Genomic DNA, 57,671 nt, shown 5'->3' with positions numbered 1-57,671 from the left:
CCCGCGACGACGGCGAGGATCGTGGCGAACGCGACGGCCGCGATGAACGCCAGCAGGATCGTGCCGCCGACGCTGCCGAAGATCAGCTCGCCGATCCTCTCCGCGAGCAGCGGCGCCGCCGTGTTCCCCGCCGGGTTGGACTCCGCGATCGTCTTCGAGCCGACGAGGGCCGCCGCGCCGAAGCCGAGGATGAGGGTGAGCAGGTAGAAGATCCCGATGATGCCGATGCCCCACAGCACCGACTTGCGGGCGTCGCGGGCGGTGGGCACGGTGTAGAAGCGGATGAGGATGTGCGGCAGGCCGGCGGTGCCGAGCACGAGGGCGAGGCCGAGGCTGATGAGGTCGAGCTTGCCCGCGATGCCCTGCGCGTCGGTGCCGTACTTCAGGCCGGGCTCCAGGAACGCGTCGCCCTTGCCGCTCTGCGCTGCCGCGTCACCTAGCAGGCTGGAGACGTTGAAGCCGTACTTGCCGAGCACCAGCAGGGTGATCAGGGTGGCGCCGCCCATCAGCAGCACGGCCTTGACGATCTGCACCCAGGTGGTGCCCTTCATCCCGCCGACGACCACGTAGACGATCATGAGGATGCCGACGCCGACGATGGTCAGCGCCTTGGCCGCCTCGCTCGTCAGGCCGAACAGCAGGGCGACGAGCGCGCCCGCGCCGACCATCTGGGCGAGCAGGTAGAAGATCGACACGACGATGGTGGAGACCCCGGCTGCCGTCCGCACCGGCAGCGGCCGCATCCGGAACGCCAGGACGTCGGCCATCGTGTACTTGCCGGAGTTGCGCATCAGCTCGGCGACGAGCAGCAGCGCGACGAGCCAGGCGACGAGGAACCCGATCGAGTAGAGGAAGCCGTCGTAGCCGGACAGCGCGATGATCCCGGCGATGCCGAGGAACGACGCGGCGGACATGTAGTCGCCGCCGATCGCGAGGCCGTTCTGGGCGGCGGAGAAGGACCGGCCGCCCGCGTAGAAGTCGGCGGCGTCCTTGGTCTGCCGGGACGCCCGGATCGTCAGGAACAGGGTGGCGCCGACGAACAGGAGGAACAGGACGATAGCCAGGCTCTCGTGGTTCATCGGGCCTCTGCCTTCGCCCGGATGTCCTCCGCTATCGGGTCGAGCTGTGCGCCCGCGTAACGCGCGTAGAAGTACGCGATGCCGAAGGTCGAGACGAACTGGAGGAGGCCGAACACCAGGGCGACGTTGATGGTGCCGACGAGCTGGATCGCCATGAAGTCACGGGCGAACCCGGACATCACCACGTACAGCAGGTACCAGGCGAGGAAGGCGACGGTCAGCGGGAAGACGAACGCGCGGAACTTGTGGCGGAGGCGGGCGAACTCGGGGGTGGCCCGCACCTCCTCGTACACGCTGAATCCCTCGGGAGCTGTGCTCATCGGGGACCTCCTTACGGATGTGACGGGGGTCACGACGGGGTGGACGCGCACACAACGTAAGACCGCTGAAGGGCCCCGAGGAGAGGTGTATCGGCGAGGCGCGGACGGGCTGCGGCCGTTCTTGATCGGCTGCGCCGAACGGTCGTTCCGACGCGGTGAACGGCGGCCGGGGCACCGTCAGATTCGCCGGGGCCGCCAGTCGCCGCGATCAAGCTCCACGCCCTCGGGCGTGTGCAGGCGGACCATCGTGCGCGCCGTGTTGGGCGGCCTCGACGTGTGCCGCGAGACCACGACCATCACGAGGAACGTCAGCGGGACCGTCCAGGCGCCCGGCTGCGCCACCCACCCGGAGGTCTGCTCGGTGACGACCGTCCACACGACGGCTCCCCCGGCCAGCAGCCCGCCCGTCACCAGGCCCGCGAGCGCGCCCGCGGCGGTGAGGCCGCGCCACCAGATGCCGAGCACGAGCAGCGGGCAGAACGTCGAGGCCGACAGCGCGAACGCGAGCCCGACCATCGTCGCGACCGGCAGCGACGACGGGACGGCCAGGGCCAGCCCGAGCGGCACCCCGACCGCCAGCACGGTCGCGGCCCGGAACGAGCGGACCCCGCCCCGGAAGAGGTCCTGCCCGATGACGCCCGCGACGGAGACGGTGAGCCCCGAGGACGTCGAAAGGAACGCGGCGAAGGCCCCGGCCGTCAGGAGGGCCGCCAGGACGTCGCCCAGGGTTCCGCCGATGATGCGGCCGGGGAGTTCCAACACGACCGCGTCGGTGTTGGGGGACGTCCCGGTAGCCAGGTCGGAGGCATAGATCTTCCCCAGTGCCCCGTAGGCGGACGGCAGTAGGTAGAACAACCCGAGCAGGCCGAGCACCATCGCGGTGGTACGGCGCGCGGCCGCCCCGTCCGGGTTGGTGTAGAAGCGGACGAGGACGTGCGGGAGCCCCATGGTGCCCAGGAACGTCGCGAGGATGAGCGAATAGGTGGAGTAGAGGCTGTCGTCGCCGGTGTCGGGGAGGAGCCAGCCGGTGTCGGCGATGCCAGGGGAGCCGTCGCGCTTCCACGCCATGAGCAGGAACACCAGAGGCACGCCGAGCGCGGTGAGCTTGAGCCAGTACTGGAACGCCTGGACGAGGGTGATGCTGCGCATGCCGCCGCCGAGCACCCCGATGATCACCACTGCCGCGACGAGGACGCCGCCCGCCCACGGAGGGCTCCCGGTGACCATGGCCAGGACCCGTCCGGCGGCCTGGAGCTGCGGCAGCAGGTAGAGCCAGCCGATGAGCACCACCAGCAGGCTCGCCATGCGTCTTACCGCCATGGACTCCAGGCGGGCCTCAGCGAAGTCCGGGAGGGTGTAGGCGCCCGAGCGGCGCAGCGGAGCCGAGACGAGCACCAGCAGCACGAGGTAGCCGCCGGTCCAGCCGACGGGCAGCCACAGCAGGTCGACGCCGCCCGCCAGGACGAGGCCCGCGATGCCGAGGAACGAGGCGGCCGAGACGTACTCGCCGCCGATCGCCGAGGCGTTGGCCAGCGGCGACACCCCGCGCGAGGCGACGTAGAAGTCGGACGTGGTGCGGGACAGGCGCAGGCCGTAGAAGCCGGCGAGCAGCGTCGCGAGGGTGACCGCGGCGACCGCCGCGAGGTTCACCGTGGCCTCACCTGCGCTCCACCATGTCCACGAAGTCCCGTTCGGTGCGTTCGGCCTGGCGCCGGTACCACCAGCCGAGCGCCCCGAAGACCGGGTAGACGACGACCGCCAGCAGCAGCCACGGCAGCGGCACCCCGAACACCTCGGACTCCCGGACCGGGTCGGCCAGCGCGAACACCAGCGGCAGCCCCCCGACGAACGTCACGAGCACCACGCACACCGACAGTGACAGCTTGAGCTGCGACCGTATCAGCGCGTCCATGTAGACCTCGCCCAAACGGGTCTGCTCGTCGATCTCCCGCGCCTTGGAGCCGCCGCCCGGACGGCGCCGGGCCGCGCCCGTCCGGGGGCTGGTGACCGCGATCCGCCGCTCCGTCATGGCCGGGGCCTGCGCAGCAGCAGGTCGCGCAGCTCGCGCTGGTGGCGGCGGCTGACGGGCAGCTCGACGCCCGCGACGACGACGGTGCAGCGGCCCGCGTCCAGCCGCAGCTCGCTGATGTGGGGCACGGCGACGAGGTGGCTGCGGTGGATGCGCACCAGCGACGGCCAGCGCTCCTCCAGCACGCTCAGGGGGATCCGCACGAGGTGGGCGCCGGAGGCGGTGTGCAGGCGCGCGTAGTCACCGCGCGCCTCGACGTAGTGCACGTCGGCCGGGTGGACGAACCTGGTCACGCCGGACAGTTCCACCGGAAGGGGTTCGGGGTCGGGCGGGGCGGGCGCCGTGTCGTCGGTGATCCGCCGGACCGTCTCGGCGAGCCGCTCCGGCCGGACCGGCTTCAGGAGGTAGTCCGCCGCGCGCATCTCGAACGCCTGGACGGCGTGCTCCTCGTGCGCGGTGACGTACACGAGCCGGGGCGGGTCGGCGAACTGGGCGAGGAGACGGCCGAGGACGATCCCGTCGATGCCGGGCATCCTGACGTCGAGGAAGACCGCGTCGTAGGGGCGGTCGGCGGCCAGCGCGCGGTCGAGCGCGCGTAGGGCGGCGGCCCCGTCGCGGGCGCCGTCCACGTCCGCGATCCTCGGGTCGGCGCGGAGCAGGAAGACCAGGTCGTCCAGGGCGGGGCCCTCGTCGTCGACGGCTAGCACACGCATCCCCAAAGGGTGACGACCATCACAAAGCTTGTCAAAGGGGGTCTGAGACTTCTGTTCACCGGGCGACGACTCCCGGGTGGTACTTCGGAACCCGCAGGGTGATCTTCACTCCGGCGCCCTCGGCCGTCTCCACGACGAGGCCGTAGGCGTCGCCGTAGACCTGGCGCAGCCGGGTGTCCACGTTGGCCAGGCCCACCCCGGTGCCCGCCGGGCCCTCCCCCGCCAGGACGCGCCGCATCCGCTCGGGTGCCATGCCCACGCCGTCGTCTTCGACGATGAGACGGCACTCCGCACCCGCGTCCTCCGCCAGCAGGGTGATCCGGCCAGGCCCCGGACGTCCCTCCAGGCCGTGCCTGACGGCGTTCTCCACGAGCGGCTGGAGGCACAGGAAGGGGACGGCCACAGGCAGCACCTCGGGGGCGATCCGCAAGGTGACCCGGAGCCTTTCCTCGCCGAAGCGGGCGCGCGCCAGCATGAGGAAACGGTCGACGTTGCGGAGCTCCTCCGCGAGTGTCGTGAACTCGCCGTGCCTGCGGAAGGAGTAGCGGGTGAAGTCGGCGAACTCCAGAAGCAGCTCGCGCGCCTGCTCCGGATCCGTCCTGACAAAAGAGGCGATCGTCGTCAGCGAGTTGTAGATGAAGTGCGGGGAGATCTGCGCCCGCAGCGCCCTGACCTCCGCCTCGACCAGCAGCTCGCGCGAGCGGTCCAGCTCGGCCAGCTCCAACTGGGTCGCCATCCAGCGGCCCACCTCCTCGGCCGCCCGCACCAGGCCCGCCGACGCGTGCTCGCCGAACGCGACCAGCGCGCCCGCCACGCCCGCGTCCGTCGCCAGCGGGACGACGACCGCCACACCCCCCTCGGGCGGCTCCACGACCCGCGCCCTGCCCGTCTCCAGGGAGTGCGCGGCCAGGTCCATCAGGCCGGGACGGCTCCCGGTGAGCACCTCGTCCCGGCTGGTGATCGCCAGGTCGTCCGCGCCCAGCAGCTCGCGCAGGTGCCGCGCCGCCTTCTCCGCGCCCGTCCGGGTCAGGCCCCGGCGCAGCGCGGGCGCGGCCAGCGACGCCTTGTGCAGCGTCTCGAACGTGGCGCGCTCGGCGGGGCCGCCGAGATCACGGCGGCGCAGCCACAGCAGGACCAGAACCGCGCAGGCCAGCGCGGCGGCAAAGAGCACGAGGGCGGCTTCCACCCGAGCCAAGGTAATCCCCGCCCGCCGCTAGTCTGGCGGTCATGACGGACTCGACCCCGGAATCCGCGCCGTCCCGCCCCGGCGGACCGCACCCTGCCGCCTCGCCCCCGCCCGGCGGCGGGCACGAGCCGGGGGCGCTCGCGCCGTGCTGCGCCGCCTCGCGGCCGAGTGGGGGGCCGCAGCCGCTGACGCTCGGGGCCCCGGCGCCGCTCGCGCCGCCGAAGGCGAAGACCCCGCCCAAGGGCATGATCGCGCTGCCCGGCGGGGTGTTCCGGATGGGCAACGAGGACGAGAACGCCAACCCGCTCGACGGCGAGGGGCCGGTGCGCGAGGTGGAGGTCGGGCCGTTCCGGATCGACCCGACAACGGTGACGAACGCCCAGTTCGCGCGGTTCGTCAAGGAGACCGGGTATGTGACCGAGGCGGAGGGGTTCGGCTGGTCGTTCGTCTTCTACGGCCTGCTCTCCCCCGAGGTGGCCGCCGCCACCCCGGCACCGGAAGGCACCCCGTGGTGGCGGGCCGTCGAAGGCGCGACCTGGCGCACCCCCGAAGGCCCCGGCTCGGACGTCACCCGCCGCCAGAAGCACCCCGTCATCCACGTCTCCTGGGCCGACGCCACCGCCTACGCCGCCTGGGCGGGCAAGCGCCTGCCGACCGAGATCGAATGGGAGTACGCCGCCCGCGGCGGCCTCGACCAGGCCACCTACCCCTGGGGCGACGACCTCCACCCACGCGGCCAACGCCGCGCCAACATCTGGGAGGGCGACTTCCCCACCCACCACACCGGCACCATCGGCCCCGTCCCCGCAGACTCCTACCGCCCCAACGCCTACGGCCTCCACAACACCGTGGGCAACGTCTGGGAGTGGACCGCCGACTGGTTCGACCCCACCCACACCCGCCGAACCATGCGCGGCGGCTCCTACCTCTGCCACGACTCCTACTGCAACCGCTACCGAGTAGCCGCCCGTACCGCCAACACCCCCGACTCCAGCACCGGCAACATAGGGTTCCGGTGTGCTTATTAGTCGCGGCTGTGTTTGATTGTCGCGGCTCCGCCGCGACGGTGATTGGGCGCCTTTGAGCCGCCGTCTTCCCTCCACCTTGCTCGCCTGGCGGCTCACAAGGCTCCGGTCCAGACAGCGGCGCGCCCAATCACTCCATGGTCTTCCACTCGACGGGCATGGGTCGGCTGGCCTGGAACCGGCGGGGGGCGGGGGCTGGGCTTTGGGTGGGTGGTTAGGACGTCAGGTTCTGCCAGTCGCGACTCCAGTCGCGGCCTTCGGGGTCGATGAAGGAGCCGGGGGGTGGGGTGAGGTTGTGGGTGCGGAGCCAGGTGCCGGGGGGGAGTTGGGAGGGGCGGGGGCGGCCGTTGGAGGGCATGATCTGTGGGGGGATGGGGGCGGGGGCGGGGTCGTAGTAGGGCTCCTCGTTGAGGGTGGAGAGGTCTTTTTCTTCGGCCATGCCGATGGGGCCTTCTCGGCGGGCGTTGAAGAACTGGTTCACGGCGGGGTCGCGGCTGGTGAGGATCATCTCGCGGGGGCCGAAGGCGACGAGGCCGCGGCGGAACAGGAGGCCCATGTTGTCGGGGAGGACGCGGGCGGTCCCGATATCGTGGGTGACGATGAGGATGGTGGCGCCGGTCTCGTAGTTGATGTCCACAAAGAGCTGGCTGAGGTAGGACGTCCGGACGGGGTCCAGGCCGGAGTCGGGCTCGTCCGCCAGGATGATCTCCGGGTCCAGGACGAGGGCGCGGGCCAGGCCCGCGCGTTTGCGCATGCCGCCGGAGATCTCGCCGGGGAACTTGTCCTCCGCGCCGGAGAGGCCGACGAGTTCCATCTTTTCCAGCGTCTTGGCGCGCACCTTCGACTCGGGCAGCTTGGTGTGCTCGCGCAGCGGGAAGGCGACGTTGTCGAAGACGCTCATGGAGCCGAACAGCGCGCCGTCCTGGAAGAGCACGCCGAACCTCCGGCGCATCTCGTACAGGCGGCGTTCGCGCAGCTCGGGCACGTCCTGGCCGTCCACCCAGACGTGGCCTCGGTCGGGCCGCAGCAGGCCGATGAGGTTCTTGAGGAACACCGACTTGCCGGTGCCGGAGGGGCCCAGCAGGGCGGAGATCTGCCCGGCCGGGACGGTGAAGGACACGTCCTCCCAGATGACCTGGCGGCCGAAGGACTTGCGCAGCCCCTCCACCCGGATCTCGACGCCCATGGCGGCTCCCTGCCGGGACCGGGCGGCGGGCTCTCCCGCACGGGCCTTGCGCGGCCCCGCTGCCCGGAACGTACGCCTGAAGCAAACGCTTGGGAGGGCCCAAAACGCCCGAAGGGTAAGGAAAGCCTCAGGCGGGCGGAATGCCGAGCGCCTTGTGGAGCTCCGCGAGCACCTCGGGCAACTGGTCGTTGAGGTAGAAGTGCCCGCCGGGGAACACCCTGACCTCGCTGGACGCGGCCGTGACGTCCGCCCAGCGCCCGACCTCGTCCACCCCGACGTGGGGGTCACCCTCGCCCGCCAGGGCCGTCACGGGCGACGTCAGGGCCGGGGAGGCCGGGTCCGGCCGGTAGCGCTCCAGCGCCCGGAAGTCGCCGCGGACGTACGGGAGGATCAGCTCGCGCAGCTCCGGATCGGCGAGCGCGGCCAGGTCGGTGCCGCCCAGCGACGTCAGCTCGGCGATCACGCCGTCGTCGTCGCGCTCGGACACCCCGTCCTCGGCGTCGCGGCGGCGGTGCGGGGCACGGGCCGCCGACGGGAAGAGGTGCACCGGCGGCGTGCCCTTGGCCTGGAGCAGGAGCGCCGTCTCGTAAGCGACGAGCGCGCCCATGCTGTGCCCGAACAGCGCGATCGGCCGGTCGGCCAGCGGCGCGAGCGCGGCGGCGACGAGCCGGGCGGCCTGGCGCAGGTCGGTCGTCATGGGGTCGCGCATCCGGTCGGCGCGGCCCGGGTACTGCACGGCGTGCACCTCAAGGGCGGGGCTCACGGCCTTCCCCCACCCGCGATAGGAGACGGCCGAGCCTCCCGCGTGCGGGAAGCACACGAGCCTTGTGGTCGCCCAGGGCCGGGGGTCGGGGCAGCGCAGCCAGCTCACCTTGGGGTCTCCTCTTCGTGCTCCGCGCCGAGGGGGGCGCGCCGTGGGTCGTCCGGGAGGGGCCAGGGCGCCATCCGGGGGTCGGGCACCGCCTTCACCCCCGTCTCCTCCCACGCGACGGCGAAGCCGCGCCGCAGGTAGTTCGCCTTGGCGTTCGGATGATCAAGCGTACTCGTGCGCAGCCAGACCCGGCGCGTCGGCCCCAGCCCGTCGCCCCACAGGCGGCCGCGCTGCCACGCGCGGCGCACGCACTGCTCCACGAGGTACCCGCCGAACCCCCGGCCGACGAAGGCGGGGACGAGCCCTACGAGGTGCACCTCGGTGTCGCCGTCGGGCTGCGCCTCCAGCTCGAAGTAGCCAGCGACGGTGCCTTCGGCCAGCGCGAGCCAGGTCGCCAGCTCGGGCCGGTCGACCCACTTGGCCCAGTCGGTGTGCGTCCAGCCGAAGCGGTCGGTCCAGCACACCCGCGCGCCCACCGCCGCGTAGAGCGCGCGGTTGACGTCGGGTGAGGCGACGCGGGCGAGCGTGAACGTCATCTCGCCGGACGGCAGCGGCGCGGGGCGGAGCGCGGCGGGGTCCCGCATCTCCATGGCCCACTCGGTGACGGTGATCTCGCGCGGTTCCCCCGAGGCCGTCAAGGTCAGGAGTCCATGGCCCGCGCGAGGCTGCGCGGGCGCATGTCGGTCCAGTGCTCGTTGATGTGGTCGAGGCACGCCTGCCGGGTGTCGGCGGTCTTCTCGACGGTCCAGCCCGCCGGGACCTCGGCGAACGTCGGCCACAGCGAGTACTGGCCCTCGTCGTTGACGAGGACGAGGTAGGTCGCGTCGTCGTTCTCGAACGGGTTCGTGGCCATCTCGGGGGGTCCTTCCGGTTCAGGGGTGATGCGCGGAGACAAAGCTACTTCGTCAGGCGGGCCGCGAGCACCGCCGTGATCTCCCTGACGGCGTGCGGTTCCATCAGGAAGTGGTGTTCGACGTCGAGGTCGTGGACTTCGAGGCCGGTCGCGTAGGGCGACCACGTCTGCGGCGACGGGGAGTCGGCGCGGAGGCCACGGGTGGCCCTGAAGAACACGATGGGGGCGGGGGCGACGCCGGTGGGCGTGTACCCGTCGACGATCCGTAGGCCGTTCTCGTAGGTGCTGTAGACGGCGAGGAGCTGGTCCTCCTCCAGGGTGGCGAACGCGTCGCCGCGCGAGCGCAGCTCGGCCATGATCGCGGCGACGTCCGGGGCGGACGGGTCGCCCGCGATCTTCTCGTCGATGCCGATCGACTGGAGCAGCTCGGGGATGACCTCGCGCTCGTCGGTCGTGAGGTCCTGGGAGTGGAAGGAGTCCAGCAGGCAGAGGGTGCCGATCCTGTGGCCCCGCTCGGCGAGGATCAGCGCGGCCTCAAAAGCGATGAGCCCGCCCAGCGACCATCCGAGCAGGTGGTAGGGGCCCGAAGGCTGGGTCTCGACGATGCGCGCCGCGTAGTCCTCGGCCATCGCGCGCACCGAGGGGGCCCGGTAGGCGGGCTCGGAGAGCGCGCGCGACTGGAGGCCGTAGAGCGGGCCCGGCAGGTGCGGGAGGAACGCGAAGTACGGCCAGGAAAGGCCCGCCGCCGGGTGCACGCAGAACAGCGGCGCGCCCTCCCCACGGGTGCGGATCGGCAGGAGGACGTCCAGGCCGAGTTCCGGGTCGTCGCCGCCGAGCAGTCCCGCGACGGTCTGCCGGGTGAAGACCATGCGCGGGGTGATCTCGAATCCGGCCTCGCGCGCGCGGGCGGCCAGGCGCAGCGCGGCGATGCTGTCGCCGCCCAGGTCGAAGAAGCTGACGTCGGCGTGCACCGAGGGCAGGCCGAGCACCTCGGCGACGACCGCGCACAGGCGCTCCTCGTCCGGGGTGGCCGGGGGCCGTCCGGTGCGGGAGAAGCCGGGCGCGGGCAGCGCCGCCCGGTCCAGCTTGCCGCTGCCGTTCAGGGGGAACGCGTCGAGGACGACGACGGCGGCCGGGACCATGTACGACGGAAGCTGCCCGGCCAGATAGGAGCGCAGCTCGTCCGGCTCGGGGGCGAGGCCCTCGTGCGGCACCGCGTAGGCGACGAGGCGCTTCTCCCCCGGCCTGTCCTGACGTGCCAGCACGGCCGCGCGCGCGACGTAGGGGTGGGCGTCCAGGGCGGCTTCGATCTCACCGAGTTCGATCCGGAAGCCGCGGACCTTCACCTGGAAGTCGGCGCGGTCCACGTACTCCAGCAGGCCGTCCTTCCAGCGCACGAGGTCGCCGGTCCGGTACATCCGCGCGCCGGGCGGCCCGGCCGGGCAGGCGACGAACCGCTCGGCGGTGAGGCCCGGACGGTCCAGGTAGCCGCGGGCGAGACCCGCGCCGGAGATGTACAGCTCGCCCGTGACGCCCTCCGGGACGGGCCGCAGCGCGCCGTCCAGGACGTGCAGGACGGTGTCCTCCAGCGGCCCGCCCAGCGGCGGCGCGGACCGGTCGGCCAGGTGCTCGCGCATCGGCTGGAACGCCACGTAGGTGGTGGTCTCGGTCGGCCCGTAGACGTTGAACAGTTCGGTGTCGGGGCAGGCCGCCATGACGGCGCGCATCGCGCGCGCGCTGCCCGCCTCGCCGCCGGTGTGCAGGCGCCGCAGCGGCGCGAACGCGTCGGGCCGCTCGGCCGCCATGAGGTTGAACAGGCTTGTGGTGACGAACGCGGCGGTGATGCCCTCGTCCCGCGCGAGCTTCGCGAACCCCTCGGTGTCCAGCTCGCCGGGCGGCGCGATGACGGCGGTGCCGCCGCCCAGCAGCGGCCCCCACATCTCGTAGGTGGACGCGTCGAAGGCGTGCGCGGAGAACACCAGGACCCGTTCGCCGCCCTCGATCACCTCGCTGTCGGACGCGAAAGCGACGACCTCACGGTGCGCCACCCCGACCCGCTTGGGCAGGCCCGTCGAGCCGGAGGTGAACAGCGCGTAAGCGAGACCATCCGGCGTCGCGGGCCCGGTGCACGGCTCCTCCGCCGTCGCGTCCGCGTCGGGGAGGTCGGCGCGGACGACGGCGGCGTCGTGGGCGAAGCCGGGGTCGGCGAAGGCGGCGTCCAGGAGCAGGACGCGGGCCCCCGACTCGGTGAAGGCCCAGGCGCGGCGGTCGGAAGGGTAGCTGTGGTGGATGGGGACGTAGTAGCCGCCCGTCTTCAGCACCGCGAGGGTGGCGACGACGACGTGGGGGCCGCGCTCCAGCAGCATCGCGACCGGCGTCTCGGGGCCGACGCCCAGCGCGCGCAGGCGGGCGGCGAGACGGGAGGACGCGGCGTCCAGTTCGGCGTAGGTGAGCGAGGTGCCTTCGTGCCGGATCGCGACGGCGTCGGGCCGGGCGGCCACGACCGAGGCGAACCGGCCCGTGACCGTCTCCGCCTTACGCCCGACGACGGGTCCGGTGCCGAGCGCGCGCGCGGCGGCCCGCTCGTCTCCGGTGAGGAGGCCGAGCCGTCCGATGGGCACGTCGGGCGTCTCCGCGACGGCCTCAAGGACGGCCTTGAGCCGTCCGGCGAGCCGCTCGGCTTCCTCCGCCGTCAGCAGGTCGGGCCGGTAGTCGAACCTGACTCCCAGCTCGCGGCCCGGCACGGCGGCGACGGCGACCGGGTAGTGGGTGGCGTCGTGCATGCTCACGCCGGAGACCTTGACGCCGTTCAGGTCGGTGGCCTCGGCGTCGGGGTCGAACGGATAGTTCTCCAACACCATCACGGTGTCGAAGAGCGCGCCGAGCCTGGTGAGCGCCTGGATGTCGCCGAGCCCGAGGTGGTGGTGGGCCAGCAGGTCGGCCTGCTCGGCCTGGACGCGGCGCAGCGCCCCGGACAGGGTGTCCCAGGGCGTCACCCGGACGCGGACGGGGAGTGTGTTGATGAACAGCCCGACCATCTGCTCGACGCCCGGCAGGTCGGCCGGACGCCCGGAGACGACGCCGCCGAACACCACGTCCGAGCGGCCCGTCGCGGCGCCCAGCACGAGCCCCCAGGCGAGCTGCAAGGCGGTGTTGAGGGTGACGCCCTCGGCCCGTGCGCGCGCGGTGAGCGCCGTGGTCAGCGCCTCGGGAAGGGTGACGTGCAGCTTGCGCGGCTCGACGGCGGCCCCGCCCGACGCCGCCGGACGCAGCAGCGTGGGTTCCTCGACGCCCTCCAAAGCCTGACGCCACGCGGCTTCCGCGCCCTGCCTGTCCTGCCGCGCGACCCACGCGAGGTAGCTCTTGTAAGGCGTGACGCGCGGAAGGACGGTCGTGTCGCCGCCCGTCAGGTAGAGGGCGAACAGCTCGGTCTGGAGGATCGGCGTGGACCACCCGTCCAGGAGGATGTGGTGGTTGGTGAACACCAGGAAGTGCACGTCGGGCGTCTCACCCTTGACCAGGACGAACCGCAGCAGCGGCGGCCGGGCCAGGTCGAACCGGTGCGCCCGCTCCCGCGCGGCGATCTCCCCGACGTCGCCCGAGACCTCCTCAAAAGGCACCCGGACGGCCTTCGCCACGAGCTGGACCGGTTCACCCGTCTTCCGCTCCCGGAACGCCGCGCGCAGGTTGGCGTGCCGGGCCACGAGCGCCTCGGCCGCGCGGCGCAGCGCGGGCACGTCCAGCGGCCCGTCGAGCCGGAGCACGACCTGGGCGCTGTAGACGTCGGCGGCGCCGTCGAAGCGGGCGTGGAAGTACAGCCCCTGTTGCAGCGGCGACAGCGGCAGCACGTCCTCCAGGTTGCCGCTCATCGGCGACGCTCCCCTCGTATCGTCACAGGTCGAAGTCCTCGAACTCGGCGGCGAACTCGTCGAGCTCGTCCTGGCTGACGGCGACGAGTTCGATGTCGGACGGGGTGAAGCCGCCCGCGCCGTCGGCGGCCGCGTGCCCGGCGAGCGCCTCCAGGGCGGCGAACCACAGGTCGGCGAGTTCGGCGACCTCGGCCTCGGTGAGCAGCCCGGACGCCCACGACCACGTCGCGGACAGCCTCGGCCCGGCCGCCGAGTCCTCCGTGTGGCAGTTGACCTCAAGGGCGTGCGGCAGGGCCAGGGACGTGTCGTGTCCGCCGCCCAGCGCCGCGCTGAGCGCCGCCGGGGCCGGGGACCAGTCGGTGTCCGCGCCGCCCGCCGAGCGGCCCAGGTAGTTGAACGCGAGCTGCGGGGCCTTCGCGTCGGCGAGCGCCGCGCCGGTCTCGGCGTTCAAATAGCGCAGCAGGCCGTAGCCGACGCCGTTGTCGGGGGCCTCGCGTAGCTGCTCCTTGACCCGCTTGAGCGCGGTGCCGACCTCGGGCCCGGCGGCGCGCACCTCGGCCCACGCCTGGCGTCCCGCGTCGAGCCGGACGGGGTGGATGGAGGTGAACCAGCCGGATGTCCGGGACAGGTCGACGCCCGGCACGATCTCCTCGCGGCCGTGCCCTTCGAGGTCGACGAGCACGGCGGACCCGCCGCCCTTGCCGCGCCGTTCGCGCCACTCGGCGACGGCGAGGGCGAGGCCCGTCAGCAGCACGTCGTTGACGCGTCCGTGGAAGACGGCCGGGACGGTCGAGAGGATCGGCTCGGTGACCTCCGCCCGCAGCGTGACGGTCAGGTGCCCCGCCGTCGCGAAGGTGTCGCGGGCAGGGTCGAGCGGCCGGGAGCCGAGCGCCGGGTCGGGTGTGTGGACGACCTCGGACCAGAAGCCCAGTTCGGCGGCCCGCCGGGGCTCGGACGCCTCGGCGGTGAGCCGCTGCGCCCACCTGCGGAACGACGTGCCGACCGGCTGGAGCGGGGCCCCGCCCAACGCGGTGACGAGGTCCGGCAGCAGGATGCGCCAGGAGACGCCGTCCACGACGAGGTGATGGGCGGTGAACAGAAGCAGCCCGGAAGCCTCGCCCGCGTCCAGCAGGTGCAGGCGGGTCACCTCGCCCGTCGCCGGGTCGAGCGCCTCACGCGCCTCCCAGGCGGTCCGCCCCAGGACGGCTTCAAGCGCTTCGCCATCCAGGCCCGCGATGTCCACGACCTCAACGCGCGCGGTACGGGAGCCCTTCTCCCGTACCTCGTACACGCCGTCCGTGACGCGCAGCCGGAGGATGTCGTGGTGGTCCAGGACGGCCTGGTAGGCGGCCGTCAGGGCGGTGACGTCCAGGTGCGCCGGGACGCGCAGCAGCATGCGCTGGCTGTAGGACGCGGTCGGGCCTCGCAGCTCCTCGAACCAGCGGAAGATCGGCGTCGGAGGCACCGCGCCCAGGGCGGTGCCCTCCGGCTCGGCCTCCACCGCGTCCTCGTCGGCGGGCCGCGCGACAGCGGCGAGTTCCGCGACGGTCTGGTGCTGGAACACCTCGCGCGGCGTCACCACAAGCCCGGACTGGCGGGCCCGCGCGACGAGCTGGATCGCGATGATCGAGTCGCCGCCCAGGTCGAAGAACCCGTCGTCGATGCCGACCCGCGCCAGGCCGAGCACCTCGGCGAACAGCCCGGCGAGCACCTCCTCGGCGGCGTCGCGCGGGGCCCGTCCGGTGACGTTGGCGGCGAAGTCGGGCGCGGGCAACGCCTTGCGGTCGAGCTTGCCGTTGCCGGTGAGCGGCAGCGCGGCCAGCCTGACGACGGCGGCCGGGACCATGTAGTCGGGCAGGTCACGGTTCACGAAGCGGCGCAGCTCGCCGCTCTCGACCTCGCCGCCGACGACGTAGGCCACGAGCCGTTTGTCGCCCGGCCGGTCCTCTCGGACGATCACAGCGGCGTCGGCGACGTCCGGGTGGCGGACCAGGGCCGCCTCGATCTCGCCGAGTTCGATCCGGAACCCGCGCAGTTGGACCTGCTGGTCGGCGCGGCCCAGGTACTCCAGGGAGCCGTCGCGCCGCCAGCGGCCAAGGTCGCCGGTCCGGTACATGCGGGAGCCGGGCGCGCCGAACGGGTCCGCGACGAACCGGGAGGCCGACAGGTCAGGCCGTCCGTGGTAGCCGCGCGCCAGCCCCGCGCCGGAGACGTACAGCTCGCCCACAACGCCGGGCGCGACGGGCTGGAGCCGGTCGTCCAGGACGTAGGCGCGCAGGTCGGGGATGGGCACGCCGATGACGGAGCCGGAGGCCGTCGCGCAGTACGCGGCGTCCAGGGCGACATAGGAGACGTGCACCGTCGTCTCGGTGATGCCGTACATGTTCACCAGGACGGGCGCGTCGTCGGCGTGCCGGGAGTACCAGTCCTCAAGGCGACCGAGTTCGAGCGCCTCGCCGCCGAAGACCACGTACCGGAGCCGCAGGGGTGTGCCGGGCCGTGCCGCGTCGGCGGCCATGAGCTGGTAGAACGCCGACGGCGTCTGGTTGAGGACGGTCACGCCCTCTTCGGCGAGGAGGGTGAGGAAGTCCTCGGGCGACCGGGAGACGGCGTAGGGCACCACAACGAGGCGGCCGCCGTACAGCAGCGGCCCCCACAGCTCCCACACCGAGAAGTCGAACGCGTAGGAGTGGAACAGAGTCCACACGTCGTCGGGCCCGAACCCGAACCACTGCTCCGTGGACGTCATCAACCGCACCGCATTGCGGTGCGGCACCACAACACCCTTGGGCCGACCCGTCGAACCCGACGTGTAGATCACATAAGCCGGGTGGTCCGGAGACATCCCGACCGAGGGGTTCTCCTCTGAGTACCCCGTAAGGTCAACGTCCGCGAGCAGCGCCGCATCGACCGTCAGGACGGGTGCCGCGTCCTCGACGATGTAGGCGATCCGGTCCGCCGGGTAGTCCGGGTCCACAGGCACGTAAGCCGCACCCGTCTTCAGCACACCCAGGACACCGACCACAAGGTCGAGCGAGCGGGGCAGCGCGAGCGCCACGAACTTCTCCGGCCCCGCCCCCCTCTCGATGAGGTGCCTGGCGAGCCGGTTGGCGCGCGCGTTCAGCTCCCCGTAGGTGAGCGTCGTGCCTTCACAGGTGACGGCCGGTGCGTCGGGGGCGAGCGCCGCCCGCCGCTCGAAGGCCGCGTGGATGAGGTCGTCGCCGGAGGGCGGTTCGGGCAGCGCCTCGGAGGCGGACGCCAGCCCTGCGGACCAGCGCGTGAGGATCGTCTCCCGCTCGGCCTCGGCGAGCACGTCGGCGGCGCTGATCGGCGCGTCCGGCGCGGCGGTGACGGCGGCCAGGAACCGGGTGAGCCGGTCGGCGAGGTCGCGGGCGGTCGCCGGGTCGAACAGGTCGAGCGCGTACTCAAGGCCCGCCGACAGGCCCGCCGGGGAGCCGTCGGACGAGTGGTGCTCCTCCAGGTACAGCGACAGGTCGTACTTGGCGGTCCCGACGCCCAGGTCGAGCGCCTCCACGGTGAGGCCGTCGAGTTCGGCGCGCGCCTCGGGGTTGTTCTGGAACGACAGGCACACCTGGAACAGCGGGTGGCGGCCGAGGTGGCGGGCCGGGGAGAGCACCTCCACCAGGTGCTCAAAAGGCACGTCCTGGTGGGCGTAGGCGGCCAGGTCGGCTTCCCTGACGCGGGCGACGAGTTCCCGGAAGGTCGGGTCGCCGGAGGTGTCGGTGCGCAGCACGAGCATGTTCACGAACATGCCGACGAGGTCGTCCAGCGCCTCGTCGGTACGTCCGGCGATGGGCGAGCCGACGGGGATGTCGGTGCCCGCGCCGAGCCGCGTGAGCAGCGCGGCGTAAGCGGCCTGCACGACCATAAAGAGGCTCGCGCCGCTCTCCCGCGCGAGGTCGAGCAGCGCGCGGTGCACGGCGGCGTCGACGGCGAACGGGAGGGTCGCGCCGCGCTGGCTGGCCTGGGCGGGCCGGGGCCGGTCGGCGGGCAGCTCCAACTGGTCGGGCAGCCCCTCAAGAGCCGTCTTCCAGAACTCCGTCTGCTGGGCGAGCAGGCTCGCCGGGTCCTCGTCGGAGCCGAGCAGCTCCCGCTGCCAGAGCGCGTAGTCGGCGTACTGGACGGGCAGCGCCGTCCAGGCCGGGGACTCGCCCTTGCGGCGCGCGTCGTAGGCGGTGACGACGTCGCGCGCGAGCGGTGCCATCGACCAGCCGTCGCCCGCGATGTGGTGCAGCACGAGCAGAAGCACGTGGTCGTCCTCGCCGAGCCGCAGCAGCGCGACCCGGAACGGCGGCTCGACCGACAGGTCGAACCCCTCCCCCGCGACGGCCGCCAGCGCGCCGGGGAGACCCGCTTCGGACGTCTCGGTCACCGAGACGCGCGGGAGCGCCGCCGAGGTCTCCAGGACGAGCTGACGGGGCGTCCCGGACGCGTCCGGGAAGACGGTGCGCAGCGCCTCGTGCCGTCCGACGACGTCGGCGAGCGCCGCGCGCAGGGCGGCGAGGTCGAGCGGGCCGCGCAGCCGCAGCGGCACCGGCATGTTGAACGTGGCGGTCGGCCCGTCGAAGCGGCCGAGGAACCACAGCCGCTGCTGCGCGTAGGAGAGCGGCAGGGTGGCCGGGCGCTCGCGGCGGGCCAGCGCGGGCCTGGCGCTGCCTTCGGCGTCCGCGACGCGCACCGCGAGGGCCGCGACGGTCGGCGCCTCAAAGAGCGCGCGGATGGGCAGCTCGACGCCCAGCACGGTGCGGACGCGGCTGATCAGCCGGGTCGCGGTGAGCGAGTCGCCGCCCAGGTCGAAGAACGAGTCGTCGACGCCGACCCGCCCGACGCCGAGGATCTCGGCGAAGACCCCGGCGAGGATCTCCTCCTGCGGGGTGCGCGGGCCGCGTCCGCCGCCCAGGCCGAGGTCGGGCGCGGGCAGCGCCCTGCGGTCGAGTTTGCCGTTGGGGGTGAGCGGCAGGTCGGGCAGGAGCACCACGACCGGCACCATGTACTCGGGCAGCGCGCCCGCCACGAACGCGCGCAGGTCGCGGGCCGTGACGCCCTCCTCCACGACGGCGTAGGCGACGAGCCTCCGGTCGCCCGGCCTGTCCTCGCGCACCACGACGGCCGCCCGCGTGACGTGGGGGTGCCGCTCCAGGGTCGCCTCGACCTCGCCCAGCTCGATCCGGTAGCCGCGGATCTTCACCTGGTCGTCGGCGCGGCCCAGGTACTCCAGGGTGCCGTCGGGCAGCCAGCGCACGAGGTCGCCGGTCCGGTACATGCGCGCGCCGGGCTCGCCGAACGGGCAGGCGACGAACCTCTCGGCGGTCAGTCCCGGCCGGTCGAGGTAGCCGTGCGCGAGCATCGGGCCCGCGACGTACAGCTCGCCCGGCACCCCGTCCGGGACGCGCCGCAGCGCGCCGTCCAAGACGTACGGGCGGCTGCCCCGGAACGCGGTGCCGATGTTGGGGCGGGCCCCGGCGGTGAGCGGCCCGTTGAAAAAGTCGACGCTCGCCTCGGTCGGCCCGTAGAAGTTGTGCGCCTCCAGGCCGGGCAGGGCCGCCAGCTCGTCCCACAGGCCCGGCGAGACGGCCTCGCCGCCCAGCAGCACGGTGGAGACGCCCGCCTCCAGCACGCCCAGCTCGCGCAGCGTCTGGAAGTGCGACGGCGTGGTGTTCACCAGGTCGATCTTGTGCTCGCGCACGTAGCCGACCAGGGCGGCGCCGTCGCGGCGCGCGGTGTCGTCCAGGACGTGGAGTTCCTGGCCGAACAGCATGAGCAGCAGGCCGTGCCACGAGGTGTCGAAGGAGAACGACGCGGTGTGCGCGAAGCGGACGCGGCGGCCCGCGCGCGCGACGACCGGCTCCCAGAACGCGGGGGCGTGCCCGTCGAAGTAGTTGACCAGGCCCCGGTGCGGGACGACGACGCCCTTGGGCAGCCCGGACGAGCCGGACGTGTAGATCGTGTAGGCGGGCTGCGCCGGGTCGATCGTGACGGCGGGGTCGTGGGCGGGCGCGTCGGAGGTGAGGCCGGGCCAGTCGTGGGTGATGACGAGCGCGGGCGCGGAGTCGGCCAGCATGTGCGCGATGCGGTCGTCGGGGTACTCGGGGTCCACCGGCACGTAGGACGCGCCGGTCTTGAGCACGCCGAAGATCGCCGTCACGTGGGCGGCGCCGCGCGGTAGGCGGAGCGCCACCCTGTCGCCCGCCTTCACGCCGGACGAGAGCAGCGTGTGCGCGATCCGGTTGGCGGCGGCGTCGAGTTCGGCGTAGGTGAGCGTCGCGTCGGCGGCGACGAGGGCCGTCGCGTCCGGGTCGGCGGAAGCACGCGCGCGCAGGAGGTCCACGACGGAGGCGGCCGAGAGCTCGCCGGTGGGGCCCTGCCGCTTGGCGAGGGCGGCGTGCTCGTCGTCGGAGAGCAGGTCGAGCGCGGCGAGCGGCTGGTCGGCGTCCGCCAGGACGGCGTCCAGGAAGCGCCGGACGCGGCCGAGGAGCGTCTCGGCGGCCTCGGGCGTGAACAGGTCGGGCCGGTAGTGCAGCCGCAGCGAGAGCCTGTCGCCGGGGATGATGACGAACGAGAGCGGGAAGTGTGTGGCGTCGTAGGAGTCGAAGCCGGTGAGGCGTAGCCCTCCCAGCGTCCCGTCCATCGTGGCGGGGTCGAAGGGGTAGTTCTCCAGCACCGTCATCGTGTCGAACAGGACGCCGTGGCCGGTGGCGCGCTGGATGTCGGTGAGGCCCAGGTGGTGGTGCGGAAGCAGGTCGGTCTGCTCCTCCTGGAGCCGCTCCAACACCTCCGCGAGCGTGTCGGAGGGGTTCAGCCGGACCCGGATCGGCAGCGTGTTGATGAACAGGCCGATCATCTGCTCGACGCCCGGCAGGTCGGCCGGACGGCCCGAGACCGCCGCGCCGAACACCACGTCGGCACGGCCCGTCAGCGCGCCCACAACGACGCCCCAGGCGGCCTGGAGCAGGGTGTTGACGGTGACGCCGTGGCGGCGCGCGGCCCGCGTCAGCTTCCGGCTGACGGCCTCGTCCAGCTCCAGCAGCGCCCGGTGCGGCACGACCGGCGGCAGGTCGGCCGCGTGCGGCGCGACGAGCGTGGCGTCCTCAAGCCCGGAAAGCGCGTCCTGCCAGGCGGCCTCGGCCGCCTTGCGGTCCTGCCCGGCCAGCCAGCGCAGGTAGTTCTTGTACGGGGTGGGCCGGGGCAGTCCCTCGTCGCCGCCCGCGAGGTACAGCGCGAACAGCTCGGTCGCCAGGACCGGCGTGGACCAGCCGTCCAGGAGGATGTGGTGGTTGGTGAACACCAGCTTGTGCCGGTCGCCCTCCAGCTTCACCAGGACGAACCGCAGCAGGGGCGGTTCCATCAGGTCGAACCTACGGGTCCGCTCGGCGAGGACGAGGGCGCGCGCCTCCTCGTCGTCCAGCTCCATCTCCTCCCACGGCAACGCGACCTCGCGCGGGACGAGCTGGACCGGGCGGCTCACCCCCTCGTCGGTGAACGCGGCCCGCAGGTTGCCGTGCCGCCGCAGCAGCGTCTCGGCGGCCCGGCGCAGCGCGGCGACGTCCAGCGGCCCTTCCATGTCCAGGACGAGCTGCGCGGTGTACACGTCCTGGTCGTCGTACTTGGCGTGGAAGAAGAAGCCCTGCTGCAACGGGGACAGCGGAAGGATGTCTTCCAGATCCCGGCCCGTGCTCACTTGTTCCTCCAAGCCGCCTGAAGCGTGTCGATCTCGGACTGGTCGAGGTCCACCAGCAGGTCCGAGCTGGTGAAGCCGCCCGCGCCCGCCGCGCGGGCGTGCGTGACGAGCCCGCGCAGCGCCGCGAACCACGCCTCGCCGAGCGCGGCCACCTCGGGCTCGGTGAGCAGCGCGCCGGGCCACGACCAGGTGACGGTCAGCTCGGGGCCGCCCGGCCGGTCGTGGGTGATCGCGTTGATCTCCAGCAGGTGCGCGGCGGGCAGCGCCGGGTCCTCGCCGGGCGGGAGCGGCTCGGGCGCGGGGCTGAAGTCGCCCTCGTCGGCGGCGACCCGGCCCAGGTAGTTGAACGCGATCTGCGCGTGCGGCAGGTCGGCCAGCTCCTCGCCGGTCTCCTCGTTGAGGTACCTGAGCAGGCCGTAGCCAATGCCGTTGTCGGGCACCTGCCGGAGCTGCTCCTTGACGCGCTTGAGCGCCTGGCCCGCAGCCGCCCCGCCGGAGGTGATCTCCTGCCAGGCGGCCTGGCCCGGGTCGAGCCGGACGGGGTACAGGGTGGTGAACCATCCGACGGTGCGAGAGAGGTCGACGCCTTCGACGATCTCCTCACGCCCGTGGCCTTCGAGGTCCACCAGGACGCCGGTGCCCCTGCCGCCGCGTCCCGACCGCCACTGCGCGACGGCCAAGGCGAGCGCCGTCAGCAGGACGTCGTTCACCCGCCCGTGGTAGGCGGCGGGCACGTCGGTGAGGACGGCCTCGGTGGTCGCGGCGTCCAGGGTGAGGTCAAGGCGCCGGACGGTGGCGGCGGTGTCCACGGCCGGGTCGAGCGCGCGCGCGGCGAGCTTCGGATTGGTGCCCTCGGCCAAGTCGAACCAGGTGTCGAGTTCGGCGGCCCGCTTCGGGTCGGCGGCCTCGGCGGTGAGCTTCTGCGCCCAGCGCCGGAACGACGTCGGCACCGGCTCCAGCTCGGGTGTGTTCCCGACCGCGACGGCGCCCCACGCGGCGACGAGGTCCGGCATGAGGATGCGCCACGACACGCCGTCCACCACGAGGTGGTGCAGCACGAGCACAAGACGGCCCTGCGAGGCGGGTCCGGCGTCCAGCCAGAGCAGCCGGACCGTCTCGCCCGCCGCCGGGTCGAGTTCGGCGGCGGCGCGCGGCACCTCCACGTCGATCGCCTTCTGGAAGTCCCCGTCGGCGACCTCCACCCGGCGCACCAGCGTGTCGGCCTGGACGGCGCCCACGGGCCGCACAACCGGTTGCCAGCCTTCGAGGCGCAGCCTGAGCATGTCGTGCCTGTCCAGCACGGCCTGAAGCGCCCTGACGAGGTTGGCCTCGCCGAGTCCGCCGGGCACCCGCAGCGCGAACGCCTGGTGGAAGCCCTCCATCCGGCCGCCGCGCTCGCGCAGCCACGCGACGATCGGCGTCACCGGGACGGGCCCGACGCCCGCGCCCTCCGGCTCGGCCTCGACGGCGGTGTCCCGCGCCGCGTCGCGGGCGAGGGCGGCGAGCGCGGAGACGGTCTGGTGCTGGAACACCTCGCGCGGGGTGATCGCCAGGCCGGACTGCCGGGCCCGCGAGACGAGCTGGATCGCGATGATCGAGTCGCCGCCCAGGTCGAAGAACCCGTCGTCGGCGCCGGGCCGCTCGGGCAGGCCCAGCACCTCGGCGAACAGGTCCGCGAAGACCTCCTCGCGCTCGGAGGCCGGGGCGCGTCCCTCGCCGACCTGGACGACCGGCGCGGGCAGCGCGCGGCGGTCCAGCTTGCCGTTGCCGGTGAGCGGCAGCACGTCCAGCACAACGACGGCGGCGGGCACCATGTGGGCGGGCAGGTCGCGTCCGGCGAACTCCCGGACGTCGGCGGGCTCCACGTCGCCCACGACGTAGGCGACGAGGCGCTTGTCGCCGGGCCTGTCCTCGCGGACGACGACGGCGACGTCGCGGATCTCGGGGTGGGCGGCCAGCACGGCCTCGATCTCGCCGAGTTCGATGCGGAACCCGCGGATCTTCACCTGGTCGTCGGCGCGGCCCAGGTATTCGAGGTCGCCGTCGGTGCGCCAGCGGGCGAGGTCGCCGGTCCGGTACATGCGGGCGCCGGGCTCACCGAACGGGTCGGCGACGAACCGGGACGCCGAAAGGTCGGGCCGTCCGTGGTAGCCGCGCGCGAGGCCCGCGCCCGCGACGTACAGCTCGCCGACGACGCCGGGCGGCACCGGCCGCAGCCGTCCGTCCAGCACGTGGACGCGCAGGTCGGGGATGCCGACGCCGATGACGGAGCCGGGGGCCGTCGCGCAGTATGCCGGGTCAAGCGCGATGTAGGAGACATGCACCGTCGTCTCGGTGATGCCGTACATGTTCACCAGGACGGTGTCGCGGCCGTGCGCGTACCAGTCGGCGAGCCGCTTCAGCTCCAGGGCCTCACCGCCGAACACGACGTGACGCAGGGCGAGGTCACGGCCGTCGTCCACGGCCATGAGCTGGTAGAACGCGGACGGCGTCTGGTTGAGCACGGTGACCCGCTCGCGGGCCAGCAGGTCGAGGAACTCCTCGGGCGAGCGCGTCACCGCGAACGGGACGACGACGAGGCGGCCGCCGTACAGCAGCGGCCCCCACAGCTCCCACACCGAGAAGTCGAACGCGTAGGAGTGGAACAGAGTCCACACGTCCTCAGGCCCGAACCCGAACCACTGCTCCGTGGACGTCATCAACCGGACGGCGTTGCGATGCGGCACCACAACACCCTTGGGCCGACCCGTCGAACCCGACGTGTAGATCACATAAGCCGGGTGGTCCGGAGACATCTCAACCGAGGGGTCAGTGTCCGCGTAACCCGTAAGGTCGGCCGCCGCCAACAACTCCTCGTCCACGGTGAAGACGGGCGCGGAGTCGGCGAGCGTGTAGGCGATGCGCTCTTCCGGGTAGTCCGGGTCGATCGGCACGTAGGCCGCGCCCGTCTTCAGCACCGCGAGCACCGCGACGACGAGGTCGAGCGAGCGGGGCAGCCGCAGCGCCACGAACCGCTCCGGCGCCGCGCCCTTCTTGATGAGGTGCCGGGCCAGCCGGTTGGCGCGCGTGTTCAGCTCCCCGTAGGTGAGCGTCGTGTCCTCGAACGTCAGAGCGGGCGCGTCCGGCCGCTCGGCCGCGCGCCGCTCGAACACCGCGTGGATGACGTCGCCCTCGGTCGGCGTGACGGTGCCGCCCGCCCACGTCTCCAGGAGCGCCCGTTCCTCGTCGGCGAGGAGCGGCGCTTCGCCCACGGGCGCGTCGGGCGCGTCCAGCAGGCCCGTCAGCAGGCGTTCGAAGCGGGCGACAAGGGTGCGTGCCGTGGCCGGGTCGTACAGGTCGAGCGCGTACTCGAGTTCGCCGTCCAGCCCGGCGGGCGCGCCGTCCGCGCCGAACCTCTCGGTGAGCATGAGTAGCGTGTCGAACCGCGAGACGGCGGCGTGCAGCGGCTCCGGCCGCGCGGTGAACCCCTCCAGCTCAAGCCGCGCCTCGGGGTTGTTCTGGAAGGTGAGGCCGTGCTGGAACAGCGGGTGGCGGCCCATGTGCCGGGCCGGGTTCAGCACCTCGACGAGCCGCTCGAACGGGACGTCCTGGTGCGCGTAGGCGGCCAGGTCGGTTTCCCGAACGCGGCCGACGAGCTCCCGGAACGTCGGGTCGCCGGACACGTCGGTGCGCAGCACGAGCATGTTCACGAACATGCCGACGAGGTCGTCCAGCGCCTCGTCGGTACGTCCCGCGATGGGCGAGCCGAGCGGGATGTCCTCGCCGCCGCCGAGCCGCGAAAGCAGCACCGCGTAAGCGGCCTGCGCGACCATGAACGGCGACGTCTGGGTCCGCGCGGCGAGTTCGGTGATCCCGCGCTGGACGTCGGCGGACAGCGTGAACCTGACCGTGCCGCCCCGGTAGCTGGCCTCGTCCGGGCGCGGCCGGTCGGCCGGAAGGTCGAGCTGGTCGGGCAGCCCCGCGAGGGCGTCCGCCCAGTAGGCGAGCTGCCGCGACAGCAGGCTCGCCGGGTCGTCCTCGGCGCCGAGCAGCGCCTGGTGCCACAGCGTGTAGTCCGCGTACTGGACGGGCAGCGGCGCCCACTGCGGCGCCGCGCCCGCCGCCCGCGCGGCGTACGCGGTGATGACGTCCCTGGCCAGCGGCGCGAGCGACCAGCCGTCGGTCGCGACGTGGTGCGTGTTGAGGACGGCGACGTGCAGCTCGTCCGAGAGGCTCAGCAGGTGCGCGCGCAGCGGCGGTTCGGCGGAGATGTCGAACGGGTAGCCCGCGATCCGGCCCAGCTCGGCCGGGAGCGCCGCCTCGGTCGTCCGGACGGCCTCCAGTTGCGGCCGGGCGACGGACGCCGGAAGGATCTGCTGGCGCGGTGTGCCCCCGGAGTCGGGGAAGATCGTGCGCAGCGACTCGTGCCGCTCGACCACGTCCGTCAGCGCGTCCTGCAGCGCGGCCGCGTCGATCCGGCCGGTGAGCCGCAGCGCGAGCGGCATGTTGTAGGTGGCCGAGGGGCCCTCGAACTTGTTGAGGAACCACAGCCGCTGCTGCGCGTACGACAGCGGGATCGCGGCGGGCCGCGCGGCCGGGACGAGCGCGGCCCGCGCCGGGGCGGCCCGCTCGACGTGCCCGGCGAGCGCCGCCACGTTCGGGTCCTCGAACAGCGCGCGCACCGCGAGTTCGACGCCGAACGCGACACGCGCCCGCGCGACGACCCGCATGGCGAGCAGCGAGTTGCCGCCGAGCGCGAAGAAGTCGTCGTCCACGCCGACGTCGGTGACGCCGAGCAGCTCGCCGACGATCTCGCACAGCACCCGCTCGCGCTCGTTGGACGGCGCCCGGTAGGCGGCCTGTCCGGGGGTCAGCTCGGGCTTGGGCAGGTTCTTGGTGTCCACCTTGCCGTTGGGCGTCAGCGGCAGCTCGTGCATCACCATGATCGCGGCCGGGACCATGGCCTTCGGCAGGTGCTCGGCGACGAACGCGCGCAGCTCCTCGGAGCTGATGGTCTGGCCGGGCGCGGGCACCACGTAGGCGACGAGCCGCCTGTCCTGCGCGGCGGCCGGGCGGGCCTCGGGGGCGGGCGCGGGCGTGCGGAGCAGCCTGTTGTCCACCTCGGGCAGGTGCAGCGCGCCGATCCGGGCCGACGGGTCGGCGACGACGGCGTCGAGCACCTCGGTGAACCAGCGGCCGAGGTCGGCGGCGGTGTCGGCGTCGAACAGGTCGCGCGCGTACTCCAGGACGCCGGTGAGGCCGCCTTCGGGCGCGTCCTCCAGCAGGAACTCGAGGTCGAACTTGGCGACGCCCGGGTCCACGTCCTCGATCTCGACGGTCATGCCGTCCAGCTCGACCCGCGCGGGCGGGTTGTTCTGGAGGGTGAGCATCACCTGGAACAGCGGGTGCCGGGACAGCGACCGGGCCGGGTTCAGCACCTCGACCAGCCGCTCGAACGGCAGCTCCTGGTGCGCGTAGGCGGCCAGGTCGGTGTCGCGGACCCGGTCGAGCAGCTCCAGGAACGTCGGGTCGCCGGACGTGTCGGTGCGCAGCACGAGCGTGTTGACGAACACGCCGACCAGGTCGTCCAAAGCCTCCTCGGTGCGGCCCGCGATGGGCGAGCCGAGCGGGACATCGGTGCCCGCGCCCAGGCGGGTGAGCAACCCGGCGAGAGCCGCCTGGAGCACCATGAAGAGGCTGCCGTGCGCCGAAAGCGCCAACTCCTGCAGGCCCGCGAGCGTGTCGGCCGAGACGGCGAAGGAGGCGCGGCCGCCCCGGTAGGAGGCGCGCTCGGGGCGCGGCCGGTCGGCCGGAAGGGCGAGCTGGTCGGGCAGCCCGGCCAGCTCGCGGGTCCAGAACCGGATCTGCCGCGAGATCAGGCTCTCGGCGTCGTCCTCGGCGCCGAACAGCGCGCGCTGCCAGAGCGCGTAGTCGCCGTACTGGACGGGCAGCGGCGCCCACGCCGGGGCCAGGCCCGCCGCGCGCGACCCGTAGGCCGTGATGACGTCGCGGGCCAGCGGCGCGAGCGACCAGCCGTCGCCCGCGATGTGGTGCATGACGAGGAGCAGCACATGCTCGTCCGGGCCGAGCCGGTAGACGTGCGCGCGCAGCGGGGTCCGCGTGGCCAGGTCGAAGCCGCGCGTGGCGTCCATGTAGAGCAGGCCCGGCAGCTCGTCCGCGTCGGCCTCCACGACGCTCAGCGGCACCTCGCCGACGGGCAGCACCCGTTGGAACGGTTCGCCGCCGACCTCGGTGAAGACGGTGCGCAGCGACTCGTGCCGCGCCGCCACGTCGCGCAGCGCCGCGCGCACGGCGGCGAGGTCGAGCGCGCCGGTGAGCCGCAGCGGGATCGGCATGTTGTAGGTCGCCGACGGCCCTTCGAGCTGCGCGAGGAACCACAGCCGCTGCTGGGCGTAGGAGACGGGCACCAGCTCGGGCCGCTCCGCCACGGCGGTCAGCGGGGGCCGCTCGGCCGCCTCGGTCTCGCCGCGCCGCAGCAGCGCGGCCAGCTCGGCGACGGTCGGCGCGTGGAACATCGCGCGGATCGACAGCTCCGAGCGGGTCGCGGTGCGGATGCGGGCGACGGCGCGGGTCGCGAGCAGCGAGTCGCCGCCGAGTTCGAAGAAGCTGTCGTCGATGCCGACCTCGCGGACGCCCAGCACCTCGCGGAACACGCCGCACAGCAGTTCCTCGGTGCGGTCGCGCGGGGCGCGGCTCTCCCGCGCGGGCGCGGTGAAGTCGGGCGCGGGCAGCGCCGCCCGCTCCAGCTTGCCGTTCGGGTTGAGCGGCAGCGCGGCGACGGCGAGGATCGCGGCCGGGACCATGTACTCCGGCAGCCGTCCGGCGACGAACCTGCGGATCCGTCCGGTGTCCAGGGCGGCGCCCGGCACCGGCACGACATAACCGACGATCCGGGTGGTGCCGCCGTCCTCCCGAGCCACCACGACGGCCTGGGCGACCTCCGGGTGGGCGGCCAGCGCCGCCTCGATCTCGCCCAGCTCGATCCGGAACCCGCGGACCTTCACCTGGTGGTCGAGCCTGCCCAGGTACTCGATCTCCCCTGCCGCGTTCCAGCGGGCGAGGTCGCCCGTCCGGTACATGCGCTCGCCGTCGCCGAACGGGCAGGCGACGAACCTCTCGGCCGTCAGAGCGGGCCGGTCCAGGTAGCCGCGCGCCAGGCCCGCGCCCGCGAGGTACAGCTCGCCGGGCACGCCGACAGGCACCGGCTTCAGGCCCGAGTCCAGGATGTAGGCGCGGGTGTTGGCCAGCGGACGGCCGATCGGCGCGACGCCCTCGGGGTTGCCGTCGTCGTACCAGCCGACGGTGTAGACGGTCGCCTCGGTCGGCCCGTAGATGTTGGAGATCCGCGCCTTCGGCATGAGGTCGCGCAGCCGTCGCACGAGTTGCGGGGGCAGCGCCTCGCCCGCCAGCACCACGTCGCCCGCCGCCAGGTCCAGTTCGCCCTGGGAGAGCACCGCGGCCATCGCCGACGGCACCCCGCTGAGCAGTGAGCCGCGCCAGCCGCCGCGCTCGGCCAGCTCCAGGAGGTCGCGGACGACCTCGACCCGGCCGCCGACGGTGAGCGGCGCCAGCCACTCGAACACCGAGACGTCGAAGTTCAGCGAGGTGGACCACAGCACGTGCCGCAGCCGCTCCGGCCCGAAGTCACGGGCCGCCCAGGCGCAGAAGTCCACCGCGTTGGCGTGCGTGACGACAACGCCCTTCGGCCTGCCCGTCGACCCGGACGTGTAGATGACGTAGGCGGCGTCCAGGGGGCTGGGCGCGGGCGTGGAGATGTCCGCGCCGTCCAGGCCCGCGCGCGGATCGGTGGTCACGGTGTCGTCGGGCAGGTGCGCGGCGCTCTCCGCGATGACGGCGGCGGGCCGCGCGTCGGCCAGCATGAACGCGATCCGGTCGGCCGGGTAGGCGGGGTCGATCGGCAGGTAGGCGGCGCCCGCCTTCAGCACCGCGAGGGCGGCGACGGCGAGGTCTGCGGTGCGCGGCAGCGAGATCGCCACGACCGAGCCGGGGCCCGCGCCGTCCGCGCGCAGCCTGCGGGCCAGGCGGTCCGACAGGTCGTCCAGCGCGCGGTAGGTGAGCGAGGAGGCCGCGTCGCTGACGGCCGTCGCGTGCGGGGTCCGGGCGACCTGGGCGCGGAACAGCTCGGGCACCGTCGTCGCGGCGACGTCGAGGCCGGTGTCGTTCCAGCGGTTCAGGACGAGGTCGCGCTCTTCCTCGTCCAGCAGGTCGAGGGAGCCGATCCGGGTGGACGGGTCCACCGACGCCATCGCCTTGAGCAGGCGCAGGTAGCGGGCCTGGTGGGCGGCTACCTCGTCCTCGGTGTACAGCTCGGGGTGCGCGTCGAAGTCGATCCTGGCGCCCCTGCCGTCGGCCGCGTCGAAGATCGCGATGGCGAGGTCCTCGACCGGGCCGTTGCTCAGCGGGTGCTGGGTGGCGCGCAGCCCGCCCCAGTCGGCCGTGTAGTCGTACGGCATGATGTTGACGACCGGGCCGTGGATGCGGCGTCCCACGAGCTTGAGGTCGCGCACGAGGTCCTCGCGCCGGTAGCGCTGGTGGCGCAGCAGCCGGGCGGTGGCGCGGGCGGCCTGCCGGGTCAGCTCCTCGATCGTCATGTCCGGTTTCACGGTGACGCGCAGCGGCAGGATCGACGCCATGTGCGTGGGCGTCTCGCGGGCCAGCCGCGTCACCCGGCCGGAGACGGCGATGCCCAGGATGACGTCCTCGCTGCCGGTCGTCTTGGCGACCAGCGCGGCCGTCGCGGCGATCGCCAGGCCCGGGGTGGCGGTGCGCAGGCGGCGCGCGCCCTCGGCCACCTCGCGGGTCTCGGCCTCGCCCAGCATGACCGTCCTGCGGAGGTAGCGGTCGGTGGGGGCGGCGGTGCGCTCGCTGAGGCTCACCACGTCGGGACGGTCGGCGAACCGGTCCGTCCAGTAGGCGCGGTCGGCCTCGAACCGTTCCGACGCGCGGTACTCCTCCTCCTCACGCAGCAGGGCGCGGTAGTCGCCGTGCCGCTGCGGCACGTACTCCTCGCCGCGCGCGAGCGCCGCGTACACCTCCGAGCCGCGCCGGTTGAGGAACGCGCCCGAGTAGCCGTCGATCATGATGTGGTGGCCCCGCATGAACCACCAGTGCAGATCGGGGGCCAGCCGCAGCACCCGGCTGACGTACAGTTCACCGCCCGTCAGGTCGATGGGGCTGTGCGCCTCGCGCTCGATCCACGCGGCGGCGGCGGCACGCGGGTCGGATTCGCCGCTGAAGTCCAGAAGGGGCAGCGCGGTCGGCGCCGCGTCGAGCGTCTGGTGCGGAATTCCGTCCTTCTCGACCAGCCGGAACCAGAGCGCCTCGCCCTCGTGCGCGCCGATCCTGACGGTCTCCCCGAACAGTTCCGGATCGAAGTCTCCCGCAATCTCGATGTACTGCGCGATACAGATCGGAGTTTCCGGTGAGAGTTGCTGCGCATACCAGACCGACTGCTGTGCCGCGGACAGGGGGAGGAACTCTGAAGACGACATGAAGAATGGCTTTCGCGGGTGCGGGAGGTTGGGTGGTTCGAGCGCGAAGAATTACCAATCAGAAAACCGGGTGCCGGCCCCTTTCCCGCAACGTCCCACCCACCCGTCCGTTAGCCGTCTTTTGCCCGCCGGCTGCCGCACGGGGCGATGAGGCCCCCTTGTTGCACTACTTATCAGTAGCGGAAGCACAGTCAACCAGCCCGCCTGATGCTTCGCAATCCTCCCATAAGCGGAACTTAACGGGCGGGGATGCTCACCTTCGTGACAAGAAACGGGCTCAGTGACCGACCGGTTACCATCCGGGTGATCCACAGGTGACAGGGCTTGTCGGGACGGTGTCCGCGTGTTACCCGGCCGTGCCGAAATCGTGCACGACGACGGCGACCGCGCCGACACTCGGATGCCGCTGGAGCACCGCCTCGATCTCGCCCAGCTCCATCCGCACGCCCGCGATCTTCACCTGGCGGTCCACCCGGCCCAGGTACTGCAACGCGCCCGACGGGAGCACCTTGACGGCGTCGCCCGTCCGGTAGAGACGCCTGGTCAGGGACGGTCCGAAGGGCGAGCGGAAGAACGCGTCACGGGTGCGCTCGTGGTTGCCGAGATAGCCCCGGCCGACGCCGTGGCCGCCCACAAAAAGTTCACCCGTCTCCCCCTGTTCACACGCGTACCAGCCGTCGTCCTCCGACCGCAGGACATAGAGGTCGGTGTTCACCACGGCGGTTCCGATGGGCAACCGCAGCAGTTCGAGGTCACTCAGCGTGACGATGTGGTGGGTGACGTCGTCGGAGCACTCGGTCGGCCCGTAGGCGTTCACCAGACCCGCCTGGGGCATCTCCAGCAGCCAGCGGCGGGCCACCTCGGTCGGCAGCTCCTCGCCCGTCGCGAGCATCCAGCGCAGCCCCGCCAGGCGTCCGCGCGCGTCCGCGGCCGCCGCGAGGTCGTCCAGCAGCAGCCTGACCATGGTGGGGACCAGCTCTACGATGGTGATGCCCTGGCCGTCGATCGCCGCGGCGAAAGCCACCGAGTCGTAGGAGACCTCGTCGCTGATGACGTGCACCTGGCCGCCGTTCACCAGCGGGCACAGCATCTGCCAGATCGAGATGTCGAAGCCGAGCGGCGCGGTCTGCGCGACCACGTCCGCCTCGGTCATGTCCAGGTCGACGATCTTCGCCCACAGGTGGTTCACCATGCCCTGGTGCTCGACCACCGCGCCCTTGGGCCGGCCCGTCGAACCCGAGGTGAACAGCACGTACCTGGGCTGGTCCAGGCCCGGCAGGCGGGCCTCGCCCTCCCACGGCGCCACCGTCGCCGCCTCGCGCGCGCGCAGCACCCGTGCCCCGGCGGCCGCCGCGCCCTCCGCGAGCGCGGGCGTCACCTCGCCCCTGTCGGTGTTGAACAGAAGCACGGCGCCGGCCTGCTCCAGCACGTCCGCGACGCGCTTGGCGGGCCAGTTGGTGTCGGCCGGGACGTACAGCGCGCCGAGCAGTTCGAGGGCGAGGAACGCGGCGATGACCGTCACGCTCCGTACACCGCCGACGGCGACAACGTCGTTCGGGCCGACGCCCTCGCGCTCCAGCAGGGCGGCGATCCGGCGCGCCTCCACGGCCAGTTCCGCATAGCTGAGCGCGCGCGTCTCGTCCCGGACGGCGGGCCTGTCGCCCCGCGCCGCAATGCGTTCCACGCGGGTGATCACGGCGTCCGTGAGATCTACTTCGTGCGTCCTGCTCATCGCGAGCTTCCGCGCGCGTTCCACCTCACTCGCGGAGATCTTCAGCTCCGGCAGCGCTTCGAGTTCGAGCAGACCATCCAAGATCGTCACGAATCCGCTCCTACATCCCTGCGTGTTTAGCCCGATATTGAGTACTTTAGTAGACAACCTGGGCTTGTCTGGTCACTTGCCCTACTGTACGGTAATCTCGGCCGTGGTGATCGGAGTCACCCGAAAGATTCTAGAGGAGCCAGCCACCGGAGCCACCGAATACCAGCGAAGGCCGTAAGGGCGGGCCTGAGCGAATTCAGCCGCGGGGATGAAAATCAAGAGAATTTCGGCTGAAGGCGCGCGGTTGGGATTCGGACGAGGCCAGTCGCCCCCGGGGACCCAGTCACTGTCCACCAACGTTCGGTTGTTGTCATACAGAGGGTGTCGGCAACGTGCCTATTATCAGCTCCCCGCAGGAGTTCAACGTCGAGGACCTGTACGTCGATCTGCGATCGGTGCTGGGTGCCCCGCTGTTCCTGAAGTGCGAGGGGTTCAACTTCGCCGGCTCGGTGAAGCTCAAGGCCGCCGCTGAGATGATCTCGGCGGCGGAGCGGGCCGGCCTCATCGGGCCGGACTCGGTGCTGGTGGAGTCGTCGTCGGGCAACCTGGGCATCGCCCTGGCGATGATCGCGTCCGCCAAGGGCTACCGCTTCCTGTGCGTCACCGACCCGCGCTGCAACACCGCGTCCCAGCGGGTGATGCGGGCGCTCGGGGCGGAGGTCCGCGTCATCGACGCCAAGGACGCCAACGGCGGCTACCTGGAGAGCCGCATCCGGTACGTGCGCGAACTCGTCGAGTCCGGCCCCCGGTACGTGTGGCTCAACCAGTACGCCAACCCCAACAACTGGCGCGCCCACTACCGGCACACCGCGCCCGCCATCGCGCGCGCCTTCCCCGACCTGGACGTCCTGTTCGTCGGCGCGGGCACCACCGGCACGCTCATGGGCTGCGCCCGCTACTTCAAGGAGCACGGCAGACCCGTCACGATCGTGGCGATCGACGCGGTCGGCTCCGTGACGTTCGGCGGCATCCCGGAACGGCGGATGGTGCCGGGGCTCGGCACCTCCACCCGTCCCGCGCTGGTCGACGAGGCGTTCATCGACGACGTCGTGCACGTCGCCGAACCCGACACGATCCGGACCTGCCACCGGCTCGCCGGCGGCGGCTACCTGTTCGGCGGCTCCACCGGGACCGTCGTCAGCGGGGCCGTCCACTGGTTGAACGAGAAGTACCCGGGTGAGGAACCCGTCGCCGTCGCGGTCTCCCCCGACCTCGGCGAACGCTACCTCGACTCGATCTACGCCGAGGGGTGGCTGACCGAGCACTTCGGTACGCTCGACCTGCCCTGACGCCTCCCGGCCTCCGGGCCGGACGACACAGACCGGCGGGTTCCCCTCCCCCCAGGGAACCCGCCTTCTCCCTTTCTCCTGTTCCCTCCGATCACCGAGGAGCCCTCAGCATGAGCCAGACCCCCCAGTTCTCCGTCATCTCGGGCGAACAGGTATATAACGCCCTCCATGGGAGGGAACGCCAGGTCACGGCCATGGTCGAGGCCGCCTACCGGCTGCACGGCGAGGCGCAGACCGTCAACCCCGACAGCTACTTCCTGCGCTTCCCCGACCGGCCCAACAGCCGGATCATCGCGCTGCCCGCCAGCGTCAAGGGCGACGTGAACGCGCACGGCATCAAGTGGATCTCCAGCTTCCCCGACAACGTCGCCGCCGGGATCCCGCGCGCCAGCGCCGTGCTCGTCCTCAACGACACCGAGAACGGCTACCCGTTCGCCGTCCTGGAGAGCAGCATCATCAGCGCGGCCCGGACCGCCGCGAGCGCCGCGCTCGCCGCCGTCACGCTGGCCGAGAAGCGCGGCGTCACCCCGCGCAAGGTCGGTTTTGTCGGCGTCGGCCTGATCGCCCGGTACCTGCACACCTACCTGGTCGGCAACGGCCTGGAGTTCGACGAACTGGGCATCTTCGACCTTTCGGCCGAGCACGCCGAGGGCTTCCAGGGCTACCTGGAGCGCACCGAGAAGGGCACGGTCACCATCCACCCGACCGTCGAGTCCCTGCTGGGTGCTTCGGACCTGATCGTCCTGGCGACCGTCGCCGGCGAGCCCCACATCCTCGACCCCGCCCTCCTGGCCCACAACCCCCTGGTCCTGCACGTCTCCCTACGCGATCTCTCCCCCGAGATCATCCTCTCCGCCTACAACATCGTCGACGACGTCGACCACTGCCTCAAGGCCAACACCTCCCCCCACCTGGCCGAACAGCAGACCGGCAACCGCGACTTCGTAGCCGGCACCCTCTACGACGTCCTCACCAACAAAACCACCCCACCCACCACCAAACCCGTCATCTTCTCCCCCTTCGGCCTAGGCGTCCTAGACCTGGCGGTCGCCCGCTACGTCCACACCGAAGTCGCCACCTCCGGCGACCTCGTCACCATCCCCAACTTCTTCCACGAACTCAAACGCTACGGCTGACCCCCACCCTCTAGGCCCCGGCCCCAGGCCGGGGCCTAAAGCAGCTCGATGAACTCACCGACGGACAGACCGGCGTCCGCGATGATGCGCCGCAGCGTCCCCGGCGGGAGGTCCTTGCCCCGGTGCACCGGCACGACGGTGAAACGGCCCGAGGGCCCGGTCATCATGTGGTGGCTGCCCTTCGTGCGGACCAGTTCGAACCCGGCCTTCTCCAGCGCCTTGACCACCGCCGCGCCTGACGCCACCGGCAGTGGCGGCATCAGGCGACGTCCTGCACGATCGTCAGCACCTGGGGCGGTCCGAGTTCCTCGATCACGAGGCTCACCGCCTCGTAGAGGTCGGCGACCGCCTCTTCGGGCGTTTCCCCGATCCCGTGCGCGCCACCGCCGGGAAACGACGCGTGGGCCCCCCACGTGCCGTCTTCCTCCTGCTCCAGCTCATACGGGATCTGCACCATCCGCTTCATACCTCCGAGTCTACGACCGCGGGCCGTCCACCCCCGACCCCGGAGCACCCGGGCGAGCTGGTCGAGTTGTTCCTGTTGCCTCATGCACACGGACGGTAGGCGGGCCGCCACGTGGTTTTTTCACACCTGTGAAATCGCGTGGATTCTCAGTGCGGGACACCCATCCGGGAGGCGAGCCCGCGCAGCTCGCGGTTGACGGACTCCGAGCGGGCGCGGCTGAGCAGGTACGACACCGTGCCCTTGACAGCGGTGCTGTTGCGGATGCGCTGTGGGGCGACGTCCTCGGCCTGGCGGAGCAGGGTGATCGCCTGGCGCTCCTTACCCTTGACGTGAGCGAGGGCTCGTCCGGCTTCGGCGTACAGGTGGCTGCGGCGGGTCAGCGGCAACGGCGAGGCGTCCACCTGGGTGGCGAGTTCGGCGGCGCGGCCGTAGTCGCCGAGTTCGGCGGTCACCATCACCCGCCACACGCCGACGTTGGCCGCGTTGAACGACAACCCGAAGGCGTTCGCGTCGGCACGCACCCGTCCCGCCAGGGCCTGGGCTTCGGCGAGGTGCCCGGCAGCGGCGTCCGAGCGCAGATCCGAGGCGGCCGCGAACGCCGCGGTCAGGTGCAGCATCCCGTGAACCTGGACTCCCGGCCCGTCGAGCCGGGCCGAGGCCAGGCGGTCGGTGGCCCGGGTGCTGAGGTCGAAGATGCGGTCCCAGGCACCCGCGCGGGGCGTCGTCATCGTGTGCAAGAAGTCCGTCAGCCCCCGATAGAGCGGATCGTCCAGGAGCCGCGCGGCGTCCAGCGCGTGCCGTGTGGCCAACCGCGCCAGGTCCGGGTACCCGAGCATCGCGCTCACGGTGGCCGCGGGATGCGACACGTCGATCAGCAGCCGCAGCGCCGTCGCCAGCTCACGCTCACCGCGCGCGGTGGCTATGTGGTGATGCACCTCATCGATGACCGACGGCAGCTCATGCCCCAGGGTCGTGTAATCGACGCGTTGTTTCAGCTCGACGAGCCGGGCGGCAGCGGCGGTCAGGTCGGGGAGTGAACGGGCCCTCTCCACCAGCGAGTCGCCCAGCGTGTTGGACGCGAGTGCCGCTTGCAGGCCCGGAACGGCGTCGTGCGGGCCGTTCTTCTCCCTCGCCGCCATCAGGCCGGGACGCCCCGTCAACTCCACCTCGGAGACTCTCAGGGCGGTGGCGATGGCGGCGATGTGGGAGCGGCGGTCGAGGAGGCGTTGGCCGCGCTCGGCCATGGAGAGGAAGGACGGGGACAGGCCCGACAGACCGCCTAGTTCTGTCAGGGTCATTCCGCGCCAGCGGCGTAGTACGCGGAGGCGGGCGCCGATCGTGGTCAGCTCGTCCAAGGGTCCGCACCTTCCCGGGGCATCGACACCTTCAGGCTACGGGGCGGATCGGGGTCTGGGGTGTTGAAATGAGTGGGGGTGGGGTGGTTCGCTTTGGGCGTGGACGCTAAGGGCGTTGTTGCGCTGGGGTTGGTTCTGGTTCTTGGTGTTTCTGGGTGTAGTGGGGAGCCGGAGCCTGGGGCGGGGCCTGGTGGGGCTTCCGCGACCCCTGGGGCTTCTGGGGCTCCTGGGCGGGTGGAAGGGGCGCCTGGCACTGCGGCGCCGGGGGATGTGGGGTATGTGAAGGAGGGGTTCACGGGGCCGATCGGGGCGGTGCGGGTTCGGGTGGAGGTCGGGGGGGTTGAGCGGTATGGGGGGTCTTCGTTGTTGCGGTACTACGTGACGAACCTAGGGGAGCGGGCGGCGCAGCCTGATCTGTCGATCGGGTTCGGGCTGCGGCACTACGCGTCGATCCTGTTGATCGACCCGGTGGGCGGGAAGGCGTATCTGCCGTCGCAGGACGAGCGGAGCCGTCAGGTGGGGTCGGACACGCGGCGGGGGCTCTACCAGCCTGGGGTGCGGTATGAGCACGTGCTCGCCTTCGCGGAGTTGCCTGCCGACCTCGCGGCGGTGACCGTGCTGACGAACACGACAGCCGGGGAGTTCACTGGGATCCCCGTGAAGGACGCGTCGGGGACGCCTGGGCCGTCGGCGCCGCCCGCGCCCGTCACCGGGGCCGCCGCCGGTGAGACGTACTCGTGGCCGTTGAGCACCGACGTGGGTGACGCCGAAGGCAGGATCGTGGACCTGTACGGGTACACGGAGACCGACAGCAGGTCCACGGACGGGGGCGGTAAGGACGAGCGGATCGGGCTGCGCACCGACGTGCTGTTCGCGCACGACTCCGACAAGCTCTCCCCGGCCTCGAAGGACGTCCTGGACCAGGCCGCCGCCGACATCAGGGCGCGGGCCGGGCTGGAGCTGAGGATCACGGGCCACACCGACGACAGCGGGACCGACTCCTACAACCTCGCGCTCTCCCAGCGACGCGTGAAGGCCGTGGAACGGGAACTGAGGGCGCGGCTCGGAAGCGGATACAAGTACCTGGCGAAGGGCGTCGGCGAGGCGGAGCCCGCGGTCAAGCCGTCCGGGCCACGCGACGACGCGGCGCGGGCCCGCAACCGGCGGGTCGAGATCGCCTACGAGCTGCGCCCGCAGGAGCCCGTGCCGGGGGTGAACGCCGCCTTCCGCGCCGTCGACGGGCCGGTCGTGGCGAGCGGCGAGGCCGAGATCGTCGCGCGGATGAAGAAGACGAAGCGCCGCATCGACGTCAAGGGCTTCTACCGGGACGGCGCCTATCTGGTCGCCGTCTTCGACATCGCCAACCTGGACGCCGAGCCCCTGCCCGAGGTGATGAGCGCCTTCACGGGCCCGTACGGCGGCACGTTCGGCGCGTTCTCCGTCGAGGACCCGGCGACCGGCGTCCACTACGGCGGCGTCCGGCTCGGCCCGGAGCGCACGTTCGGCCGCACCTTCTACGCCGACCCCGGCGAGAGCGTGTTCACGCCCGACCCCGACACCGCGAACCGTGGCTTCTTCTACACGCTCGCGCCTCCGCCGTCCGTCACGTCCGTCACCTTCCACGCGGGGCCTTTCGGCACCTTCAAGAACATCCCCGTCCAGTAGTCACGGAGACCTAGGCCGTCTAGAGCGAGAGGTGCGCGGCCAGGCGGGTGCGGTGGCTGCTGGGGGTGGCGAAGAGGAGTTGGGTGGATTTGGCGCGCTTGAAGTGGAGGTGGGCGTGGTGTTCCCAGGTGAAGCCGAGGCCGCCGTGGATCTGGAGGGTCTCAGCGGCGGCGGTGAAGTAGGCGTCGGCGGTGTAGGACTTGGTGAGGGAGGCGGTGACGGGGAGGGCGTCCGGGGCCGCCGTGTCGGCGGTCTGGGTGGCGTGCGTGACGGCGGAACGGGCGGTCTCGACGAGGGTGAGCAGGTCGGCGCACTTGTGTTTGACGGCCTGGAAGGCGCCGATGGGCCTGCCGAACTGGTGGCGGACCTTGGCGTAGGCGACGGACGAGTCCAGGCAGAACTGGGCGCCGCCGAGGGCCTCCGCTGACAGGGCGATCTCAGCCAGGTCCAGGACACGCGCGACGACAGGCGGGGCACCGCCCTCCGCGCCCACCGGCACGGCCGGAGCCGACGCCAGGGTGACCCGACCGAGGCGACGTGTCTGGTCGAGCGTGGGCAGCGCCGTCACGGTGACGCCGGGAGCCGTCGCCTCCACGGCGTAGAGGGTCGTCCCGGAAGGCGATGCGGCCGGGATCAGCAGAAGGTCGGCCACCTGGGCTTCGAGCACGAGGTCGGCCGTCCCGGTGAGCACGGGGGCGGCTCCCGCAGGCTCGGCCCGCACCCCCGCGGGCGCCGAGTCGCCCATAGGCAGCGCGACGGTAGCGATGAGCGTCCCTTCGGCGATGCCAGGCAGGTAGGTCGCACACGCCCCCACGTCGTCGGCCGCCAGGAGTGTGGAGACGGCGAGGACGGCCGACGGCAGGAACGGCGACGGAAGCAGGCACCGCCCGAGTTCCTCAAGGACAACACCGAGCTCGGCCATCCCGCAGCCAGCCCCGCCGTACTCCTCGGGCACCGCGAGCCCCTGGAGGCCCAGCGCGGCCATCCGGGACCACAGCGCCGGGTCGTGGCCGTCCGGGCCGTCCATGAGCCGTCTGACGGCCGTCTCGGGGGCGTGGTCGGCGAGCAGGCGGCGCACGGTGGCGCCGAGTTCCCGCTGTTCCTCGGTGACGGCCAGCTCCATCCCGAACCTCCCTAGCAAGCGCTTGGGCAAGAGCATAACAGCGCGCCCCGGCGTTCGGATCAGGTCACGTAACCGCGAATTCACCGCAGAGAAACGGGAACGATCACCCCCGACCCCTAGGTTTTTCGGTATACGGCCATCCGGCACCGCGGCGCGGTGGTGCCGGAGGCCGTAAATCCCCCTTCCCGAACAACGTTCGGTCAGGGCATCATGGCCCGGGTGGAACCGTTCTTCACCCTCGACGGCGGGGAGTTCACGCCCTCTCCCCACGCCCGCGGCCCGTGGTCGCCCGACATGCTGCACGGCCGCCTGCTCGGCGGGCTCATGGCGCGGCAGATCGAACGCGACGTCCCGGCCGACGGGCTCAGGCCCGCCCGCCTCACCGTCGATCTGTTCAAGAACGCGAAGCTCGCCCCGCTCCGCGTCACGACGGCACTCATCCGGCAGGGCCGCCGCATCCGGGTCGTGGACGCCACGGTGCACAGCCCGGCCGGGCTCATCGCCCGCGCCACGTGCGTCCTGCTGCGCGCGGGCGACCAACCCGCCGACGGCCCAGGTTGGACCGCTCCCACCTGGGACGCGGGCCCTCCCGGCGAAGCCCCCCAGGTCGACGCGAGCGCGCCCTTCCTCATGTGGCCCGTGGACGGGCAGTCCTGGACGGGCGACGTACGCCGCCGCGCCTGGATCCGCGAAGTACGCCCCCTGGTGGACGACGAGCCTTACACGCCCTTCGTGCGCGCCGCCCAGGCCGCCGATCTGGCCAGCCCGATGACGCACTGGGGCCCCGGCACCCTCAGCTTCATCAACGCGGACTACACGCTGCACCTGGCACGTCTCCCCGAGGGCGACACGCTCGGCATAGAGGCGGGCGGCCACCTGTCGTCCGACGGCATCGCGGTGGGCCACGCCGTCGTCTACGACGCCAAGGGCCCGGTCGGCCACAGCGACACCACGGCCGTCGTGACGGCCCCGCTCGGCTCCTAGCCGCCGTGCTAGGCGAACGGCCCCAGCCTCTCCCCGAGCACCGCGCAGGCGGCCAGCACGAGCTGTTCCAGCCGCAGTATCTCCGTCTTGTGGAACTCGGGCGCGTTGGAACGGGCCACGAGGACGGCCAGGTCGGCCGACGGAAGGGGCACGAACGCGTACTGGGCCCCGTCCGGCGCCTGGAAGGCACGCAGCCGCAGGGGTTCCAGGTCGGCGGGCGCCTCGGCCGTCTCGCCGCCGGGGCTGGTGTGCACGAGCTTCCCGGACGGCACGTGCACCACGCCCGCCCAGTCGGCGGACAGGATCGCGGGCAGCGCGTCGGCGAGGATCACCAGCCCGTCGACGGCGGGCGCGGTGGCGAGCTGCCCGATGAGCGCGACGTCGGGGTGCAGTCCCTGCGGCTCGACGGTGCGCCACAGGCCCTCGACCTTGACGCCGGGCACCGCGTCGAGTCCGGCGATGAGCCGGTCGGCGGACAGACCGTTAGGCCACGAGACGGTGAAGTCGTCGAGGGCGCGGCCCTCGTCCTGCTCCAGAACGGACAGCCGCACCACGTCGGCGCCGGCGGCGCCGAGGGTGCGCGCGACCTTGCCCAGCGAACCCGGACGATCCGGGAGCCGGACGCGTATGCGCAGGAGCATCGCGACCTCCAGTAAGCGTTCCGTCCCTTAATCGTGCAGTATGAGCGTTTCGGGCCTGTTACCCGATCGTGTCTCTTCTTCGAGAAGCCCTATCGTGGTGGGTAACCGACCGTTAGGGTTTTCCAACGTGTCCAGTGCACCCGGTGTCCCGCCCGAGGGACAGCCCGTAGGCCAGCCCGAGGGTCGGCACGCGCCCACCCTGGCCGAACTGTGCTCGGCGCTTTCCGGACTGACCGCAATGGTCGGCCGCGAGCACGAGCGGGCCCGGCACCGCGAGGAGATCATCGACCGGCTGCACCGGGAGAACGAAAGCCTGCGGCGCGGCGAGCTCGACCAGCTCCACGAGCCGGTCAGGGCCGCTCTCTACCGACTGTACGACCTCGTCCGGAGGGCTGAGGTACAGCCCCCCGACGGCGAGCACGTGGCACCCCTCCTGGGCATGATCGGCGACGAGCTCGCCGAGGCCCTCGGCCGCACCGGCGTCGAGATCTTCGAGGTCGAGTTCGGCGAACCCTATGACTCGGCGCGGCACCGTCCGCTGGGCGTGGAGCCCGTCACCGACCGGGGCCTGGACGGCAAGGTCGTCGAGGTGTGCCGGGAGGGTTTCGCGCGCGGCGACGTGATCGTGCGCAGAGCGCAAGTCCGTGTCGGCAAGTACAGGGAAGACTGAGGACACTCAAGGACATGGCTGTATACGGGATCGACCTGGGCACGACGTACTCCTGCATCGCCAGCATCGACGACGTGGGACGCCCGACCGTGCTGCGGAACCTGGAGGGCACCGACACGACGCCGTCGGTCGTCTACTTCGAGTCCGGCAGCAACGTGGTGGTGGGCGCGACCGCCAAGGACACCGCCGTGATCGACCCCGACAACGTGGTCAGCCTGATCAAGCGGGACATGGGCCGTGACGTGCCGCGCGAGATCCACGGGTTCAGCTACAACCCCGAGGAGCTGTCGGCGTTCGTCCTGGTGAAGCTCGCCAACGACGCGCAGACGGTGACGGGCGAGGTGGCCCGTGACGTCGTCATCACCGTCCCGGCCTACTTCGGCGCGGCCGAGCGGGACGCGACGCGCAAGGCGGGGCGGCTGGCCGGCCTCAACGTGATCGACATCATCTCCGAGCCGATCGCGGCGGCCGTCACCTACGGGGTGCTGAACCCCGACAGGGACCGCACGATCCTCGTCTACGACCTGGGCGGCGGCACCTTCGACACGACGGTGATCGCGCTGCGCGGCGGCCACATCGAGGTGATCTGCACCGACGGCGACCACGAGCTGGGCGGCGCCGACTGGGACGCCCGCCTGGTGGAGTACCTGGCGGAGCAGTTCACGGCCGAGCACCCGGACGCGGGCGACCCCCTGGACGACAAGCTGACCGAGCAGCAGTTGCGCCGGGACGCCGAGGAGGCGAAGAAGGCGCTGACGACGCGCACCCAGCACACCGTCAGGGTGATGCACGGGGGCCGGGTCGCCACCTTGGAGATCACCCGGGAGATCTTCGAGGAGATCACCAAGGACCTGCTGGACCGTACCGTCGAGATCACCGGCCGCACCCTTGAGGTGGCCAGGAGCAAGGGCGTCACCGACTACGACGATCTGGTGCTCGTGGGCGGCTCGACCAAGATGCCCGCGGTGTCGGCGCGGCTGTCTGCGGAGCTCGGCCTTACGCCCAAGCTCCAGGACCCTGATCTCGCCGTCGCCAAGGGCGCCGCCCTGTACGCGTTCGAGGAGACGTTCCGCAGGCTGCTCCAGGAGGGCGCGCAGGAGGAGGCCGAGGAGATGGCCAGCCGCGCGGGCCTGTCGGCCGAGCAGCAGCGGCAGATCGCCGCGCGCCGGATCAAGACGGTCGCCTCGCGCGGCTTCGGGATCGTCGTGTTGAACCGCGACACCCAGGCCGAGGAGGTCATCCACCTGGTGCACGCCAACGACGAGCTGCCTGCGGGCCGCACCTCCGACTTCTTCACCGTGCACGACGACCAGACGACGGCGGACGTGCGCGTCATGGAGCAGGCCGGGGCCGTCGAGTCGCCGGAGCCCGCCGACAACACCGAGATCGCGACGGGTTCGGTGGCGGTGCCGTCCGGCAAGAAGGCGGGCTGGCCCATCTCCGTGACCTTCACCCTGGACTCCTCAGGGCTCCTGCATGTGACGGCCGAAGAGAAGGAGACGGGCGAGCGCCTCGATCTCCAGGTGGAGGTGGGCAGGATGACCGAGGATGACGTGGAGGCGTCCCGCGCCGCGCTGTCGCGGGTCCAGGTGAGCTGACCCGGCGGTCCCGGTGTCGTTCGACGACGACTACAGGAAGCGGGTCCTTGACCCCGCGCGCGCGGCGGGCGACCAGCCGCCCGAGGACCTGCGCGCGCGCTACGCGCTGCCCGAGCACCTGACGCCCGAGTCGGTCGCCGCGCGCGTCCGCGAGGTGCGGCAGTGCTGGCGGCGGTCGCGCGGGCAGCTCAAGTACCGGCGGCTCATCGACCGGTTGGAGGCCGACCACCGTCGCCTGGCGGGCGTGTTCACCGCGGCCGAGCAGGGCGATCTGGCGCCGCTCAAGCAGCATCTGCGCGGCGGCGACGAGCGCAACGCCCAGCGCCGTGCCGACGCGCGGCTGCGGCTGCTGGACGCGGCGGGCCCGCTGAAGCTGCTGACGCCGGGCGAGTGCGAGGCGATCGGCAAGGCGGGCGGGGTGTCGGCGGCCGAGCTGAACCAGTTGCTCCGGATCGACGGGGTCGAGGTGCGCCCGCCCGACCCGCTGCCTTCGGCGCCGCCCTATCCGGGGTATCCGAAGGCGCGCGAGTCGCTCCAAGTACTCGGCAGCCGCCATCTGTTGGCGTTCCTGCTGGGCAGCGACAGGATCGGCGGGGTGCGGCTGCTCGACGGCGTCTCGGCGGGCGGCCTCCCGATCGACTCCACGGGCGCGGGCCGCGCGCTGGAGCGGGTCGCGGGCGAGTGGGCGCGGCGGCCGCGCGACACCAGCGCCACGCACGCCGAGACGGTGCTGATCGCGCTGCGCGCCGCGCTGCGCGAGGGGTTCCTGCCCGAGCTGCTGCGCTACGACTTTGTGGCGCGGCTGCGGGAGCGGCGCGCCCAGCGCGCCTCGGACAACGCGCTCATGGACCTCGCGGTGCGGGGCCTGGGGATCGAGCCGGGCGAGGCGCGGCGGCTCGTCTTCGCGATCCTGCGCGAGGGCGGCGCGCCCAGCGGGCCCGGCGGGCGGCTGAGAGAGCTCCTGGACGCCGGGCAGGCGCACGCCGCCTCCCTGCTCGCCGGAAGCCTGCCGGACGCGGAGGAGCTCGCTGAGGCCGTCGAGGCGCGGTCCCGGGTCGCGTCGGCCGAGCGGCTCGTCACGGAGGCGGAGGCGCTCGCCGCGCGCGGCGACGCGGACGGGGCGTGGCGGCTGCTCCAGGACGCGACGGCGCTCGCCGCCGACCTGCCCGGCCTCGCCGAACGGCAGCGCGCCCTGCCGCCGCTGCCGCCGACCGACGTGCGCGCGACGGCGGACGGTTCGTCGGTGCGGATCACGTTCACGCCGTCGGCGTCGCGGTCCGGCGACGTCGCGCACACCGTGGTGCGGCGCGCCGGACGTCCCCCGGCCGACGTGACGGACGGCGAGGCCGTCGCCGCCGCCGATCTCGCGCCGCCCGTGAACGTCCCCCTGCACTACGCGGTCTTCGCCAAGCGCGGGGACGCGGCCTCTCCCCCGGCCGTCGCGGTGCCGCTGCTGCTGCGGCCCGAGCCTTCCGGGATCGAGCTGGCGGCGGGCGACGGCATGGTGACGGGCCGGTGGCTGTGCCCGCCCGGCGCGGCCCGCGTCGCGGTGTTCCGGGACGGGGTGCCGATCCCCGTCGGCCGTGAGGGGTTCACCGACCGGGCGGTGGCCAACGGGGCGACCCTGCGGTACACCGTGCACGCCGTCTATCCGGACGGCCCGGTGGAGGCCACCACGCCCGGCGTGACGCTCTCGGTGACGCCGCACGCGCTTCCCGAACCCGTCACGGAGTTCACCCTGGAGCCACACGGGCAGGACCGCATCCTTCTGCGCTTCCCGCTGCCCGACCACGGGCTCGTGGAGGCGCGCCTCCTGGACGCCGACCCTCCGTGGCCGCCGGGCGCGCTCGTGCCCGTCGCGGAGCTGCGCGGCGTCCGGGTGGACTCCACGCCGCACGCGCGCGGCCTCGTGGTACGTCCGGGCGCCAGCGGGGTGCTGCTGCTCGTCACCCTGGCCGGGGAGAGCGCGGCGATCGGCGCGCACCGCAGGCACGTGGACCTGCCTGTGCCCGAGGGCCTCTCGGTGACGCGCCTGGGCGGGGAGGTACGGGTCGGGTTCGCCTGGCCCGGCGACGCCTCGGGCGTGGCCGTCACCTACGAGATCGACGACTTGGGCGCGCAACGGGTGTCCGTGACGCGGGCCGCCTACACCGCGTCCGGAGGGGTGCATCTTCCGGTGCCGGAAGGGTCGGCGGTGAAGGTGAGCGTCGCGGGGGCGTCCGACCACGGCGCGACCGTGCTCACCGGGCCCGCCGCGACGGCCGCGCTCGCCGCCCGCACCGTCGTCAGGTACGACCTGGCCGCCTCGGGGCCGCCCTGGAAGCGGGAGATCGTCGTCACCCTCACGCCCGACCGGCCCGTCCGGCTCGACCGCCTCGACCTCGTGCTCCGCGACGGCAAGGTGATGCCGCAGCGGCCCGGCGACGGGGAGAACCTGGTGTCCTGGCACGATCTCGACCTGACCGCCCAGACCGTCGTGCGGGTACCGCTGCCCAGGAGGCGCGGCCCATACTGGCTGCGCTGCTTCACCGGTGACGCCGTCGAACTCGCCGATCCGCCCGTCCGCCGACTCCAGCAAGGCGCCCAGCGATGAGCACAGAACGGGTGCGCGGAGCGCACCGCAGGCCGACACGCGGGAAGCCGCCGCGCGGCAAGGACGCCGTCACCTGCCCGTACTGCTTCGCCCTCTTCGGACGGGACAGGATCGCCTACCGGTGCCTCGGTAGGGCGGGCCGAGGGGTGGGCTGCGATCCGGTGCTCGACAAGGAACTCGCCGCCTACCAGGGCACGCAGGCGGGCGCCACCCTCCCGCCCGTCTTCACCGGGCGCGGGGCGCGCGCCTCCTGCCCGGACTGCGGCCGCGAGAGCGGGCGGCGCGTCTGCCCGGAGTGCCACCACGAGCTGGCTCCGGCGTACTGCGACACGCCGGGCCGGATCGTCGCGCTGGTCGGCGCGAAGAACGCGGGCAAGAGCACCTACATCGCCGTCCTCCTGCACGAGTTGCGCAACCGCGTAGGCGGCGAGCTCGGGACGTCCCTCGTGGCATGCGACGACAGGACGATCGAGCGTTACAAGCGCGACTTCGCGCGTCCCCTGTTCGACCAGCAGCGGCTGCTGCCGACCACGCCGAGCGCCGTCACCGCGCCGCGTGAGCCGCTGGTCTACCTCCTGACGCGGCGGGTGCGCGGCAGGTTCGGCGCGCGCACCGAGGCGCTGACGCTGGTGCTGTTCGACACGGCGGGCGAGGATCTGCGCAGCCGCGACGTGCGTGACCTGCACCTGCGCTACCTGGAGGCGGCCGACGCGATCATCTTCCTGGCCGATCCGCTGGAGCTGACCGGAGGCGGCGCGGAGAGCGAGCCGCTCGACGTGCTCGCGCGGGTCACCGAGCCGCTGCGGCAGCGGCACGGCCTCGACATCGGCGACCGCCTGAAGGTGCCGATAGCCGTCGCGCTGACCAAGATCGACGCGCTGGAGCTGCCGCCGCAGTCGGCGCTGCGCCGCGCGCGGACGCGTTCGGGCGCCCTGGACGCCGACGACCGCGCCGCCGTGGACGCCCACGTGCGGGCCCTGCTGGACGACTGGGGCGCCGGGGACCTCGACCGGTACCTGGAGCAGCACTACGCCGAGTACGGGCTGTTCGGGGTCTCCGCGCTGGGCGGGTCGCCGCGCGGCGACGAGGTGGCCACGGGAGGGGTGCGCCCGTACCGGGTGGAAGATCCGCTCCTGTGGCTGTTGCACCGGTTCGGGATGCTGGACGGCTGATGGCCTGGCAGCTCCACTACACGTCGGCGCGGTCGGCGGAGCGCTCCGGCTTCCAGTTCACCGCCGCCTCCCCCGGGCTGCCTCCGGGCGCGGAAGCCGTCGTCTCGCCTTATCTGGGGTACCGTCCGCCGCCGGAGGCGCCGCCCGCGCCCGACGCGGCACAGCTCGCGGCCTTCCCTGTGGCGCTCTGCTACGACGCCGTCGGGGGACGCCGCCTCCTGGTCCTGTCGCGCTATCTGGGACGCGACTACTCCGGCCGGTTCGGGAACTTCCTCGCCCACGCGGTGCTCGCCGAGGCCGAGGAACTGGAGGGGCTCCGCCCGATCGAGTTCTGGCGGGCGTCCTTCTGGTCGTCTGCTCCGGCCGCGCTGCTGCCCCTCCTGGAGGACCCGCCACCGGGCGACGCCTTCGACCCGGCCGCTCTCGGCGAGTGGCTCGCGGCCCTGGACCACGACCCCTACGGGCGGCTCGCGTGGCTGCTCGACCACACCGGAGACCGGATCATCCTCGTCTGCCCGGACGTGGAGGAGATCGCCCGGTGGTTCGCGGTGCTCTCCTACTCGCTGCCCGTGGAGGCCGCCGCCGCGCTTTCGTTCACCACCTACACGGCCGACCCGGTGACGTCGCCCCACCGGCTCGTGGGCACGACCCCGGACGTCTGGGCCGAGCAGCGGACCGACCACCCGGCGCACCCTTTGGACGCGCCCGCGCCGCCGCACACGCCGAGCCGGTACGCCGCCGCCGTCGTCGCCCGGTGGCGGGCGCACGACCTGGACGGCCTCGACGCGCTCGCCGAACTGGCCAGGCTCGCCCCCGACAGCCTCGACGGCGCCGCCGTGCTGCGCGACCTGTGCGACGGCGGCACGCCCGGCCACGACGCGCAGAAGCCCGTGCTGCCGCTCCTGCGCCACCCGGACCTGCCGCCCTGGGTATGGGAGCGACTGGACATCGACGCGCTCGGCTTCGACCTCGCCGCCGCCGTCAACCGGCACTCGCCCGACCCGGCCGCCGCCCGCGCCGCCGGAGACCGCTGCGCCCACCTCGTGCTCACCACACCGTCACTGCGCGACCGGCTGGCGGAGTTCTCCCTGGAGGACCCGGCCGAACTCTCCGTCGCCCTCTCCCGCGAACTGGCTTCCGCGACTTCGCTCCCGTCCCTGGCCGATCTCACCGTGATCGCCGAGCGGCTCGCCATTCCCGTCATGTCCGAACTGACCCGCCGCACCGCGCACCGCCTCGCCCTCCGGCTCCCCGCCCCGGCACAGCCGGGCGGGGCTGAGGGCGCCTCTGAGGCGGTCCTGGAGGCGTTGGAGCGGGTCTGCGCGAGTGCGCGCGGGCCGCTGCTCACGGGCGCCGTGGAGGCGCTGGAGCACGGCGGGGAGCGGGTGCGGCGGGCGGCGCTGACGGCGGCGGTGTGCGAGCGGCTCGCCGAACTCGCGGACGAGGCGCCGCTGGCCGAGTCGCCGCAGGTGGCGCTGTGGGTGCTGCGGGCGCTCGCGGAGCGGCACGGGGTACACGGGGCCGTCACCCTGAAGTTCGCCGAGCGGCTGCCGGGGCATCCGGCCGCGCGCGGGGTGCTGGCGGCGCGCGACGTCGCCACCGGGCGCGACCCCAAAGCGGCGGCCCGCGCGCTTGAGCGGGTCGGAGGGGCGCTCGCGGAGCCGACCCTCGTGGCCGTCGCCGACGCGCTCACCGAGCGCTCACCGCGCTACCGGGCCGCGCTCCTGGCCGCCCTGGACCCGCGCGTGGGCGAGCGGCTGGCGCGCCACTGGATCGCCACCGCGCAGACCCGGGCGCGCCGCTTCGAGCTCGTCGGCGTCGCGCTGCGCGCGCCCGGCACCGTCCTGGACGGGTGGGCACGCGAGCTGACCAGGCGCAGGATCACCATGTTGCAGCTGGAGACCTATTTCCGGGACGATCAGACCCTCCGGGCCGCCTTGCGAGAACTTCGGGGGTAACCAAGCGTGCCGTACCTCAAGGTTGTCGCGGCGGTGGTCCTGTGGACGGCCGCGATGCTCGCGGGGTTCGTGTTCGTCTTCCCGCCCCTGTTCGGCGTGACACTCGCCACCGTCACCCTCGCCGCGTTCGGCTACTACTACGTGCTCGCCGTGCGCGCGCTCGTCCCGGCCGCAGCCGACGGCCTGTCTCCCGTGACGCCGGAGGAGGGCCGCTACCGGCACTACCTCGTCGCCCAGGTGTGGATGGACTGGATGGCGCTCGCCAGGGCCGTCGTCCCGCGCGTCTACGGGCAGGCCGACCACGCGGTGCGCCGCCTCACCAAGCTCCTGCTCTCGGACTGGTGGGGGTTCTTCGTCTTCCCGATCTGGGCGGCGCTCTGCGGCGGGATCGTGCTGGCGGCGGTTCCCGTCGCGCTGCTGGGGGCCGTCCTGACGGCGCTGTACGGGCTCGTCGCGGCGGTCGGGCTCGCCGGGTGGCTGGTGTGCGTGGCGCTGCTCGCGGGGCTCGACAGGCTGCTCTCGATCCGTGGGCGGATCCTCCAGACATGCCCGCATCCGAGCTGCTACCGGCGGATCGGGCTGCCCGTGTACGTCTGCCCGCGATGCGCCCGGCGGCACCACAGGCTCGTCCCCTCGACGGCCGGGGCGTTCCGGCACGTGTGCGAGTGCGGGGCGCGGCTGCCCACGACCGTCGCGCTCGGCAGGTACCGGCTGACGGCGCACTGCCCGCACTGCGGCGGCAGGCTGCCGGACCGGATCGGACGGGTGCGGGTCGAGCCCGTCCCCTTCATCGGCGGCCCGGCGGCGGGCAAGACGACCTTCATGTTCCTCGCGATCCGGGCGCTGCACGCGCGCTCCCGCGAGATCGAGGGGCACGTCGCGTTCGTCGAGCAGCGGCACCAGCAGGCGTACGCGAGCGCGGTCGCGGAGTTCGCGCGCGGCGGCAGGCTCGCCAAGACCGGCCCCGAACTGCCGCTGGCGACGATGCTGGACGTCGAGTTGCCCCACGCGGGCAGGCGGATCCTCTACCTCTTCGACCCCGCGGGCGAACTGTTCACCGGGGCCGCTTCCGTTGAGGCGCTTCGATATCTCGACCACACCGAGTCGCTGGTGTTCGTGCTCGACCCGTTCGCGCTGCCGGAGGTGCAGCGCTCCCTCACCCGCGCGGAACGCGAGATGCTCGCGGCCACCTCGGGTGAGGAGCCTTCCGACGAGGATCCGTCCGACACCCTCCAGCGAGTGCTCAACGATCTGCGCTCGCGGCCGGACAAGGGCCGCCAGCGGCGCGTCGCCGTCGTCATCACCAAGACCGACCTGCTCACCCGCACCTCCATCGGCCGGGACGCGCGCACCTCACCGCGCGCCTGGCTGGACTCCCTGGGCCTGGGCAACACGCTGCGCACGCTGGACCAACTCGCCGAGGAGGTGCGCGTCTTCCCGTCCGGCCTGGACACGCCCATCTCGCCGCTCGCCGACCTCGTCTCGTGGCTCTCCGGCCTGACCGCGCCCTCCCGTCCCGCGCTCGCCCCCGACCTGCCGCCCGACCTCTCCGAGGTGCCCCCCGCGCTGCCCCTGCGCGACCCCTGGCGGCCCAAGGGACGTCCGCCGGGCTTTGTGCCACTCGGCTACCAGGCGGGCCGCTGGACGGTCCTGGCGACGCTCTCACTCGTCACCGTCACCACCCTGACGTTCACCCTGCACACCTTCCTGCCCTGATGCGCATCCGCCTGTGTTCGCTGGGCCCAGGGGCGGCTGCTTGACGGGTCGGTAATGACGGTTTTGGTATGGGTGGTGGCGAACCGGGGCGCGGAGGGGCGAGTCTCACCGGGTGAGATCTCGTTTTCCCCCAGCTAGACGCGACAGTCCGAGAAAGGACTGAGTTGACTTCCTCCCCCGCCTAAAGGCGGGGGATTCCAGCGGTCGCCCGCTGGGGTTCCTGCTTCACCGACGACCGCCCCGTCCAGGAGGACTCCCGTTGAGGTCTTACACCGTCTCCACAGGCAGACACGGCCAGCCCGGCCGCCAGGATGTTGCGTGCCGCGTTCACGTCGCGGTCATGTACAACACCGCAGTCGCAGCTCCACTCGCGGACGCTCAGCGGCAGCTTCGCCGCGACCGTGCCGCAGGCCCCGCACAGCTTGCTGGACGGGAACCAGCGGTCGATCACGACGAGTTCGCGCCCGTACCAGGCGCACTTGTACTCCAGCATCATGCGGAGGTCCGTCCAGGCCGCATCCGAGATGGCGCGCGCGAGCTTGCTGTTCTTCAGCAGGTTACGGACGGTCAGATCCTCGATCACGACCGTTTGGTTCTCACGGACGAGACGAGTGGTCAGTTTGTGCAGGAAGTCCCGACGCCGGTCGGCGATCCGCGCGTGTACGCGGGCGACCTTCACACGGGCCTTGGCCCGGTTGCTGGAGCCCTTGGCCTTGCGGGACAGTTCCCGCTGGGCGCGGGCGAGTCGCTTGCGGTCGCGGCGCTCGTGTCGGGGGTTGGCGATCTTCTCCCCGGTGGACAGGGTCACCAGGGAGGTGATCCCGGCGTCCAGGCCGACCGCGTTCGTGGTGGCGGGCGCGGGCGTGATGGCGTCTTCGCACAGCAGGGACACGAACCAGCGGCCCGCCGGATCGCGGGACACGGTCACCGTCGTCGGCGCCGCACCCTCGGGAAGCGGACGCGACCAACGGATGCCCAGCGGCTCGGTCATCTTCGCGAGCGTCAGTTGCCCGTCCCGGAACTTGAAGCCGGAGCGGGTGTACTCGGCGGACGCGCGGGACTTCTTCCGCGACTTGAAGCGCGGGTACTCGGCGCGCTTGGCGAAGAAGTTCCCGAACGCCGTCTGAAGGTGGCGCAGCGCCTGCTGGAGCGGAACGCAGGACACCTCTGCCAGGAAGGCGAGTTCCTCGGTCTTCTTCCACTCCGTCAGCGCTGCGGACGACTGCACGTAGGAGACACGGCGCTGCTCGCCATACCAAGCCCGAGTGCGTTCCTCCAGCGCCTTGTTGTAGACGAGGCGGACGCAGCCGAACGTGCGCGACAGCTCCGCCACCTGCTCGTCCGTGGGGTGAAAGCGGTACTTGAACGCCCGCTTGACCTGCTGCGTCACGCCTCACATTTTACCAGCTTCCGTGTGAGTGGCGGCTGTTGGCCGGTGGCCCCAGACGCCGGATCGCTTCGTTTCCTCCCCGGCCTGAAGGCCGGGGTATCCACGAAGGAAACAGGATGACCGTCGAGACCGATTCCTCTTCGCCGGACGATCCGCCGGAGATGTCACGGCGCACCATGGTCCTGCTCGCCGGCGGGATGAGCGTCGGGGTGGCGCTGGTCCTCGGCGTCACCCTCCTCGTGGGCGGCGACGGGACGACGTCGGCGGCGCGGCGGAGCGCCGAAGGCGCCGTGCCCGCCGTCGAGGGGAAGAGCGTGCAGGAGGCGACGCGCGTCCTCGCGGAACGGAGACTGCCGGTGGGCGGGGTGCCGAAGGTGCCGTCCTCCCTACCGGCCGGACGGATCGTCTACACCGCGCCGCCCGCCGGGACGCCGATAGCCGAGGGCTCGCCTGTGACGCTCTACGTGTCGGACGGAAGCGGAGGCGGCACCGCCGACGTCAGCCGGATGACCGTGCCCTACCTCGTCGGGGTGGACACCGGCCACGCGACCCGGGTGCTGGAAGCCCTCGGGCTGCGGCTCGACCCGGCGGACGCCAAGGGCGTCGTCGCCACCCAGGATCCGGCGCCCGGCACGGAGGTCGCCGCCGGGACGACGGTCAAGGTGACCGTCGGCGCACCGCCCTGACCACCGACGAACGCTCCCGACATTTACCGACAGGTGACATTCTCCTGACCGGCCGCATTCAGGTCACATGACGCATCTGGATCCCGTCGAATGGACGGATGCTTGACCGTGACGCTCCCTGACCCAGGACCGCGACCCCCGCCGGAGCCCCCCGATGCGCACTGTTCTGCCAGTCCTGCTGCTCCTCGTCCTGTTCGCCCCGCCCGTCGCCGCCCATGAGCACCCGGGCGGCTCCGTCGACCGGGTGACGCCCGGGGCCGTCCGCGTCGAGGTCGGGGCCAGCGTCGAGATCACCCTCCTCGACGACCGCGCCGCGCTCCGCCGCTTCACCCGCACCTACACGGTGGACCTGGGCGCGGGCAGCGGTTTCACGGTCGCGCCGGACGGGACCGTCGTCACCGCGACCCGGACCGTCACCGGCGGCCAGGACCCCGCCGTCTACGCCGCCAACCGGATCTTCGCCGAGTACTTCGAACAGGACATCCCCGCCGACTTCGCCAAGCACACGGCGGGCACCGGCGATCTGGACTTCCGCCTCCAGTCCTGTTATCCGCCCGAGCGGAGCAACTCCACCTGCACGTCGACGGTCACCCCCGTGGTGAAGATCTTCCCTTACGTCGATCCGGCGCTGCCCGAGGGCCTGCCCGCCGAGGTCCTGCACACCGGTGCGTCGCCCACCGCGCCCGCCGTGCTGCGCGTCACGAAGGGCGCGGAGGACAAGACCCTGCCGACGCTGCCTCTGGCCGCCGCCTTCGGCGACAAGATCGCCGCCATCGACGTGATGACCTACAAGCAGCGTCCTTCGGTCACCGTGACGCCGACCGTGGACATCGCGCACTTCGACCCGCCCGGATCGCGCACCCTGAAGCAGGAGGACCGCGACCGCGTCACCAAGCTCGTGGCGGCCGACGGGGACGGCGGCGCGGTCATCGACGACGCGCACAGCGAGGTCGTCGGCATGGTCACCTCGACGGGCACGGACATCCAGTTCGCGACGGTCGAAGACATCCACGCCGCTCTCAAGGAGGCGGGTGCGACCGCCTATCGCGGCCCGGTGGACGTCGTCTTCGAGACGGCGCTCGCGCACTACCACGACCGCTCCTACTCGCTCGCGATCCCGGTGCTCCAGCAGGTGCTCAAGCTACGGCCCGACCACGCCGTCGCGATAAGCCACCTGCGCGACTCCCAGGCGTGGAAGGGCACCGACAAGGAGGCCCAGCGCCCCGGCGCCGACGAGGGCGGGTCCGGCTTCTGGTCGCTGTGGTCGGTCGGCGCCGCCGTCCTGCTCGTGCTGGCGCTCGGCACCGGCGTCCTGCTGCTGCGCAGGCCGCGCCGGGAGCAGCGGCACAACCCCGACGAGATGGCCACCGCCGTCGTCGTCGCGGAGCCGCTGCGGGTGCTGCCGCCCGCGCCGCAGGCGCCGCCGCTCACCACGGTGGACCGGTCGGAGCCGGGCCCGCCCTCGCCCGCGTCCGCGCCCGCCACCCCGTTCTTCCGCGAGCCGGGCCCGGCCGACCGGCCCGCCTACTGCACCCAGTGCGGGATGCGCCGCGGACCCGCCCACCGCTTCTGCGGGTTCTGCGGACACCCCGCCTAAGGAGATCCTGTGCACACCGGCGACTCACGGCCCAGCCTGTCCGGCCGACTCCTCGGCGACTACCAGGTGCTCGACCTGGTGGGGCGCGGCGGCATGGCCGAGGTGTACCGGGCGCGCGACCAGCGGCTCGGCCGGATCGTCGCGCTGAAGATCCTCGCCCCGCACCTGACGTACGACGAGCGGTTCCGCACCCGGTTCGTGCGCGAGTCGCGGACGGTCGCCGGGATGGACCACCCGTACATCATCCCGATCTTCGAGGCGGGCGAGGCCGACGGGCTGCTGTACATCGCGATGCGGTTCGTCGGCGGCGACGACCTGCGCGTCCTCATGAGCAGGCAGCGCCCCCTGCCCGCCGAGCGGGCCACCAGGCTCCTCGGGCAGATCGCCGCGGCCCTGGACGCCGCGCACGAGCACGGGCTCGTCCACCGCGACGTCAAGCCCGCGAACGTGCTGGTCGCGGGCGGCGGCGAGGAGGGGCACGAGCACGTCTACCTGACGGACTTCGGGCTCACCAAGTCCACAACGTCGGCGTCGGGGCTGACCAGCCAGGGCCAGTTCGTGGGGACGCCCCGGTACATCGCGCCCGAGCAGATCACCGGCGACACCGTGGACGGCCGGTGCGACCAGTACGCGCTGGCGTGCGTCGCCTACGAGATGCTGTGCGGCGTCCCGCCCTTCACCCGCGACAACCAGATGGGACTCCTGTACGCGCACGTCTCCGAGGTCGCGCCTCTGCCGACGTCCCACCGGCCCGACCTCTCGCCCGCCGTGGACGCCGTCCTCGGACGCGCGCTGGGCAAGATCCCCTCTGAACGCTTCCCGACGTGCCTCACCTTCGTGCGCGCCCTTCGGGAGGCCCTGGGTGAGGCCGTCTCCGATCCGTCGCTACGGGCCGCGCCCTACCCGTCGGTTCCCGAGCAGACCCCTCCGCCCGGCCTGCGCCGCGCCGACACCGTGCCGCCCTCCCTGACCCGGCTGACGACCCCCTCGGAGCGGATCGGAGGCAGGCGTCCCGTCCAGCTCATCGGGGCGGCGCTCGCGGTGGCTGTCGCGGTGGTGGCGGCCGCCGCGCTGTTCGTGCCGGGAGGGGGCACCGCCACCTATCCGGGCACCCGGGCGGCGCCGTTCAGCTTCGACTACCCCGGCGGCTGGCAGGCGCGCACCCACTCGGACGTCTACATGGTCGCCTCCCCCGCCGCGCCGGTGTTCGAGGCGCTGTTCGCGACGCCCGTCACCGCCGACTGGGCCCCCGTGGCCGCGCTGGACGGCGACGACGCGACCGGCGTCTACGCGGGCGTCAGCGACACGCTGAACAGCACGGCGGCCGTCCCGACGAGCCTGCCCGCGCTGCTGCCGGGCCAGGCGAGCCTCGGCGCGGCCTCCCCGGTGACGGTCGGCGGCGCCCAGGCGGCCCGCTACCAGGGCTCGCTGGCCGACCCCGCCGACCCGGCGCACCGCCTTGAGCTGACCGCCTTCGTCGTCCCGCGCGCGTCGGCCTCCAGCGCCTTCCTCGTCTACTTCTGCGCGCCCTCCCACTGCTCCCCCAAGACGATCGAGAGGCTCGCGTCCTCCTTCACCTTCACCTCCTGAGGCGTCCTTCTCAGGGATGACCCTGAGACATCCCTGACATATGTCAGTTTTTTTTGACACCTGTGGGCCGGGCCTGACATCGTGGCTGCCCATGGACGACAGCCCGCCGACCGGAGACGAGCTGCTGAGGATCCTCTCCGCGCTCGCCAACCCCCATCGGCTGCGCATCCTGGGCACGCTGTCCGTCCGCCGCGACTACGTGAGCAGCCTCGCCAGGGTCATCGGCATCGGCCGTCCCCTGCTGCACATGCACCTCCAGCGGCTGGAGGCGGCGGGGCTCGTCCGGGGCACGCTCGAACTGTCTAACGACGGCAAGGCGGTCAAGTACTACGAGGCCACCGACTTCGCGCTCACCCTCACCCCCGAGACGATCCGGCGGGCCCTGCCGACGCTCACCGACAAGACCGAGAAGAAGGAGACCTGAGCATGACCGGAGACTGGGCGGCCGTCGTGGGCGCCGCCGGCGTCTTCCTGCTGGCGATCGTCACCGTCTGGCAGGTCGCGGTGACCTGGCGGGCCCGGTACCTCGCCGCCCGCGAGGAGCGGTACAAGGAACTCGCCGCCAAGTACGCGGCGCTGCTCGACGACGTCGTCGTCCTCCAGCGCCAGACCCAGGAGGACCTCAGCGAGGCGCGCAAGTCGCTCGCCTCGATGGAGCGGATGATGCGCGAGATCGAATAGCGCGCGCTGATGAGCGCGGATGCCCGGACGGGAGTTGCCGCCCCCGTCCGGGCGAAGGAAGCGAACCCTTGCAGAAGCCACTTCCACCACAGGGAGATCACCCATGCCCGCTTGGCTCAAGCGGCTGTCGCCGGGCGACCGCCGTGGCACCTGGATAGTACTCGGCGCCTGGATCCTCCTCGCCGTCCTGCTCGGCCCCCTGGCGGGCCGACTGGAGCAGGTCGAGGAGGACGGGCCCAACGCGTTCCTGCCCGGCAACGCCGAATCCGCGCAGGTCAACCTGCTCCTCGCGGACTTCCGGCAGGACGACGCGATGCCCGCCGTCATCGTCTACACCGGACCTAAGGACGTCATCACGGAGCGGGCGGAAGCAGACCGTCCCGCTTTCAGCCGCGTGTCCGGGACGGAGACGGGGCCGCCCGTCACGTCCGACGACGGCAAGGCCGTCATCGTCGTTGTGCCGCTGCACGACTCCGAGCGGCTCGGCGACAGCATCGACGAGCTGCGGGCGCTGACGAAGGCGGGGGTGCCGCCCGGCGTCACGATCGAGGTCGGCGGGCCCGCCGCCACCCTCATGGACGCCGTCGCGGTGTTCGACTCGCTCGACTCCACGCTCATGCTGGCCACCGGCACCGTCGTCATCGTCCTTCTGCTGCTCACCTACCGGAGCCCGTTCCTGTGGCTCGTGCCTGTGCTGTCCGTGGCGTTCGCCGCCGTGCTCACCCAGGCGACGACCTATCTCCTCGCCGCGCACGCGGGGTTGCCCGTGAACCCGCAGAGCGCGGGCATCCTGATGGTCCTCGTGTTCGGCGTAGGCACGGACTACGCCTTGCTCCTCATCGCGCGGTACCGCGAGGAACTGCACGCCCACGAAGACAGGCACGCCGCCATGCGCCTCGCCCTACGGCGCAGCGTCCCCGCCATCCTCGCCTCGGCCGGGACCGTCGTGCTCGGCCTGTGCTGCCTCGCCTTCGCCGACCTCAACTCCTCCCGCTCCCTCGGCCTCGTCGGCGCCGTCGGCATCGCCTGCGCGTTCCTCGCCATGGTGAGCGTGCTGCCCGCGCTGCTCGTCCTGGGCGGCCGGTGGATCTTCTGGCCGTTCGTGCCGCGCTTCGGCGACGCGCCACGGCGGGGCACGACCGGGTGGCGGCGGATCGGCGACCTCGTCGCGCGGCGGCCCCGCGCGGCCTGGCTCGG

Annotated in this window: 37 protein-coding genes (2 of these 37 running past the window's edge); 17 read left to right on the top strand and 20 right to left on the bottom strand. The window is 72.5% G+C overall.

Annotation, left to right across the window (positions count from 1 at the left end):
• The 6 genes from LO762_RS05960 to LO762_RS05935 all read right to left on the bottom strand — a co-directional run.
• A protein-coding gene (locus LO762_RS05960; protein ID WP_230613186.1) for a cation acetate symporter crosses the window boundary here: on the bottom strand, positions 1–1,079 show its 5' portion. It extends 556 nt beyond the left edge of the window; only the first 1,079 of its 1,635 coding nucleotides appear in the window; it begins with the start codon at positions 1,077–1,079; its stop codon lies off the left edge, out of view.
• Positions 1,076–1,399 carry a DUF485 domain-containing protein gene (locus LO762_RS05955; RefSeq protein ID WP_230613185.1) on the bottom strand — a complete coding sequence of 108 codons (324 nt, stop codon included), beginning with the start codon at positions 1,397–1,399 and terminating at the stop codon, positions 1,076–1,078. Before LO762_RS05955 ends, LO762_RS05960 begins: the two co-directional genes overlap by 4 nt.
• Before the next feature lie 177 nt (positions 1,400–1,576).
• Positions 1,577–3,049 (bottom strand): cation acetate symporter, encoded by a 1,473-nt coding sequence (locus LO762_RS05950; RefSeq protein WP_230613184.1) that lies wholly within the window; start codon positions 3,047–3,049, stop codon positions 1,577–1,579.
• Between the two features lie 7 nt (positions 3,050–3,056).
• A complete protein-coding gene (locus LO762_RS05945) occupies positions 3,057–3,428 on the bottom strand; it encodes a hypothetical protein (RefSeq protein ID WP_230613183.1) in 372 nt (123 codons plus the stop codon).
• Positions 3,425–4,141, bottom strand: coding sequence for a LytTR family DNA-binding domain-containing protein (locus LO762_RS05940; protein WP_230613182.1), 717 nt, complete (start codon positions 4,139–4,141; stop codon positions 3,425–3,427). Before LO762_RS05940 ends, LO762_RS05945 begins: the two co-directional genes overlap by 4 nt.
• A 55-nt stretch (positions 4,142–4,196) precedes the next feature.
• Positions 4,197–5,327: a sensor histidine kinase gene (locus LO762_RS05935; RefSeq protein WP_230613181.1), complete on the bottom strand. Its 1,131-nt coding sequence runs from the start codon at positions 5,325–5,327 to the stop codon at positions 4,197–4,199.
• Positions 5,328–5,368: 41 nt separating this feature from the next.
• On the opposite strand from LO762_RS05935, the gene LO762_RS05930 reads away from it, so the two are divergent.
• A complete protein-coding gene (locus LO762_RS05930) occupies positions 5,369–6,355 on the top strand; it encodes a formylglycine-generating enzyme family protein (protein WP_230613180.1) in 987 nt (328 codons plus the stop codon).
• 211 nt (positions 6,356–6,566) lie between these two features.
• On the opposite strand, the gene LO762_RS05925 is transcribed toward LO762_RS05930, so the two are convergent.
• The 8 genes from LO762_RS05925 to LO762_RS05890 form a co-directional block, all read right to left on the bottom strand.
• Positions 6,567–7,538, bottom strand: coding sequence for an ABC transporter ATP-binding protein (locus LO762_RS05925; RefSeq protein ID WP_230613179.1), 972 nt, complete (start codon positions 7,536–7,538; stop codon positions 6,567–6,569).
• A gap of 127 nt (positions 7,539–7,665) precedes the next feature.
• The gene (locus LO762_RS05920) at positions 7,666–8,409 is read right to left on the bottom strand and encodes a thioesterase II family protein (protein WP_230613178.1); all 744 of its coding nucleotides are present in this window, start codon (positions 8,407–8,409) and stop codon (positions 7,666–7,668) included.
• A complete protein-coding gene (locus tag LO762_RS05915) occupies positions 8,406–9,047 on the bottom strand; it encodes a GNAT family N-acetyltransferase (protein WP_230613177.1) in 642 nt (213 codons plus the stop codon). The genes LO762_RS05920 and LO762_RS05915 overlap by 4 nt, the downstream gene beginning before the upstream one ends.
• A gap of 2 nt (positions 9,048–9,049) precedes the next feature.
• Positions 9,050–9,262, bottom strand: a complete 213-nt coding sequence (locus tag LO762_RS05910; protein WP_230613176.1) for an MbtH family protein — start codon at positions 9,260–9,262, stop codon at positions 9,050–9,052.
• Between the two features lie 44 nt (positions 9,263–9,306).
• A complete protein-coding gene (locus LO762_RS05905; RefSeq protein WP_230613175.1) occupies positions 9,307–13,131 on the bottom strand; it encodes a non-ribosomal peptide synthetase in 3,825 nt (1,274 codons plus the stop codon).
• A gap of 22 nt (positions 13,132–13,153) precedes the next feature.
• Positions 13,154–20,830: a non-ribosomal peptide synthetase gene (locus LO762_RS05900; RefSeq protein WP_230613174.1), complete on the bottom strand. Its 7,677-nt coding sequence runs from the start codon at positions 20,828–20,830 to the stop codon at positions 13,154–13,156.
• Complete coding sequence (locus LO762_RS05895; RefSeq protein ID WP_230613173.1) at positions 20,827–30,342, bottom strand: non-ribosomal peptide synthetase; 9,516 nt, start codon at positions 30,340–30,342, stop codon at positions 20,827–20,829. The genes LO762_RS05900 and LO762_RS05895 overlap by 4 nt, the downstream gene beginning before the upstream one ends.
• A gap of 346 nt (positions 30,343–30,688) precedes the next feature.
• The gene (locus LO762_RS05890; protein WP_230613172.1) at positions 30,689–32,164 is read right to left on the bottom strand and encodes an amino acid adenylation domain-containing protein; all 1,476 of its coding nucleotides are present in this window, start codon (positions 32,162–32,164) and stop codon (positions 30,689–30,691) included.
• A gap of 332 nt (positions 32,165–32,496) precedes the next feature.
• Here LO762_RS05890 and sbnA point away from each other — a divergent pair, with 332 nt between their 5' ends.
• Together sbnA and sbnB are read left to right on the top strand one after the other, a co-directional pair.
• Positions 32,497–33,453: a 2,3-diaminopropionate biosynthesis protein SbnA gene (gene sbnA / locus LO762_RS05885; RefSeq protein ID WP_230613171.1), complete on the top strand. Its 957-nt coding sequence runs from the start codon at positions 32,497–32,499 to the stop codon at positions 33,451–33,453.
• A gap of 110 nt (positions 33,454–33,563) precedes the next feature.
• Positions 33,564–34,589 carry a 2,3-diaminopropionate biosynthesis protein SbnB gene (gene sbnB / locus LO762_RS05880; protein WP_230613170.1) on the top strand — a complete coding sequence of 342 codons (1,026 nt, stop codon included), beginning with the start codon at positions 33,564–33,566 and terminating at the stop codon, positions 34,587–34,589.
• A gap of 35 nt (positions 34,590–34,624) precedes the next feature.
• Here sbnB and LO762_RS05875 read toward each other — a convergent pair whose 3' ends face one another.
• The 3 genes from LO762_RS05875 to LO762_RS05865 all read right to left on the bottom strand — a co-directional run bounded on the left by LO762_RS05875 (position 34,625) and on the right by LO762_RS05865 (position 36,410).
• Entirely contained in the window at positions 34,625–34,849 is a 225-nt protein-coding gene (locus LO762_RS05875) for a type II toxin-antitoxin system HicA family toxin (RefSeq protein ID WP_230613169.1), read from the bottom strand.
• Entirely contained in the window at positions 34,849–35,055 is a 207-nt protein-coding gene (locus LO762_RS05870; protein ID WP_230613168.1) for a type II toxin-antitoxin system HicB family antitoxin, read from the bottom strand. The genes LO762_RS05875 and LO762_RS05870 overlap by 1 nt, the downstream gene beginning before the upstream one ends.
• 146 nt (positions 35,056–35,201) lie before the next feature.
• Positions 35,202–36,410 (bottom strand): helix-turn-helix domain-containing protein, encoded by a 1,209-nt coding sequence (locus LO762_RS05865; RefSeq protein WP_230613167.1) that lies wholly within the window; start codon positions 36,408–36,410, stop codon positions 35,202–35,204.
• A 366-nt stretch (positions 36,411–36,776) separates the two neighbouring features.
• Here LO762_RS05865 and LO762_RS05860 point away from each other — a divergent pair, with 366 nt between their 5' ends.
• Positions 36,777–38,075, top strand: a complete 1,299-nt coding sequence (locus tag LO762_RS05860) for an OmpA family protein (protein WP_230613166.1) — start codon at positions 36,777–36,779, stop codon at positions 38,073–38,075.
• 19 nt (positions 38,076–38,094) lie between these two features.
• Here the strand turns inward: LO762_RS05860 and LO762_RS05855 are convergent, their stop codons facing one another.
• On the bottom strand, positions 38,095–39,198 hold the full coding sequence (locus LO762_RS05855) for an acyl-CoA dehydrogenase family protein (RefSeq protein ID WP_230613165.1): 1,104 nt from the start codon (positions 39,196–39,198) through the stop codon (positions 38,095–38,097).
• A 210-nt stretch (positions 39,199–39,408) separates the two neighbouring features.
• Between LO762_RS05855 and LO762_RS05850 the strand changes: the two genes are divergently transcribed.
• On the top strand, positions 39,409–40,182 hold the full coding sequence (locus LO762_RS05850) for an acyl-CoA thioesterase domain-containing protein (protein ID WP_255684946.1): 774 nt from the start codon (positions 39,409–39,411) through the stop codon (positions 40,180–40,182).
• Positions 40,183–40,190: 8 nt separating this feature from the next.
• Here LO762_RS05850 and LO762_RS05845 read toward each other — a convergent pair whose 3' ends face one another.
• Positions 40,191–40,823, bottom strand: a complete 633-nt coding sequence (locus tag LO762_RS05845; RefSeq protein ID WP_230613163.1) for an ACT domain-containing protein — start codon at positions 40,821–40,823, stop codon at positions 40,191–40,193.
• A gap of 127 nt (positions 40,824–40,950) precedes the next feature.
• Between LO762_RS05845 and LO762_RS33050 the strand changes: the two genes are divergently transcribed.
• From LO762_RS33050 to LO762_RS05815, 6 genes are read left to right on the top strand one after another with little or no spacing between them, the layout of a single operon-like run.
• Positions 40,951–41,493 (top strand): nucleotide exchange factor GrpE, encoded by a 543-nt coding sequence (locus LO762_RS33050; protein ID WP_230613162.1) that lies wholly within the window; start codon positions 40,951–40,953, stop codon positions 41,491–41,493.
• A gap of 14 nt (positions 41,494–41,507) precedes the next feature.
• Entirely contained in the window at positions 41,508–43,091 is a 1,584-nt protein-coding gene (locus LO762_RS05835; RefSeq protein ID WP_230613161.1) for an Hsp70 family protein, read from the top strand.
• Positions 43,092–43,104: 13 nt separating this feature from the next.
• The gene (locus LO762_RS05830) at positions 43,105–45,684 is read left to right on the top strand and encodes a hypothetical protein (RefSeq protein ID WP_230613160.1); all 2,580 of its coding nucleotides are present in this window, start codon (positions 43,105–43,107) and stop codon (positions 45,682–45,684) included.
• The gene (locus tag LO762_RS05825) at positions 45,681–46,856 is read left to right on the top strand and encodes a GTPase (protein WP_230613159.1); all 1,176 of its coding nucleotides are present in this window, start codon (positions 45,681–45,683) and stop codon (positions 46,854–46,856) included. The genes LO762_RS05830 and LO762_RS05825 overlap by 4 nt, the downstream gene beginning before the upstream one ends.
• The gene (locus LO762_RS05820) at positions 46,856–48,814 is read left to right on the top strand and encodes a hypothetical protein (protein ID WP_230613158.1); all 1,959 of its coding nucleotides are present in this window, start codon (positions 46,856–46,858) and stop codon (positions 48,812–48,814) included. Before LO762_RS05825 ends, LO762_RS05820 begins: the two co-directional genes overlap by 1 nt.
• A gap of 6 nt (positions 48,815–48,820) precedes the next feature.
• Positions 48,821–50,530 carry a hypothetical protein gene (locus LO762_RS05815; protein WP_230613157.1) on the top strand — a complete coding sequence of 570 codons (1,710 nt, stop codon included), beginning with the start codon at positions 48,821–48,823 and terminating at the stop codon, positions 50,528–50,530.
• Between the two features lie 181 nt (positions 50,531–50,711).
• Here the strand turns inward: LO762_RS05815 and LO762_RS05810 are convergent, their stop codons facing one another.
• Entirely contained in the window at positions 50,712–51,920 is a 1,209-nt protein-coding gene (locus LO762_RS05810) for a transposase (RefSeq protein ID WP_230613156.1), read from the bottom strand.
• Between the two features lie 116 nt (positions 51,921–52,036).
• Between LO762_RS05810 and LO762_RS05805 the strand changes: the two genes are divergently transcribed.
• From LO762_RS05805 to LO762_RS05780, 6 genes are all read left to right on the top strand, one after another.
• Positions 52,037–52,606, top strand: coding sequence for a PASTA domain-containing protein (locus LO762_RS05805; RefSeq protein ID WP_230613155.1), 570 nt, complete (start codon positions 52,037–52,039; stop codon positions 52,604–52,606).
• 154 nt (positions 52,607–52,760) lie between these two features.
• A complete protein-coding gene (locus LO762_RS05800) occupies positions 52,761–54,203 on the top strand; it encodes a hypothetical protein (RefSeq protein WP_230613154.1) in 1,443 nt (480 codons plus the stop codon).
• 9 nt (positions 54,204–54,212) lie between these two features.
• Positions 54,213–55,793, top strand: coding sequence for a serine/threonine-protein kinase (locus tag LO762_RS05795; protein WP_230613153.1), 1,581 nt, complete (start codon positions 54,213–54,215; stop codon positions 55,791–55,793).
• 91 nt (positions 55,794–55,884) lie between these two features.
• Positions 55,885–56,217: a winged helix-turn-helix domain-containing protein gene (locus tag LO762_RS05790; RefSeq protein ID WP_230613152.1), complete on the top strand. Its 333-nt coding sequence runs from the start codon at positions 55,885–55,887 to the stop codon at positions 56,215–56,217.
• Positions 56,218–56,219: 2 nt separating this feature from the next.
• On the top strand, positions 56,220–56,474 hold the full coding sequence (locus LO762_RS05785) for a hypothetical protein (RefSeq protein WP_230613151.1): 255 nt from the start codon (positions 56,220–56,222) through the stop codon (positions 56,472–56,474).
• A gap of 103 nt (positions 56,475–56,577) precedes the next feature.
• On the top strand, positions 56,578–57,671 hold the 5' portion of the coding sequence (locus LO762_RS05780; protein ID WP_304523613.1) for an MMPL family transporter. It continues 964 nt past the right edge of the window; only the first 1,094 of its 2,058 coding nucleotides appear in the window; the start codon lies at positions 56,578–56,580; the stop codon falls past the right edge of the window.

This window comes from Actinocorallia sp. API 0066 (genome assembly GCF_020991275.1).
In the GTDB taxonomy this organism is placed as follows: domain Bacteria; phylum Actinomycetota; class Actinomycetes; order Streptosporangiales; family Streptosporangiaceae; genus Actinocorallia.
The sequence above is the reverse complement of the archived record's forward strand: the minus strand, read 5'-3'. Positions and strand labels throughout refer to the sequence as shown.

What these genes read in the sequence shown, in the direction of transcription:
- LO762_RS05955 (WP_230613185.1), bottom strand. Translation starts at nt 1,399, where the DNA reads ATGAGCACAGCTCCCGAGGGATTCAGCGTGTACGAGGAGGTGCGGGCC.
- LO762_RS05945 (WP_230613183.1), bottom strand. Translation starts at nt 3,428, where the DNA reads ATGACGGAGCGGCGGATCGCGGTCACCAGCCCCCGGACGGGCGCGGCC.
- LO762_RS05940 (WP_230613182.1), bottom strand. Translation starts at nt 4,141, where the DNA reads ATGCGTGTGCTAGCCGTCGACGACGAGGGCCCCGCCCTGGACGACCTG.
- LO762_RS05930 (WP_230613180.1), top strand. Translation starts at nt 5,369, where the DNA reads ATGACGGACTCGACCCCGGAATCCGCGCCGTCCCGCCCCGGCGGACCG.
- LO762_RS05925 (WP_230613179.1), bottom strand. Translation starts at nt 7,538, where the DNA reads ATGGGCGTCGAGATCCGGGTGGAGGGGCTGCGCAAGTCCTTCGGCCGC.
- LO762_RS05910 (WP_230613176.1), bottom strand. Translation starts at nt 9,262, where the DNA reads ATGGCCACGAACCCGTTCGAGAACGACGACGCGACCTACCTCGTCCTC.
- LO762_RS05905 (WP_230613175.1), bottom strand. Translation starts at nt 13,131, where the DNA reads ATGAGCGGCAACCTGGAGGACGTGCTGCCGCTGTCGCCGCTGCAACAG.
- LO762_RS05895 (WP_230613173.1), bottom strand. Translation starts at nt 30,342, where the DNA reads ATGTCGTCTTCAGAGTTCCTCCCCCTGTCCGCGGCACAGCAGTCGGTC.
- sbnB (WP_230613170.1), top strand. Translation starts at nt 33,564, where the DNA reads ATGAGCCAGACCCCCCAGTTCTCCGTCATCTCGGGCGAACAGGTATAT.
- LO762_RS05875 (WP_230613169.1), bottom strand. Translation starts at nt 34,849, where the DNA reads ATGCCGCCACTGCCGGTGGCGTCAGGCGCGGCGGTGGTCAAGGCGCTG.
- LO762_RS05870 (WP_230613168.1), bottom strand. Translation starts at nt 35,055, where the DNA reads ATGAAGCGGATGGTGCAGATCCCGTATGAGCTGGAGCAGGAGGAAGAC.
- LO762_RS05855 (WP_230613165.1), bottom strand. Translation starts at nt 39,198, where the DNA reads ATGGAGCTGGCCGTCACCGAGGAACAGCGGGAACTCGGCGCCACCGTG.
- LO762_RS05850 (WP_255684946.1), top strand. Translation starts at nt 39,409, where the DNA reads ATGGCCCGGGTGGAACCGTTCTTCACCCTCGACGGCGGGGAGTTCACG.
- LO762_RS05845 (WP_230613163.1), bottom strand. Translation starts at nt 40,823, where the DNA reads ATGCTCCTGCGCATACGCGTCCGGCTCCCGGATCGTCCGGGTTCGCTG.
- LO762_RS05835 (WP_230613161.1), top strand. Translation starts at nt 41,508, where the DNA reads ATGGCTGTATACGGGATCGACCTGGGCACGACGTACTCCTGCATCGCC.
- LO762_RS05825 (WP_230613159.1), top strand. Translation starts at nt 45,681, where the DNA reads ATGAGCACAGAACGGGTGCGCGGAGCGCACCGCAGGCCGACACGCGGG.
- LO762_RS05820 (WP_230613158.1), top strand. Translation starts at nt 46,856, where the DNA reads ATGGCCTGGCAGCTCCACTACACGTCGGCGCGGTCGGCGGAGCGCTCC.
- LO762_RS05805 (WP_230613155.1), top strand. Translation starts at nt 52,037, where the DNA reads ATGACCGTCGAGACCGATTCCTCTTCGCCGGACGATCCGCCGGAGATG.
- LO762_RS05800 (WP_230613154.1), top strand. Translation starts at nt 52,761, where the DNA reads ATGCGCACTGTTCTGCCAGTCCTGCTGCTCCTCGTCCTGTTCGCCCCG.
- LO762_RS05790 (WP_230613152.1), top strand. Translation starts at nt 55,885, where the DNA reads ATGGACGACAGCCCGCCGACCGGAGACGAGCTGCTGAGGATCCTCTCC.
- LO762_RS05785 (WP_230613151.1), top strand. Translation starts at nt 56,220, where the DNA reads ATGACCGGAGACTGGGCGGCCGTCGTGGGCGCCGCCGGCGTCTTCCTG.